Annotated in this window: 43 protein-coding genes and 1 tRNA gene (1 of these 44 running past the window's edge); 23 read left to right on the forward strand and 21 right to left on the reverse strand. The window is 73.2% G+C overall.

Features of this window, described 5'->3' with window-relative positions; translation table 11 throughout:
* Window positions 1-274 precede the first annotated feature (274 nt).
* Window positions 275-3,232 carry a glycoside hydrolase family 84 protein gene (locus IG90_RS0121570; protein WP_030586845.1) on the forward strand — a complete coding sequence of 986 codons (2,958 nt, stop codon included), beginning with the start codon at window positions 275-277 and terminating at the stop codon, window positions 3,230-3,232.
* Between the two features lie 60 nt (window positions 3,233-3,292).
* Here the strand turns inward: IG90_RS0121570 and IG90_RS0121575 are convergent, their stop codons facing one another.
* Window positions 3,293-3,829, reverse strand: coding sequence for an HNH endonuclease (locus IG90_RS0121575; RefSeq protein ID WP_030586848.1), 537 nt, complete (start codon window positions 3,827-3,829; stop codon window positions 3,293-3,295).
* 314 nt (window positions 3,830-4,143) lie between these two features.
* On the opposite strand from IG90_RS0121575, the gene IG90_RS0121580 reads away from it, so the two are divergent.
* The 14 genes from IG90_RS0121580 (at window position 4,144) to IG90_RS0121650 (ending at window position 23,659) form a co-directional block, all read left to right on the forward strand.
* Window positions 4,144-5,211 (forward strand): mechanosensitive ion channel family protein, encoded by a 1,068-nt coding sequence (locus IG90_RS0121580; protein ID WP_030586852.1) that lies wholly within the window; start codon window positions 4,144-4,146, stop codon window positions 5,209-5,211.
* Between the two features lie 213 nt (window positions 5,212-5,424).
* On the forward strand, window positions 5,425-6,648 hold the full coding sequence (locus IG90_RS0121585; RefSeq protein ID WP_030586854.1) for an ROK family transcriptional regulator: 1,224 nt from the start codon (window positions 5,425-5,427) through the stop codon (window positions 6,646-6,648).
* A gap of 70 nt (window positions 6,649-6,718) precedes the next feature.
* Window positions 6,719-8,056 carry an ABC transporter substrate-binding protein gene (locus IG90_RS0121590; protein ID WP_030586857.1) on the forward strand — a complete coding sequence of 446 codons (1,338 nt, stop codon included), beginning with the start codon at window positions 6,719-6,721 and terminating at the stop codon, window positions 8,054-8,056.
* A 6-nt stretch (window positions 8,057-8,062) separates the two neighbouring features.
* On the forward strand, window positions 8,063-9,004 hold the full coding sequence (locus tag IG90_RS0121595) for a carbohydrate ABC transporter permease (protein ID WP_030586860.1): 942 nt from the start codon (window positions 8,063-8,065) through the stop codon (window positions 9,002-9,004).
* Between the two features lie 3 nt (window positions 9,005-9,007).
* Entirely contained in the window at window positions 9,008-9,910 is a 903-nt protein-coding gene (locus IG90_RS0121600) for a carbohydrate ABC transporter permease (protein ID WP_030586862.1), read from the forward strand.
* 1 nt (window position 9,911) lies between these two features.
* Window positions 9,912-11,177 carry a 6-phospho-beta-glucosidase gene (locus tag IG90_RS0121605; RefSeq protein WP_030586865.1) on the forward strand — a complete coding sequence of 422 codons (1,266 nt, stop codon included), beginning with the start codon at window positions 9,912-9,914 and terminating at the stop codon, window positions 11,175-11,177.
* Entirely contained in the window at window positions 11,168-12,169 is a 1,002-nt protein-coding gene (locus tag IG90_RS0121610) for an N-acetylglucosamine kinase (RefSeq protein ID WP_030586868.1), read from the forward strand. Before IG90_RS0121605 ends, IG90_RS0121610 begins: the two co-directional genes overlap by 10 nt.
* Before the next feature lie 381 nt (window positions 12,170-12,550).
* Window positions 12,551-13,939 (forward strand): hypothetical protein, encoded by a 1,389-nt coding sequence (locus IG90_RS0121615; protein ID WP_030586871.1) that lies wholly within the window; start codon window positions 12,551-12,553, stop codon window positions 13,937-13,939.
* Window positions 13,940-13,950: 11 nt separating this feature from the next.
* The gene (locus IG90_RS0121620) at window positions 13,951-14,988 is read left to right on the forward strand and encodes a glutamate ABC transporter substrate-binding protein (RefSeq protein WP_030586876.1); all 1,038 of its coding nucleotides are present in this window, start codon (window positions 13,951-13,953) and stop codon (window positions 14,986-14,988) included.
* 110 nt (window positions 14,989-15,098) lie between these two features.
* Window positions 15,099-16,457, forward strand: a complete 1,359-nt coding sequence (locus IG90_RS0121625; protein ID WP_030586879.1) for a coiled-coil domain-containing protein — start codon at window positions 15,099-15,101, stop codon at window positions 16,455-16,457.
* Entirely contained in the window at window positions 16,454-19,303 is a 2,850-nt protein-coding gene (locus IG90_RS0121635) for a serine/threonine-protein kinase (protein ID WP_078585356.1), read from the forward strand. The genes IG90_RS0121625 and IG90_RS0121635 overlap by 4 nt, the downstream gene beginning before the upstream one ends.
* 2 nt (window positions 19,304-19,305) lie before the next feature.
* Entirely contained in the window at window positions 19,306-20,691 is a 1,386-nt protein-coding gene (locus IG90_RS0121640; RefSeq protein WP_030586887.1) for a protein phosphatase 2C domain-containing protein, read from the forward strand.
* A gap of 86 nt (window positions 20,692-20,777) precedes the next feature.
* Window positions 20,778-22,133: a vWA domain-containing protein gene (locus IG90_RS0121645; protein WP_030586890.1), complete on the forward strand. Its 1,356-nt coding sequence runs from the start codon at window positions 20,778-20,780 to the stop codon at window positions 22,131-22,133.
* Window positions 22,134-22,273: 140 nt separating this feature from the next.
* On the forward strand, window positions 22,274-23,659 hold the full coding sequence (locus IG90_RS0121650) for an FHA domain-containing protein (RefSeq protein WP_030586891.1): 1,386 nt from the start codon (window positions 22,274-22,276) through the stop codon (window positions 23,657-23,659).
* Window positions 23,660-23,704: 45 nt separating this feature from the next.
* Here the strand turns inward: IG90_RS0121650 and IG90_RS0121655 are convergent, their stop codons facing one another.
* A complete protein-coding gene (locus tag IG90_RS0121655; protein WP_030586893.1) occupies window positions 23,705-24,706 on the reverse strand; it encodes a methyltransferase domain-containing protein in 1,002 nt (333 codons plus the stop codon).
* 139 nt (window positions 24,707-24,845) lie between these two features.
* On the opposite strand from IG90_RS0121655, the gene IG90_RS0121660 reads away from it, so the two are divergent.
* The 4 genes from IG90_RS0121660 to IG90_RS0121675 all read left to right on the forward strand — a co-directional run bounded on the left by IG90_RS0121660 (window position 24,846) and on the right by IG90_RS0121675 (window position 32,641).
* Window positions 24,846-25,250: a globin gene (locus IG90_RS0121660; protein WP_030586895.1), complete on the forward strand. Its 405-nt coding sequence runs from the start codon at window positions 24,846-24,848 to the stop codon at window positions 25,248-25,250.
* A 212-nt stretch (window positions 25,251-25,462) separates the two neighbouring features.
* Window positions 25,463-28,756: an FtsX-like permease family protein gene (locus IG90_RS0121665; RefSeq protein ID WP_030586897.1), complete on the forward strand. Its 3,294-nt coding sequence runs from the start codon at window positions 25,463-25,465 to the stop codon at window positions 28,754-28,756.
* Between the two features lies 1 nt (window position 28,757).
* Complete coding sequence (locus tag IG90_RS0121670) at window positions 28,758-31,607, forward strand: FtsX-like permease family protein (protein ID WP_030586899.1); 2,850 nt, start codon at window positions 28,758-28,760, stop codon at window positions 31,605-31,607.
* Window positions 31,604-32,641: an ABC transporter ATP-binding protein gene (locus tag IG90_RS0121675; RefSeq protein WP_030586902.1), complete on the forward strand. Its 1,038-nt coding sequence runs from the start codon at window positions 31,604-31,606 to the stop codon at window positions 32,639-32,641. Before IG90_RS0121670 ends, IG90_RS0121675 begins: the two co-directional genes overlap by 4 nt.
* A 19-nt stretch (window positions 32,642-32,660) precedes the next feature.
* On the opposite strand, the gene IG90_RS0121680 is transcribed toward IG90_RS0121675, so the two are convergent.
* The 7 genes from IG90_RS0121680 to IG90_RS0121710 all read right to left on the reverse strand — a co-directional run bounded on the left by IG90_RS0121680 (window position 32,661) and on the right by IG90_RS0121710 (window position 41,376).
* Window positions 32,661-33,362 carry a DUF8010 domain-containing protein gene (locus tag IG90_RS0121680; protein ID WP_030586904.1) on the reverse strand — a complete coding sequence of 234 codons (702 nt, stop codon included), beginning with the start codon at window positions 33,360-33,362 and terminating at the stop codon, window positions 32,661-32,663.
* Window positions 33,359-33,781: an acyl-CoA thioesterase gene (locus IG90_RS0121685; protein ID WP_030077631.1), complete on the reverse strand. Its 423-nt coding sequence runs from the start codon at window positions 33,779-33,781 to the stop codon at window positions 33,359-33,361. The genes IG90_RS0121680 and IG90_RS0121685 overlap by 4 nt, the downstream gene beginning before the upstream one ends.
* A gap of 5 nt (window positions 33,782-33,786) precedes the next feature.
* Entirely contained in the window at window positions 33,787-35,451 is a 1,665-nt protein-coding gene (gene ettA / locus IG90_RS0121690; protein ID WP_078585357.1) for an energy-dependent translational throttle protein EttA, read from the reverse strand.
* Between the two features lie 125 nt (window positions 35,452-35,576).
* The gene (locus tag IG90_RS0121695; RefSeq protein ID WP_030586914.1) at window positions 35,577-37,067 is read right to left on the reverse strand and encodes a Cys-Gln thioester bond-forming surface protein; all 1,491 of its coding nucleotides are present in this window, start codon (window positions 37,065-37,067) and stop codon (window positions 35,577-35,579) included.
* A 197-nt stretch (window positions 37,068-37,264) separates the two neighbouring features.
* Window positions 37,265-37,726: a single-stranded DNA-binding protein gene (locus IG90_RS0121700; RefSeq protein ID WP_030586917.1), complete on the reverse strand. Its 462-nt coding sequence runs from the start codon at window positions 37,724-37,726 to the stop codon at window positions 37,265-37,267.
* A 123-nt stretch (window positions 37,727-37,849) separates the two neighbouring features.
* Window positions 37,850-39,736, reverse strand: a complete 1,887-nt coding sequence (locus tag IG90_RS0121705) for a GTPase (RefSeq protein WP_030586920.1) — start codon at window positions 39,734-39,736, stop codon at window positions 37,850-37,852.
* Window positions 39,733-41,376, reverse strand: coding sequence for an ATP-binding protein (locus IG90_RS0121710; RefSeq protein ID WP_030586924.1), 1,644 nt, complete (start codon window positions 41,374-41,376; stop codon window positions 39,733-39,735). Before IG90_RS0121710 ends, IG90_RS0121705 begins: the two co-directional genes overlap by 4 nt.
* Window positions 41,377-41,682: 306 nt before the next feature.
* On the opposite strand from IG90_RS0121710, the gene IG90_RS0121715 reads away from it, so the two are divergent.
* A tRNA-Arg gene (locus IG90_RS0121715) sits at window positions 41,683-41,758 on the forward strand.
* A 120-nt stretch (window positions 41,759-41,878) separates the two neighbouring features.
* On the opposite strand, the gene IG90_RS0121720 is transcribed toward IG90_RS0121715, so the two are convergent.
* The 7 genes from IG90_RS0121720 to IG90_RS0121750 all read right to left on the reverse strand — a co-directional run bounded on the left by IG90_RS0121720 (window position 41,879) and on the right by IG90_RS0121750 (window position 48,727).
* Entirely contained in the window at window positions 41,879-42,406 is a 528-nt protein-coding gene (locus IG90_RS0121720; protein ID WP_157846333.1) for a hypothetical protein, read from the reverse strand.
* A gap of 45 nt (window positions 42,407-42,451) precedes the next feature.
* Window positions 42,452-43,276 (reverse strand): SAM-dependent methyltransferase, encoded by an 825-nt coding sequence (locus IG90_RS0121725; RefSeq protein ID WP_030586928.1) that lies wholly within the window; start codon window positions 43,274-43,276, stop codon window positions 42,452-42,454.
* A gap of 50 nt (window positions 43,277-43,326) precedes the next feature.
* The gene (locus IG90_RS0121730) at window positions 43,327-43,743 is read right to left on the reverse strand and encodes a lipocalin-like domain-containing protein (protein WP_051860184.1); all 417 of its coding nucleotides are present in this window, start codon (window positions 43,741-43,743) and stop codon (window positions 43,327-43,329) included.
* Complete coding sequence (locus IG90_RS0121735; RefSeq protein WP_233436052.1) at window positions 43,740-44,789, reverse strand: aldo/keto reductase; 1,050 nt, start codon at window positions 44,787-44,789, stop codon at window positions 43,740-43,742. The genes IG90_RS0121730 and IG90_RS0121735 overlap by 4 nt, the downstream gene beginning before the upstream one ends.
* The gene (locus tag IG90_RS0121740) at window positions 44,786-45,571 is read right to left on the reverse strand and encodes a thioesterase II family protein (RefSeq protein WP_051860185.1); all 786 of its coding nucleotides are present in this window, start codon (window positions 45,569-45,571) and stop codon (window positions 44,786-44,788) included. Before IG90_RS0121740 ends, IG90_RS0121735 begins: the two co-directional genes overlap by 4 nt.
* Window positions 45,572-45,656: 85 nt before the next feature.
* On the reverse strand, window positions 45,657-48,344 hold the full coding sequence (locus IG90_RS0121745) for a type I polyketide synthase (protein WP_030586941.1): 2,688 nt from the start codon (window positions 48,342-48,344) through the stop codon (window positions 45,657-45,659).
* Window positions 48,338-48,727, reverse strand: coding sequence for an acyl carrier protein (locus tag IG90_RS0121750; RefSeq protein WP_030586944.1), 390 nt, complete (start codon window positions 48,725-48,727; stop codon window positions 48,338-48,340). The genes IG90_RS0121745 and IG90_RS0121750 overlap by 7 nt, the downstream gene beginning before the upstream one ends.
* Window positions 48,728-48,851: 124 nt before the next feature.
* Between IG90_RS0121750 and IG90_RS0121755 the strand changes: the two genes are divergently transcribed.
* Window positions 48,852-49,739, forward strand: a complete 888-nt coding sequence (locus IG90_RS0121755) for a LysR family transcriptional regulator (protein WP_030586947.1) — start codon at window positions 48,852-48,854, stop codon at window positions 49,737-49,739.
* Window positions 49,740-49,772: 33 nt separating this feature from the next.
* Here the strand turns inward: IG90_RS0121755 and IG90_RS0121760 are convergent, their stop codons facing one another.
* Together IG90_RS0121760 and IG90_RS0121765 are read right to left on the reverse strand one after the other, a co-directional pair.
* Window positions 49,773-51,167 (reverse strand): aldehyde dehydrogenase family protein, encoded by a 1,395-nt coding sequence (locus tag IG90_RS0121760; RefSeq protein WP_033894539.1) that lies wholly within the window; start codon window positions 51,165-51,167, stop codon window positions 49,773-49,775.
* Window positions 51,167-52,267, reverse strand: a complete 1,101-nt coding sequence (locus tag IG90_RS0121765; RefSeq protein ID WP_030586953.1) for a phenylacetate--CoA ligase family protein — start codon at window positions 52,265-52,267, stop codon at window positions 51,167-51,169. Before IG90_RS0121765 ends, IG90_RS0121760 begins: the two co-directional genes overlap by 1 nt.
* Before the next feature lie 248 nt (window positions 52,268-52,515).
* Between IG90_RS0121765 and IG90_RS0121770 the strand changes: the two genes are divergently transcribed.
* Window positions 52,516-52,863 carry a hypothetical protein gene (locus IG90_RS0121770; protein WP_030586955.1) on the forward strand — a complete coding sequence of 116 codons (348 nt, stop codon included), beginning with the start codon at window positions 52,516-52,518 and terminating at the stop codon, window positions 52,861-52,863.
* Between the two features lie 97 nt (window positions 52,864-52,960).
* On the opposite strand, the gene IG90_RS0121775 is transcribed toward IG90_RS0121770, so the two are convergent.
* Window positions 52,961-53,413, reverse strand: coding sequence for a hypothetical protein (locus IG90_RS0121775; RefSeq protein ID WP_033894541.1), 453 nt, complete (start codon window positions 53,411-53,413; stop codon window positions 52,961-52,963).
* Window positions 53,414-53,584: 171 nt separating this feature from the next.
* A complete protein-coding gene (locus IG90_RS0121780) occupies window positions 53,585-54,982 on the reverse strand; it encodes an FAD-binding oxidoreductase (RefSeq protein ID WP_106972964.1) in 1,398 nt (465 codons plus the stop codon).
* A gap of 87 nt (window positions 54,983-55,069) precedes the next feature.
* Here IG90_RS0121780 and IG90_RS0121785 point away from each other — a divergent pair, with 87 nt between their 5' ends.
* On the forward strand, window positions 55,070-56,116 hold the full coding sequence (locus tag IG90_RS0121785; RefSeq protein WP_030586964.1) for a helix-turn-helix transcriptional regulator: 1,047 nt from the start codon (window positions 55,070-55,072) through the stop codon (window positions 56,114-56,116).
* On the opposite strand, the gene IG90_RS0121790 is transcribed toward IG90_RS0121785, so the two are convergent.
* Window positions 56,095-57,671, reverse strand: partial view of a helix-turn-helix transcriptional regulator gene (locus IG90_RS0121790; RefSeq protein WP_030586967.1) — the 3' portion only. Its footprint extends 1,051 nt past the window's final position; 1,577 of the gene's 2,628 nt are visible here — the last part of the coding sequence; its start codon lies off the right edge, out of view; its stop codon occupies window positions 56,095-56,097. The two genes, IG90_RS0121785 and IG90_RS0121790, sit on opposite strands and share 22 nt — an antisense overlap.

Raw genomic sequence — 57,671 nt, forward strand, 5'->3', positions numbered from 1 at the left:
CTTGGCGGACCCGAGAACCACTACAAGGGCTGCACCCGTATCACCAGCCGAAACGCCCAAAGTTGCGCCGCAGACCGAACCCGTAACCGAACGGCATTGCCACTAGGGCGTGTTTCGAAGGTCCCGCCTGCTCGGCGGCGTCTGGCACGCACGCTCGCCGCATTGTCGGGATCACCCCGATACATCCAGTATCGGGGCGACCCTCCGCCTTGCGATCGCACGCACCAGACGCCGCCGAGCCCGCCCTCCGGGCGGACGGCGGCAGGCGACGGCCGTGGCCGCCGCCGTGATCGGCGGACTCATCGGGTCCGTCTCCGTCGCTCCGGCCGCGACGGCCGCCCCCGGCGATCCCGGCAGGCCCGTCGCCGGCAAGGCCGACCACGCCGACAGCGCGCGCCCGCCGTCCGTGTGGCCCCGCCCGCAGAGCATGAAGGCCACCGGGCCCGCCGTGCCGCTGGGCTCCGAGGCCACGCTCGTCGCCGCACCGGACGCCGATCCGTACGCCGTCGAGCAGGCGCGCTCGCTGCTGCGCGGAGCGGGCGTCCGGACCCTGCACGAGAGCCTGCCGGGCGGTGGGCCCGTGGTCCATCTCGGCGGCACGGGAGCCGGCGGGGCGCTGCGGGCGCTGCGCGCTCCCGACCGGGCCGATCTGCCGTCGGGCGGCTACCGGATCGCGGTCGGCCAGGTCGCCGGGCGCGCCACCGTCGCCCTGGACGGGCTCGGCGGGGACGGCCTCTTCCACGCCGTCCAGACCCTGCGTCAACTGGTCGCCGACGGCTCGGTGGCCGGTGTGACGGTCCGGGACTGGCCGGGAACCGCCGTACGCGGCATGTCCGAAGGGTTCTACGGACAGCCGTGGACCCGCGAGGAGCGGCTCGCCCAGATCGCCTTCATGGGCCGCACCAAGCAGAACCGCTATCTCTACGCGGCGGGCGACGACCCCTACCGGCTGGCGCGCTGGCGCGAGCCGTACCCGGCCGGCATGCGGGCCGACTTCCGGGCGCTGGCCGAGCAGGCGCGCGCCGAGCACGTCACCCTCGGCTGGGCGGTCTCGCCCGGCCAGGCGATGTGCATGGCCTCGGACCAGGACGTCCGGGCGCTGACGAAGAAGATCGACGCCATGTGGGCGCTGGGCATCCGGGTCTTCCAGCTCCAGTTCCAGGACGTCAGCTACAGCGAGTGGCACTGCGACCTGGACGCGGAGACGTTCGGCAGCGGCCCGAAGGCGGCGGCCCGCGCCCAGGCCCGGGTCGCGGGCGCCCTCGCCCGGTACCTGGAGGAACGGCACCCGGACGCGGCCCCGCTGTCCGTGCTGCCGACGGAGTTCTACCAGGACGGGGCCACCGACTACCGCACCGCGCTGGCAGCCGAACTGGACGACCGGGTGCAGGTGGCCTGGACCGGTGTCGGGGTGGTGCCGAAGAAGATCACCGGCGGCGAACTGGCCGGGGCCCGCGCCGCGTTCCGCCACCCGCTGGTGACGATGGACAACTACCCGGTCAACGACTACGCCCAGGACCGCATCTTCCTCGGCCCGTACACCGGCCGGGACCCGGCGGTGGCGAGCGGTTCCGCGGCGCTGCTGGCCAATGCGATGGAGCAGCCGTCCGCCTCGCGGATCCCGCTGTTCACCGCCGCCGACTTCGCCTGGAACCCGAAGGGGTACCGCCCGGACGAGTCGTGGCGGGCGGCCGTCGAGGATCTGGCGGGCGGGGACGCGGGCGCCCGGGACGCGCTGCTGGCGCTGGCCGGGAACAGTGCGGGCTCGGTGCTCGGCGCGGAGGAGTCCGCCTACCTCCAGCCCCTGTTCGACGCCTTCTGGAACTCCCGCGCGGACGCCTCCCGCCGCGACCGGGCGGCGGCCGGCCTGCGCGCGGCCTTCTCCGTGATGCGCGGGGCCCCCGAGCGGCTCAAGACCCCCGCCGAGGGCCGGCTGACCGACGAGGTGCGCCCCTGGACCGAGCAGCTGGCCCGCTACGGGCGGGCCGGTGAGCTCTCGGTGGATCTGCTCCAGGCCCAGGCCGCCGGGGACGGCGCCACCGCCTGGCGCATCCAGCTGGCCCTGGAGCCGCTGCGTGAGGAGATCAAGGCGGGCCGGGCCACGGTCGGCGAGGGCGTGCTGGACCCGTTCCTGGACAGGGCGGCGAAGGTCTCCGCCGGGTGGAACGGCACCGACCGCGGCTCGGGCCGCGTCACGAAGGACGCCCACAGCTACACGGTCCGGCTGGACCGGCCCCGCCCGGTGGAGGCCGTCACGGCGCTCGCCGAGCCCGGCACCGCCCTCGCCGACGCGGTCGTCGAGGCCCATGTGCCAGGTGAGGGGTGGCGGACCCTGGGCCGGCTCTCGCCGAGCGGCTGGACCCAGACCGCCGCGAAGGGGCTGCGGGCGGACGCCGTACGGGTCACCGTGCCGGAGGCCGCCCGGACCGCCCCGCCCTCGTATCTGAGCCCCACCCTGCCGCACGCCCCCGCCGTCCTGGCGGTGTCCCCGCAGGTGCGCGCCCTGGTGCCGTGGTTCGGCGACGAACCCGCCGCCACGCTCGACCTGACGCACGGAGAGACGGACGCGGAGATCGGCGGCGAGCCCCAGCGGGTCGCGGCGCGGCTGGCCGGGCGGCGTCCGGTCGAGGTGAAGGGAAAACTCACCGCGAAGGCCCCCGAGGGCATCGAGGTGCGGGTCCCGAAGCAGACGACCGTGCCGCGCGGATCACGTACGGAGGTGCCCGTGGACATCACCGTCCCGGCGGACACCCCGGCCGGTGAGTACGAGGTTCCGCTGAACTTCGGCGGCCAGGAGTCCACGCTGACCGTGCGGGCCTTCCCGCGTACGGGCGGCCGGGATCTGGCGCGTGCGGCGAAGGCCTCGTCGTCCGGCGACGAGACCCCGGACTTCCCCGCGTCGGCGGCCTCCGACGGCGACCCGGAGACCCGGTGGTCCTCGCCGGTGGAGGACGGGGCCTGGTGGCAGACCGAGCTGCCGCAGCCGGTGCGCCTGGGCCAGGTGGTGCTGAGCTGGCAGGACGCGTACGCCTCCCGCTACCGCGTACAGGTCTCCGCCGACGGCCGCGTCTGGCGCACCGCCGCGACCGTGGCGGAGGGCCGGGGCGGGCGCGAGTCGGTCCGGATGGACGCGCGGGACACCCGGTTCATCCGGGTGCAGGGCGACGGCCGGGCGACGGAGTACGGCTACTCGCTGTGGTCGGTGGAGGCGTACGCGGTCGCGGACGACTGACCCGTACGCGCGCTGCCGACCGGGGACGACGAAGGCCCGGGGACGACGAAGGCCCGTACCTCAGGCGGACACGCCGTCGATCCGGGCCATCACGTCGTCCGCGCCGAAGGGTTGCAGGTACGGCAGCCAGCGCGGGTCGCGGTGTCCGGTCCCGATGATCCGCCAGGCCAGGCCGGTCGGCGGGGCGGGCTGGTGGCGCAGCCGCCAGCCGAGCTCGGGCAGATGGCGGTCGGCCTTGACGTGGTTGCAGCGGCGACAGGCCGCCACCACGTTGTCCCAGACGTGCTGCCCGCCGCGGCTGCGCGGGATGACGTGGTCGACGCTGGTCGCGGCGGCCCCGCAGTACATGCAGCGCCCGCCGTCCCGGGCGAACAGGGCCCGCCGGGTCAAGGGGACGGGGCCCCGGTAGGGGACCCGGACGAAGCGCTTGAGCCGGACCACACTGGGTGCGGGCACGGCACGGGTGGCACTGTGCAGGAAGGCGCCGGACTCCTCGAGGCAGATGGCCTTGTTCTCGAGGACGAGGACGAGCGCGCGGCGGAGCGGTACGACGCCGAGCGGCTCGTACGACGCGTTGAGAACCAGGACGTGCGGCACGGTGGATGCCTCCTTGTACGCCGGCGGCGCGTGGCTCGCGCCGGGACGATCCGATCTCAGTCTCTCCTCATGCCTGGTCAAAACGCCACCACGTACGGGTAACGGGCCGGGAGGATTTTTCTCACCCCTGCCTCGGCACCCCTTTCCACGGCGGCGAACAGGTGTTTCACCAGAGCGGCCGTCCGCGCTGCGCCATCGGCCACAGCGGAGGTGTTCCCGGTGAGACCCGTCTCTCCTTCCGCGACGGCAACGATCCACTCCCCCGGCTTCGTTAGTGTTGTTGACCAGCCGTCGTCCCCCTGGAGGTCCCCGTCGTGTCGCTGTCCGCCCTGTTGGCCGCAGCCCCGTCCCCCGAGCCGGGGGGCTCGCTCGACGACGCCGCCGAGCAGGCCGGGAACGCCGCGGGCTGGGTCGAGGAGAACTGGTCCACCTGGCTGAGCACCGGGCTGCGGATCCTGCTGATCGTGGCGGTCGCGATCACGCTGCGTTATCTGATCCGGCGCGCCCTGACCAATCTGATCGAGCGGATGAACCGCAGCGCCCAGGCGGTGGAGGGCACGGCGCTTGGCGGGCTGCTGGTGAACGCCGAGCGCAGACGCCAGCGCTCGGAGGCGATCGGCTCGGTACTGCGCTCGGTTGCCTCGTTCATGATCATGGGCACGGCCGCCCTGATGGTCCTGGGCGCCTTCAAGATCAATCTGGCCCCGCTGCTCGCCTCCGCCGGTGTCGCGGGTGTGGCACTCGGCTTCGGCGCCCGCAACCTGGTCACGGACTTCCTCTCCGGCGTCTTCATGATCCTGGAGGACCAGTACGGGGTCGGGGACAGCATCGACGCGGGGGTGGCCTCCGGCGAGGTCATCGAGGTGGGGCTGCGCGTAACCAAGCTGCGCGGCGAGAACGGCGCGATCTGGTACGTCCGCAACGGCGAGGTGAAGCGGATCGGCAACCTCAGCCAGGGCTGGTCCACGGCCGGGGTCGACGTCACCGTGCGCCCCACGGAGAACCTGGAGCACGTCCGCGAGGCGATCGTCACGGCCGCCGAGGCGATGACGAAGGAAGAGCCCTGGTCGGAGCGGCTGTGGGGCCCGGTGGAGGTGCTCGGCCTGGACGCGGTCCTGCTGGACTCGATGACGGTCCGGGTCACCGCGAAGACGATGCCGGGCAAGTCGGTGGGTGTGGAGCGCGAGCTGCGCTGGCGCATCAAGCAGGCGCTGGACGACGCGGGCATCCGGATGGTCGGCGCGGTCCCGCTCCAGACGGAGGGCGAGTCCACGGCGGATCCGACGGCGGCGGTGGCGGCACCGTCGGCGTATGCCTCGGCGACCTCCCCGCAGTCGCTGGCGGCGACCCCGATACCGCCGCCCGCCAACCTGAACAAGTAGGCCCCTTCACTCTCCTCGACGCCCCCGGTCGCCCCCCTGGACCCCAGGACTGCGGCCGGGGGCGTCGTCGTGTCAGGTAACGCTTTGATTGCCGGACGGGAGGCACCCATTGACGCCTCGGCGACCTGCGCCCTACCGTCCTCCCAACCGAATAGGAAACTTTCCTAACAGAGTCACGGACGTGAGTTCCTGACAGAGGGCGGTGCATCCACGATGGCGGGAACCACTCCGGGCTCACCCGGCACCCCGGGCACCCCGCGGGTGCTGCGGGCCATGAACGACCGGGCCGCCCTCGATCTGCTGCTGGAGCACGGGCCCCTCTCCCGGACCCGGATCGGGAAACTGACCGGGCTCTCCAAGCCCACCGCGTCCCAGCTCCTGGCCCGGCTGGAGGCGGCCGGTCTCGTCGTCGCCACCGGGACCAGCGAAGGGCGCCCCGGGCCCAACGCGCAGCTCTACACGGTGAACGCACGGGCCGCCCATGTGGCCGGGCTCGACGTGAACGGGCGGCGCATCGTCGCCGCCGTCGCGGACGTGACCGGGCAGACCGTCGGGGAGTTCGAGCTGGCGACCCCGGGGCGGCGCGCCGACAGCGTGGTGCGCCAGGTCGCCGACGCGCTGGACGGGGCGGTGAAGGACGCCGGGCTCACCCGCGCCGACGTGCACCGGATCGTGATCGGCACCCCGGGCGCCTTCGACCCGGGCACCGGGCGGCTGCGGTACGCCTCGCACCTGCCCGGCTGGCACTCCCCCACCCTGCTGGACGAGCTGGCCGCGTTCCTGCCGATGCCGGTGGAGTACGAGAACGACGTCAACCTGGTCGCCGTCGCCGAGCAGCGCCTCGGCGCGGCCCGCGGCCACGAGGACTTCGTCCTGCTGTGGAACGAGGAGGGCCTCGGCGCCGCCCTCGTCATCAACGGCCGGCTGCACCGCGGCTTCACCGGCGGCGCGGGCGAGGTCGGCTTCCTGCCGGTGCCCGGCACCCCGCTCGTACGCCAGGTCGTCAAGGCCAACAGCGGCGGCTTCCAGGAGCTGGCGGGCGCCCAGGCGGTGCCCCGGCTCGCGAAGGCGTTGGGCATCGACACCCCGCAGCAGCCGTACGCGAAGGCCGCCGCCGAACTGCTGGCGCGGGCGGCCGACGCGTACGAGCGGGACGAGCCGCTCACCGAGCTGCTGCGCCAGTACGCCCAGCGGCTCGCCACCGGGCTCGCCTCCGTCACCGCCGTCCTGGACCCCGGGCTGATCGTGCTCTCCGGCGGAGCGGTCGCGTCCGGCGGCGAGATCCTGCGCTCCCTGATCCAGTCCGAGCTGGCCGAGCTCGCCGCCTCCCGGCCCCGGCTGGTGGTCGGCGAGATCGACCGCACCCCCGTCCTGCGCGGCGCCCTGGAGAGGGCGCTCGCCGACACCCGCGACGAGGTGTTCGACACCTCGCGCTGAACCCGCGCCGCACCACGCCCTTCCCCCGTCCCTGCAGTCCGGTCTCTTCCCCGTCCCTGGGAGTCTCGTCATGCGCACCAGCCGTCTCACCACCACCGCCGTCGCCGTCGCCGTCGCCGCGGTATCGGTGCTCGCCACCGCGTGTACCGGCCAGTCCGAGGCCGGCGCCTCCGACGACCCGAACGCGAAGACCACGATCAACTTCTGGCACGGCTGGAGCGCGCCCGCCGAGGTGAAGGCGGTCCAGGACAACATCGACCGGTTCGAGAAGGCCCACCCGAACATCACGGTGAAGGTCTCCGGCAACATCAACGACGACAAGCTCAACCAGGCACTGCGCGCGGGTGGTTCGAACGGGCCTGACGTGGTCTCTTCCTTCACCACCGCCAACGTCGGCAAGTTCTGCTCGTCCGGCGCGTTCGCGGACCTGAAGCCGTTCATCGAGAAGTCGAAGCTCGACCTGGAGAAGACCTTCCCGCAGGTCCTCCTCGACTACACCCAGTTCGAGGGCAAGCGCTGCGCCCTGCCGCTGCTCACCGACGCGTACGGCCTCTACTACAACAAGGACGCCTTCGAGAAGGCAGGCATCACCGCGCCGCCCAGGACGATGTCCGAGCTGGCGAGCGTCGCCAAGAAGCTGACGATCGAGAAGGGCGACGGCTACGAGCAGCTCGGCTTCATGCCGACCTTCCACGGCTACGAGACGGTCGCCGACCACTACCTGTCCTCGTGGGACCACACGTACTTCGACGAGAACGGCAAGTCCAACATCGCCAAGGACCCGGCGTTCGCGGAGATGTTCACGTACCAGAAGAAGCTCGTCGAGGACCTCGGCGGCTACGACAAGCTGGAGAAGTACCGCGGCACCTTCGGTGACGAGTGGGGCGCCAAGCACCCGTTCCACACCGGTCAGGTCGCCATGCAGCTGGACGGCGAGTGGCGGCTCGGCATGGCGCAGGACGCCGGCGCCGGCTTCGAGATCGGCGTCGCGCCGATGCCCGTCGCCGACGACGAGGCCGACAGCTACGGCAAGGGCTTCCTCTCCGGCACCATCGTGGGCATCGCCCCGGCCGGCAAGAAGCAGAACGCGGCGTGGAAGCTGGTGAAGTACATGACCAGCGACACCGAGGCGGTCGTCGAATTCGCCAACGGCATCCGTAACGTGCCCTCCACCTTGGAGGCGCTGAAGTCCCCCGACCTGAAGTTCGACCCGCGGTTCCAGACCTTCCTGGACATCGCCCAGCACCCGGAGTCCAGCACCCCCGACGGGGCCGTCAACGGTTCGACGTACCAGCAGACGATCCAGGACTTCGGCTACCAGTACGAGAAGGGCGCCGTGAAGGACCTGAAGGCAGGTCTGGAGAAGACCGCCCAGCAGATCGACACCGACATCGCCAAGGCCAAGTAGCCTCCGATGACGACGCACACACTCCGCTCGAAGCGCCGCAGATCGGCCCTGCGCACGGCGGCCTTCATGTCGCCGTGGCTGATCGGGTTCTCGGTCTTCTTCGTCTACCCGATGGTCTCGACCGTCTACTTCTCCTTCACCCGGTACGACGGTTTCGGGGCGCCGGTCTTCAACGGGCTGACCAACTGGACCTACGTCTTCACCGACTACCCGATGTTCTGGCCGTCGCTGCGCAACACGCTGTGGCTCGTGCTCGTCATGGTCACCTGCCGGGTCGTCTTCGGCCTCGGCATCGGGATGCTGATCACGAAGATCAAGACGGGCACCGGCGTCTTCCGGACCCTGTTCTACCTCCCCTACCTGGCCCCGCCGGTCGCCGCGACGCTCGCCTTCGTCTTCCTGCTCAACCCCGGCACCGGCCCCGTCAACGCGATCCTCGGAGACCTTGGGCTGCCGACGCCGGGCTGGTTCAACGACGCCTCCTGGTCCAAGCCGGCGCTCACCATGCTCGCGGTCTGGGGCATCGGGGACCTGATGGTCATCTTCATGGCCTCGCTGCTGGACGTGCCGACCGAGCAGTACGAGGCGGCCGAGCTGGACGGCGCGTCCGCCTGGCAGAAGTTCCGCTTCGTGACCCTGCCGAACATCTCGCCGATCGTGCTGTTCGCCGTGGTGACGGGCGTCATCCAGGCGATGCAGTACTACACACAGCCACTCGTCGCCGGGAAGGTCGCCTCCGGGGTCATCGGTGGCTCCGGCCAGTCCTTCGAGCCCGGCTATCCCGACAAGTCGACACTGACGCTCCCGCAGCTCGTCTACAACCTGGGCTTCCAGCGCTTCGACTACGGCGCCGCCTGTGTCGTCGCCCTCGTCCTGTTCGCCCTGGCCATGGCCTTCACGGCGCTGCTGATGCGGGGCCGCGGCAACCTGATCTCGGCCGGTGACTGAGCCATGACCCAACTCATCGACAAGACCGGCGCCCCCTTCCAGGCGACCGCCCCACGCACCCCCGCCTCCCGAACCGCCCGCCGCAAGGCGCTGCTGCACTGGATCGCCGTGCACTCCCTCGGGATCGCCGCCGCGCTCTTCTTCGTACTGCCGTTCGTCTTCGTGGTGCTGACCTCGCTGATGAGCGACCAGCAGGCGCTGACCCGCGACCTCACCCCGAACACCTGGGAGTGGGGCAACTACGAGCGGGTCTTCAACACCCCCGGCTTTCTGACCTGGTGGCGCAACACCCTGCTCTACGCGGGCGTCGGCACCGTCCTCACGGTGGTGTCGTCGGTCCCGGTGGCGTACGCGCTGGCGAAGTTCCGCTTCCGGGGCCGCAAGCTGTCGCTGATGCTCGTCATCTCGATGATGATGCTGCCGCCGCAGGTCGTCATCATCCCGATGTACCTGTTCTGGGCGAAGCAGATGGACCTGTCCGGCACCCTGTGGCCGCTGATCATCCCGATGGCCTTCGGCGACGCGTTCTCCATCTTCCTGCTGCGGCAGTTCCTGCTGACCATCCCGAACGAGTACCTGGACGCCGCCAAGGTCGACGGCTGCGGTGAGTTCCGCACGCTGATGAAGGTCGTCCTGCCGATGGCCAGGCCCGGCATCGCGGCCATCGCCCTCTTCCAGTTCTTCTACGCCTGGAACGACTACTTCGGGCCACAGATCTACGCCTCCGAGAACCCGGCCGCCTGGACGCTCAGTTACGGCCTCGAATCCTTCAAGGGCGCACACCACACCGACTGGAACCTGACCATGGCCGCGACCGTTCTGGTCATGGCCCCCGTGATCGCCGTCTTCTTCTTCGCCCAGAAGGCATTCGTCGAGGGCGTCACACTGACCGGAGTGAAGGGCTGACATGAAGCTCGCAGTAGTGGGTGGCGGGTCCACCTACACCCCTGAACTGATCGACGGATTCGCCCGGCTGCGGGACACGCTGCCGATCGAGGAACTGGTGCTCGTCGATCCGGCGGCCGACCGCCTGGACCTGGTGGGAGGACTCGCCCGGCGGATCTTCGCCAGGCAGGACCACGCCGGGAAGATCACGACCACCACCGACATCGACGCGGGCGTCGCCGACGCCGACGCGGTCCTGCTCCAGCTGCGCGTCGGCGGACAGGCCGCGCGCAACCAGGACGAGACCTGGCCGCTGGAGTGCGGCTGCGTCGGCCAGGAGACCACCGGCGCCGGCGGTCTCGCCAAGGCGCTGCGCACCGTGCCGGTCGTCCTGGACATCGCCGAGCGGGTCCGCCGCGCCAACCCGGACGCCTGGATCATCGACTTCACCAACCCGGTCGGCATCGTCACCCGCGCCCTGCTCCAGGCCGGGCACAAGGCCGTCGGCCTGTGCAACGTGGCGATCGGCTTCCAGCGGAAGTTCGCCCGGATGCTGGACGTGAACCCCTCCGAGGTACACCTCGACCACGTCGGGCTCAATCACCTGACCTGGGAACTGGGCGTACGCCTGGGCGGCCCGGACGGTGAGAACGTCCTGCCCAGGCTGCTCGCCGAGCACGGCGACACCATCGCCGACGACCTCCACATGGACCGCCGGATCGTTGACCGGCTCGGGGTCGTCCCCTCCTACTACCTGCGCTACTTCTACGCCCACGACGAGGTGGTCAGGGAGCTCGGCACCAAGCCGTCCCGGGCCGCCGAGGTCGCGGCGATGGAGAAGGAGCTGCTCGCCATGTACGGCGACCCGACGCTGGACGAGAAGCCCGGGCTGCTCGCCAAGCGCGGCGGCGCGTTCTACTCGGAGGCGGCCGTGGACCTGGCGGCCTCCCTGCTGGGCAACGGCGGCTCCCCGGTCCAGGTGGTCAACACGTACAACAACGGGACCCTGCCGTTCCTCCCGGACGACGCGGTGATCGAGGTCCAGGCCCGGGTCGGGCACGACGGCGCGGCGCCGCTGGCCGTCCCGCCGCTGGACCCGCTGTACGCCGGTCTGATCGCCAACGTGACGGCGTACGAGGACCTCGCCCTGGAAGCCGCGCTGCGCGGCGGCCGGGACCGGGTCTTCAAGGCGCTGCTCGCCCACCCCCTGATCGGCCAGTACGCGTACGCCGAGGGCCTCACCGAGCGGCTGATCGCGCACAACCGGGAGCACCTCGCGTGGGCGTGAACGTGTCGGTCGTCGCCATCGACGCGGGCAACAGCAAGACCGACGTGGCACTGATCGGCGAGGACGGCACGGTGCTGTCCACGGCGCGCGGCGGTGGCTTCCAGCCGCCCGTGATCGGGGTGGAGGCCGCGATCGACGTGCTGGCCGCCGTCCTGGAGCGGGCGGCCGCGGGCCTGCCGGGCGCCGGGGGCCCGCGCGCCCGGCTCGGCTCGCCCGGCTCGCCCGTCCATGTCTCCGCGTGTCTGGCCAACGCCGATCTGCCGGTCGAGGAGGCCGAGTTGGCCGCCGCCCTGGAGGCTCGCGGGTGGGGCTCGTCGGTGGAGGTGCGCAACGACACCTTCGCGATCCTGCGCGCCGGGGTGGACGATCCCCGGGGCGTCGCGGTGGTGTGCGGGGCAGGGATCAACTGCGTGGGCATGACCCCGGACGGGCGGACCGCCCGCTTCCCCGCGATCGGGCGGATATCCGGTGACTGGGGCGGCGGTTCGGGGCTCGCGGAGGAGGCGCTGTGGTTCGCCGCGCGCGCCGAGGACGGGCGCGGTGAGCCGTCGGAGCTGGCCCACGCTCTGCCGGGCCACTTCGGGCTCGCCTCGATGTACGCGCTCATCGAGGCGTTGCACCGGGGCGGGATCCCGCTGGAGCGGCGGCACGAGCTGACGCCGGTGCTGTTCGCCACGGCCGCGGGCGGGGACCCGGTGGCCCTGGCGCTGGTGGAGCGGCTGGCCGAGGAGGTGGTGGCGATGGCGTCGGTCGCGCTGAGCAGGCTCGGTCTGCTGGAGGAGGAGGTTCCGGTGCTGCTGGGCGGCAGCGTGCTGGCCGCTCGCCATCCGCAGCTGAACGACCGGATCGCCGAACTCCTCGCGGTACGCGCCCCGAAGGCGGAGGTGCGCGTCGTGTGCGAGCCGCCCGTGCTGGGTGCGGCGCTGCTGGGCCTGGACCGTACGGGCGCGGCCCCGGAGGTCCACCGGAGGCTGCGCGCGCAGTACGTCTGAGTGCCTCCGCGGTACGCCGTACGTCAGGGAGCGTCCCTCCGTGCGATTCGCGTGGGGGGACACTCCTCGTACGGGTGAACGCCTGGCACACACGGGACGCGGGGGAACCGATCGGACCTCTGGAACGTGTACCTGATGGGGAGTCCGTTCACCGAAGGCCGTTCGCTCATGGGTGCGTATCCGGGCACGTCGCCCCCCTCGCCTTGATCGACCGCGTCCGCCCTGATCGAATGCGGGGGCAGGTGAGGGATTGATGCGGGGGGCGAAGCGGGGACCGGACGTTCCTGGTGTGGACGTCCGTCGGCGGCCATACTTCTGGCCGGGCACGCGTCCTCGGGCCGGGGCGGAGGGCCCACCGTCAGTGACCGAGGGGGAGGTCGAGTGACACACCCGCCGAGCGGCGGCTCGCAGACGTTGCGTACGCCGGACCCGGTGTCCGCGCACGCCGCCGTGCCCGCCCAGCGTCGCACCACGTGGGCCGCCCAGGCGGTGCGCCTGCGCGCCGTGGCGACGACCGAGCCCGGCCGGCTCCAGATCATCGGGGCCGTCCTGGCCCTGCTGGTCGTGGCGTTCGGGGCGGTGACCACGCTGGAGATCTCGTCACGGTCCTCCTCGGCCGACGACGTGGTCAGCCGCAGTCAGCCGCTCAGCGCCGACGCGGCGGACATCTACCGCTTCCTGGCGGACGCGGACACGACGGCGGCCAGTGGGTTCCTCGCGGGCGCCCAGGAGCCCGAGGCCGTGCAGGAGCGGTATCGGAAGGACATCGAGGAGGCGGCCCGGCTGCTGGTGAAGGCCTCGGGGAGCACCGAATCCGACAGCGCGTCCAGCCATGAGATTGCCACCCTCAACAAGCTGCTCCCGGTCTACACGGGCCTGATCGAGCGCGCCCGCGCCAACAACCGCCAGGGCCTGCCCCTGGGCGGCGCCTATCTCCGGTACGCGAACCAGAAGATGACCGGCGAGATGCTGCCGGCCGCCGAGCGGTTGTACGCGGCGGAGACGGGCCGGCTGGAGACGGACTCCGCCGACGCCCGGCAGTGGCCCCTCCTCTCGCTCGGTGCCGGGATCCTGGTGCTCGGCGCCCTGGCGTGGATGCAGCGGCGCACCTACCGCCGGACGAACCGGGTGCTGAACCACGGGCTGCTGGCGGCGACGGCCGCCGCCTCGTTGGTGGTGCTCTGGCTGGCCGTGGGGCATGCGGTGGCCCGGGCGGAGCTGCGGTCGGCGATGGTGCAGGGCCAGGCGTCCCTGGATGTGCTCAACGACGCGCGGATCAGCTCCCTGAAGGCGCGTGCCAACGAGAACCTCACCCTGGTGGCGCGTGGTGCGGTGCTGACCCCCGACGGCTCCGCCGACCAGTACGAGGCGGACTACACCACCGGGATGAAGGCGTTGGAAGCCCAGTTGGAGAAGGCCGAACGGCTCGCCGACGACACGAGCGGGGAAGCGCCGGTGGCCGAGGCGGCGGACGGCGTGGCCGAGTGGCAGGTCCGCCACCGCGAGGCCCGTGCCACGGACGACCACGGCGACTACGACGGCGCCCTGAAGCAGATCATCGGCACCGACAAGTCCACCGGGCAGTCCTTCCAGCAGGTGGACGCCGGGCTGGAGAAGGCGCTCGCCCATGAGCAGGGCGAGTTCACCGCGGCGGCGAAGGACGGGCGCGGGGCCCTGCGGGGCCTGCCGACCGGGGCCGCGGCCCTGGCGGTCCTGGGGGCCATCGCCGTGATCGTCGGGGTCAACCGCAGGCTCTCGGAGTACCGGTGAGAGGGGCAGCGATGAGCAGGCCGAAGGACCGGCCCGGGCGCGGCGGCCTGCGCGGCTGGGGCGGCGTGACGGGGATGGCGGCGGCCTGCGCGGTCACCGCCGCGCTCACGCTGCTGCCGCTGGCCCACCACAGCGGCGGGGCGGCCGGAGCGGACGCGTCGGGCGGCGGGGCGGTCACGGCCGTGCAGACGCGGGCCGAGGAGTGCACCGAGCCGGAGGCGAGCCTGCCCGCGTCGGGCGACGACGGGCCGAACATCGACACGATCAAGCAGCGCGGCAAGCTGATCGCGGGCGTCGACCAGAACAGCTTCCGCTGGGGCTACCGCAATCCGGAGAGCCGTGAGCTCGAAGGGTTCGACATCGACCTGGTGCGGGCCATCGCCAAGGACATCCTGGGCGACCCGGACGCGGTGATCTTCCGTGCGATCCCCACCAACCAGCGCATCGCCGCCCTGGAGAACGACCGGGTCGACGTCGTCGTGCGGACGATGACGATCAACTGCAGGCGGCTGGAGCAGGTCTCCTTCTCCACCGCCTACTTCCAGGCCGGGCAGCAGGTGCTCGCCCCGAAGAAGTCGGCGATCACCGGCTACGACGAGTCGCTGAAGGGCAAGCGGGTCTGCTCGGCCGAGGGCTCCACCGCGTACGAGGCGCTGGAGGAGAAGTCCTTCGGGGCGCTCTACAAGGACGACTTCGACGGCACCGAGCGCGACCCGGACCTGCTGACCGTGCCCAGCCAGCTGGACTGCCTGGTGCGGCTCCAGCTCGGCGAGGTCGACGCGGTCGTCACGGACAACGCCCTGGCGGCCGGTCAGGCGGCGCAGGACCCGGCGGTGGAGCTCAAGGGGAAGGGCCCCTTCACCACCGAGTACTACGGCGTCGCGACGAAGAAGGGCGCGAGAGATCTGGTGGCCCGGGTGAACAAGGTCCTCGTCGACTACCGCGCCGGCGGCACGAACAGCGCCTGGATGGCGTCGTACCGCGAGTGGCTGGCGGCCGGTCTTCCCGGCATCACCGCACCGCCCGCACCCAGGTACCGCGGCGACTGACCCCGTAACGCCCCTGCGCGTACGGACCGGAGCGAGCAGACTCGAAGCAGAACGAAGCAGACCGATCCCGCCGGGCCCACCGGCCCGGCGGGGAGAGCGGAGAGGTGATCATGGGCGTCGCGGGATCCTTCCCCAGCTTCGCGGGGAGGCCCCCCGGCCCGGTCATGGACCGGGAGGAGGCGGACCGTGCGCTGGCCCGGCTCGGTGCGGAGCACGAGGCCATCGAGACCTCGCTCCTCGCGCTCCAGGACCATGCCGGCCGCCGGCTCCTGGAGGGCGCCGAGCTGACCGGCGTCACCCGGGAGCGCTGGGCCACGACCGAGCAGTCGATCACCCTGCTGTGGGGCTATTTCGACGCGTACGCCGGCGCCCTGTCCGAGGCCCGGGAGATCCGTGCGCGCCGCCGTCAGCCGAACCGGGAGGACCTCACCGCGCTGACCGACCTGCTGCGCGGCGAGGCGGTCACCGTCGCCAACGCGGGTGCCGTGCCGCCGCCTTCGGCCGGGGGCCCGGCCCGGCTCTCCGAGCGGTTCTCGCTCCAGGAGCTGGTCGCCCGGATGAACGAGCTGTACGCCAGGTCCCTGGACATGGTCGTCGCCTCCGACTCCGTGTGGTCGGCGATGCCCGCCCGGATCGACCTGCTCGCGGCCGAGCTGCACCGGACGCGTTCGCTGGCGCACTCCGTGGGGGTGCGGCCCGGTGAGCATCCGGCCGGGGACGATCTGGCGGAGATCACCGAGGAGCTGACCACGCTGCGGGTGCAGGTGATCTCCGACCCGCTGGCGTTCTGGCTGCCGGGGCCCGGCAGCGCCGCGCCCGGCGGCGGTCGCCCCGACACCTCCCGCTACGACCGGGCCGCCCGCGCCCTGGAGGATGTACGGCGGGAGATCGAGGCGGTGCTCACGGTCCGGCAGGACGCCGAGGCGCGCCTGGTGCGGCTGCGGGACGTGCTCTCGCGGGCCGACCGCACCCTGACGGAGGCCCGGGCGGCGCGCGGCGAGGTGCTGGCGAAGATCGCCGCCTCCGAGGTGCCCGCGGTCAGCGGGCCGCCGACCGCCCTCCAGGAGCGGCTGGCGGCCGCGTCCGACCACCGCAGGCACGCCCAGTGGCACCGGCTCTCACCGCTCCTGGAGTCGCTGGAGCAGGAGGCTGAGGACGAACTGCTGCGCGCCCGCGAGTCGCTGACCTCGGTGACGGCCCCGCTGGCGGTCCGCGCGGAGCTGCGCGGCCGGCTCGACGCGTACAAGGCGAAGGTGGCCCGGCACGGCCTGGCGGAGGATCCGGTGCTGATCGAGCGGTACGACGCGGCGCGCCGGATGCTGTGGAGCGCGCCGTGCGATCTGCGGGTCGCCGAGCAGGCCGTCCTGCGCTACCAGCACGCGGTCGCGGACTTGCTGACGCCGCGCCGGCCCGACGGACCGCAGGACCGGCGGGGCACGGGTACGGGCGAACACGGGGAGACACGATGAGTACGCAGTGCCAGCGTCCCGCGTGCGAGGGCAGCTACGAGGACATGGGCGGCGGTGAGCTGTACTGCGACACCTGCGGTCTGGCGCCGGTCGTCTCGCCGACGGGCATGGTCTCCTCGCCGCCCACCGGGATCGCCGGGGGCGGCCGGGCGAGCGGCCGGGACAGTTCCTCACAGCGCTCGGGCTCCCGCGCCTCCGCACGGTCCTCGTCCCGGTCGTCGACCTCGCGCCGCTCGGTGTCGGGCCGGCTGTCGCGCTCGCTGTCCGGCGGGTCCACCTCCCGTTCGGTCTCGGTGCGTTCCTCGGGCTCGACGTCGGCGACCTCCGCCCGGGGCCGGCTCGGCGTCGGCCTGGTGGAGGTCCCGGACGTTCCGAGGCCCGACCCGCGCACGGCGGTGATGGAGAACCCGGAGGTACCCGAGCGCAAGCGGTTCTGCTCCCGTTCGGACTGCGGGGCGCCGGTGGGCCGTTCGCGCGGGGCTCGGGAGGGCCGCACCGAGGGGTTCTGCACCAAATGCGGTCACCCGTACTCCTTCGTGCCGAAGCTGACCGGCGGTGACATCGTGCACGGCCAGTACGAGGTCGTGGGCTGTCTGGCGCACGGCGGGCTCGGCTGGGTGTATCTCGCGGTGGACCGGGCCGTGTCGGACCGCTGGGTGGTACTCAAGGGCCTGCTGGACACCGGCGACCAGGACGCGATGGCCGCCGCGATCTCCGAGCGCCGCTTCCTCGCCGAGATCGAGCACTCCAACATCGTGCGGATCTACAACTTCGTCGAGCACCTGGACCAGCGGACCGGTTCGCTCGACGGCTACATCGTGATGGAGTACGTCGGCGGCAAGGCGCTCAAGGAGATCGCCAACGAGCGCCGCACCCCGGCCGGGAAGCGCGACCCGCTGCCGGTCGAACAGGCCTGCGCGTACGGGATCGAGGCACTGGAGGCGCTCGGCCATCTGCACAGCCGCAACCTCCTCTACTGCGACTTCAAGGTCGACAACGCGATCCAGACCGAGGACCAGCTCAAGCTGATCGACATGGGCGCGGTGCGCCGGATGGACGACGACGAGTCGGCGATCTACGGCACGGTCGGCTACCAGGCCCCCGAGGTCGCGGAGCTCGGGCCGTCGGTCGCCTCCGACCTGTACACGGTGGCCCGGACGCTGGCGGTCCTCACGTTCGACTTCCAGGGGTACACGAACGTCTTCGTGGACTCGCTGCCGGATCCGGACAACATCGAGGTGTTCCGCACCTACGAGTCGTTCTACCGGCTGCTGGTGCGGGCCACCGACCCGGACCCGGCCCGGCGGTTCGCCTCCGCCGCGGAGATGGCCGAGCAGCTGACGGGGGTGCTGCGGGAGGTCGTGGCGCTCCAGACGGGCCGGCCGCGTCCTGCCGTGTCGACGCTGTTCGGCGCGGAACTGCGCGTGATCGACACGGAGTTGTTCGCCCGGCAGACGGACGACGTCTCGCAGCTCGGCGGCCGGGACACCGGTTCCGCACGGGGCGGGTTCCTGGGCCGCCGCAAGGGTCGTGGTGGCCCGCCGCCCGGTGTTCCGGCGCAGGGCGGCGCCTGGCAGGCCCACGGCGGTACGGCACCGGCCGCGCCGGGGGCCGTGGCGTCCGCGGTGGCCGGGGCACTGCCGGTGGGCACCCAGCCGCCCGGTCCGGCGGGAGGAGGTCATCCGGCGGGTCCGGCGGGGGCCGCTCCGCTGGCGGCGCCGCCGACCCATGTCCGGGGCTCCGCGCAGGGCGGCGCCCCGCTCGCGTACGCCCCCCCGGCGCACGTTGCGGTTCCGGCGCCCCGGGCGGCGGAGCAGACCCCCGGTGCCTCGGCCGGACCGTACGTTCCGACCGGCCCGTACGGCCCCTTCGGGGCGACCGCCGGGGGTGTCCGGCTCGCCCTGTTCGACACCCGGGCCACCTCGCTGGCGCTGCCGGTCCCCCGGGTCGACGCGATGGACCCGAACGCCGGTTTCCTCGCCGGTCTGATGGCCTCCGCCCCAACCGAGCTGATCACCGCCCTGCACACGGTGCCGGCCCCCTCGCTGGAGACCCGGCTGCGGGAGCTGCGGGCCCGGCTGGAGATGCGGGACCTGGATTCGGCAGCCCGTGCGCTGACCACCCTGGAGGGTGAACACCCGGACGACTGGCGGGTCGTCTGGTACCGGGGCGTCACCTCGCTGGTGACGGGCGACCACGAGACGGCGGCGCTCTCCTTCGACGCGGTCTACGACGCGTTCCCCGGGGAGACGGCGCCCAAGCTGGCACTCGGGATCTGCGCGGAGGTGCTGGGCCAGCTGGACAACGCCGCCGAGTACTACCGCCTGGTGTGGGCGACCGATCCGGGCTTCGTCAGCGCCGCGTTCGGCCTGGCCCGGGTGCAGATCGCCGCCGGTGAGCGGGCCGGGGCGGTGAGCACCCTGGAGTCGGTGCCGGAGGCCTCGATCCACTACACGGCGGCACGGGTCGCCGCCGTCCGGGCGCGGCTGCGCGAGCGTTCGCACCGGGAGCCGCTGCTGGTCGATCTGACGGCCGCCGGGATCCAGGTGGCGGCGCTGGCCGCCTTCGGTCTGGACCCGGTGCGCCACGAGCAGTTGTCGACCGAGGTACTGGGCAAGGCACTGGACTGGGTACTCTCCGGTGGTCCCGGTGTCCGGGGGCTGGGCGGACCGGCCGCCGGTTCGCCGGACGCACGGAAGCTGCTCGGCGCCGAACTGAACGAGCGGGGACTGCGGTTCGGGCTGGAACGCTCGTACCGGATGCTCGCCCGGCTCGCGCAGCGGGGCGACGAGAGGATCGAACTGGTGGAGCGGGCCAACCGTTTCCGCCCCCGGACGTGGGTGTGAAGATGTCACAGAGCCACCAGCAGCCCGCCCTGTCGAAGTGCCCGGGCTGCGAGGAACCGCTGGATGCGGGCGACCTGTTCTGCGGGGCGTGCGGCTACGACCTCTCGGCCGTTCCCGCGCGTCCTGACGACCGGCCGACGATGGCCATCACCGTGCCCCCGGCCGCCGGGGCGGTGCGGTGGCCCGCCGCCGCGGGGACCGGCAGTTCGGACGTGCCCGCGCCCGTGCAGCATCCGGCGGACCTGCCGGTGACGGACTCGGGGGGCAGGCCGCCGGCGGAGCCGGAGCACGGTCAGGAGCCGGTGGGCGGGCCGGAGGCCGGGCCCGTCCCGGTGCGCCACGACGACCGGGCGGAACCGGGCGGCGCGGCGGATTCGGGGGACTTCGCGCTGGCCGCGCCCGATCCCCGTACGGCGGAGCACACCGCCTCGCCCGCCACCGCTCCCGCCCACGGGGCGAAGGTCTGTGTGGCCTGCCGCTCCGGCCGGGTGGACCCCGACGGCTACTGCGAGAACTGCGGGCACGCGCAGCCCCGTGAGCGCGACCACATGGAGCAGGAGCTCGACGCGGTGGCCGCCGTCAGCGACCGGGGCCTGCGCCACCACCGTAACGAGGACTCCTTCGCGGTGTCCTCGACCGCGCTGCCGGACGGCTCGCCCGCCGTCGTCGCGATCGTCTGCGACGGCGTCTCATCGGCGAGCCGGCCCGACGAGGCGTCGGCGGCCGCCGCGAGCGCCGCCAACGAGGCGCTGCTGGAGTCCCTGCCGCGCGGTACGCATCCGCAGGCGGCGATGCACGAGGCGATCGTCGCCGCGTCCGAGGCGGTCAACGCCCTGGCGCAGGAACCGGCCGGGGCGATGGAGCACGACGCGCACCGCCACCAGAACGCCCCGGCGTGCACCCTGGTCGGCGCGGTCATGGCGGGCGGCCTGCTGGTCGTCGGCTGGGTCGGCGACAGCCGGGTCTACTGGGTGCCCGAGGACCGGGCCCAGCCGACCGCCCGGCTCACCGAGGACGACTCCTGGGCCGCGCAGATGGTGGCGGCCGGCCTGATGAACGAGGCGGAGGCGTACGCGGACGAGCGCGCCCACGCCATCACCGGCTGGCTCGGCGCCGACGCGTACGAACTGGAGCCGCACACCGCCGCGTTCAAGCCGGACCGGCCGGGCCTGGTCGTCGTGTGCACGGACGGCCTGTGGAACTACGCGGAATCCGCCGAGGAAATGGCCGCCGCCGTCCCGGCCGACGCCCACGAACGTCCGCTGCACGCCGCCCAGGTGCTCGTCGGACACGCGCTCGACGGCGGGGGCCACGACAACGTAACAGTGGCGCTCCTGCCGTTCGCCGTACGGTCGCAAGGGGCAGGATCGGCCTGCGAAACCGTTTGAGCCGATTTTCCGCCCTTGCCCCGCCCGTGTTCCCCGTCCCCGCCCTCTTCGACTGATCCCCTGTGGAGCCTCAAGGAGCCGACCAGATGGCCAACTTCTCCAAGTCGAACGTGCCGCAGTTCTCGGTCGAGGTGTACCAGAACGAGTTCCTGCCCGAGGGCGGCCGTGAGGTCAACGCGATCGTCACCGTCACCTCGACCGGCGGCGGCACCACCGGCGGCACACCGCTGGCGGGTTCGGCGCCCGCGTACGGGCCGGGGCAGGCTCCCGACGCGGCCGTGGTGCTGATGGTCGACTGCTCCGGCTCCATGGACTACCCGCCGACGAAGATGCGCAACGCGCGCGACGCGACGGCGGCGGCCATCGACACCCTGCGCGAGGGCACCCGGTTCGCGGTCGTCGCCGGGACGCATGTGGCCAAGGACGTCTATCCGGGCAACGGGCGGCTCGCGGTCGCCGACGCGCAGACGAAGGCCCAGGCCAAGGGCGCGCTGCGGAACCTGAGCGCGGGCGGGGGCACCGCGATCGGCACCTGGCTGCGGCTGGCCGACCGGCTGCTGGGCGCGGCCGACGTCGGCATCCGGCACGGCATCCTGCTGACCGACGGCCGTAACGAGCACGAGGCTCCCGAGGATCTGCGGGCGGCGCTGGACTCCTGCGCCGGCCGGTTCACCTGCGACGCCCGCGGGGTGGGCACCGACTGGGAGGTGAAGGAGGTCACCGGCATCGCCGCCGCCCTCCTCGGCACCGCCGACATCGTCGCCGACCCGGCGGGCCTGGCGGCGGACTTCACGCGGATGATGGAGAACGCCATGGGCAAGGAGGTCGCGGACGTGGCGCTGCGGCTCTGGACCCCGGTGGGGGTGGAGATCCGGTTCGTGAAGCAGGTCGCGCCGACGGTCGCGGACCTGACCGGCCGGCGCACGGAGGCGAACCCCCGGGCCGGGGACTACCCGACCGGTTCCTGGGGCGACGAGTCCCGCGACTACCACGTCTGCGTCCTGGTGCCGGAGGCCGGGATCGGCCAGGAGATGCTCGCCGCCCGGGTCTCGCTGATCCTGCCCGACCCCTCGGGCGCGGGGGCCCCGCAGACCCTGTCGCATGGGCTCGTACGGGCCGTGTGGACGGACGACATGGTGGCGTCGACCTCGATCAATCCGCAGGTCGCGCACTACACGGGTCAGGCGGAACTGGCACAAGTCATCCAGCAGGGCCTGGACGCACGCAAGTCGGGCGACTTCGACGGCGCGACGGCGAAGCTGGGCCGTGCGGTGCAGCTGGCGTCGGCGTCCGGGAACCAGGACACTGCGAAACTGCTTTCGAAGGTGGTCGACGTCGTCGATGCCGCGACCGGTACTGTGCGACTGAAGGCGAAGGTCGCGGAAGCGGACGAGATGACCCTCGAAACGCGCTCCACCAAGACCGTTCGCGTCAAGAAGTAGCCAAGAAGCAGCGCAGCCCGGTCATCGGATGACCACCGGCCGTGAACACAGAGCAGCCACACGTATTCGCTGAGCAATGACGCCGCGATCGACAGCATGACGGCCTCCGCGGCCGGAAGAGGAGAGGGGGAAGCGCCGACATGCCGACCTGCCCGAACGGACACCAGTCGGGTTCCGAGGACTGGTGCGAGGTCTGCGGACACCGCATGGCCGCCGGCGGTGCGCCCGCGGGCGCCGTGCCCCCGCCTCCTCCGCCGCCGCCCGCGCCGGGTTACGGCTACCCGCAGCAGGGTTCCGACGGTGGCCGGTCCACCATGCAGGCGGAGCTCTGCCCGCAGTGCCGTACGCCGCGTGAGGCGATGGCGCCGTACTGCGAGGAGTGCCGCTGGAACTTCCTCACCAACACGGCGACCTCGTACACCCCGCTGGCCCCGCAGCACGGCACGCCCGGCGGACCTCCGCCCGGCCTCAACCTGCCGCCCGGATTCCAGGCGCAGGCCCCGGGTGGCCAGGGCGGTCCCGGTGCGCCGGGCGGTCCCAGCGGCCAGGGCGGTCCCGGTGCGCCGGGCGGTCCGCCCGGCGCGCCCCAGGCGCGCGACGCGTTCGACTACCAGGGCTCGCGCCCCTCGCAGATGAACCGCCCCGCCGAGCCGCTCACCCCCGAGCAGAACGGACCGCACGGGAACGGAGGTCAGGGCGGGCCGCCGCCGCAGTCGTTCCAGCAGGGTGGCCCCCCGCCGCCCTCGTTCCAGCAGCAGGGACACCAGCCGCAGCAGCAGTCGGCGCCCTCGGGGCACTCGCCGTTCGAACCGCAGCAGTCAGTGCCCTCGGCGCACTCGCCGTTCGAGCCCCAGCAGGCCTCGCCCTTCGCGCCGCCGCAGCAGCAGTCGGCGCCGCCCGCGCCCCCGCATTCGTCGGGGCACACCGGCGGCGGAGACGACTGGATGCTGCCGCCGCCCTCCCAGGCCCAGCCGCCGCAGCAGTTCCAGCGACCGGGCCCCCACCAGGGACCGGCTCAGGGCCAGGGACAAGGCCAGGGACAGCCGCACGGCCAGGACCAGGGGTACGACCAGGGTCAGCCGCACGGCGGGGTCCCCGGCCAGGGCAGGCTGCAGCAGTCCACGTCCTGGACCGCCGTGATCGCCCCGGACCGCGCGTACTTCCTCGCGATGATGCAGCGCAGCGGCCCCGAGGCGACCGGGCTGAACCTGCCCGCGTACTCCCCGGAGCAGCGTCTTCCGCTCACCGGCAGCCAGATCACCATCGGGCGCCGCCGGCACAGCACCGGCGAGTCCCCCGACGTCGATCTGTCGGTGCCCCCGGAGGACCCGGGCGTCTCGCACCAGCACGCGGTGCTGGTGCAGCAGCCCGACGGCGGCTGGGCGGTCGTGGACCAGAACTCCACCAACGGCACCACGCTGAACGGCGCCGAGGACCCGATCCAGCCCTATGTCCCCGTGCCGCTCCAGGACGGTGACCAGGTGCACGTCGGGGCGTGGACGACGATCACGGTCCGCCGGGACTGAGCACGGGCGGCCGCAGGGCCCGTGCACCCGGCCGCACGCGCCGCCTCATCCGGCGGCGAGGGGCCAGGTGTACGGGCCCTGCGGGTCGTCGAGCCAGGCCCACTGGCGGCCCTGGCCGACCGTGATGCCGTACCTCTCCCGCTGCGGGCGCTCCTCGCGCTCCCAGAGGGAGAGGGCCTCGTGCGGATCGAGGGTGCCCGCGGTCAGGGTCAGGAGGAACCGGAAGAGGTCGTCCCCGGCCACCCGGCGCGGCAGTCCGCCGAGGTGCGGGAGCCCGCCGGGCTCCGGAAGCGCCCCACGCAGGGGCACGAAGTAGGCCGGGGTGTGCAGGAAGTGCCCCTCGGCGCAAGGTCCGTGCGCCGTCGCACGGACCTGGAGCGAGACCAGGCCGGTGGCGAGCGGTGCGAGGATCCGCGCCCCCGGACGGCACTGTTCCGGCCAGGTCCCCGGTACGGACGGCAGGGTGCAGGTCGCGATGATCCGGTCGTACGGGGCGCGCTGCGGGCAGCCCCGGGCCCCGTCGCCGGTGATCACCGTCGGGCGGTATCCGGCCGCGGCGAGGTGTACGCGGGCCGGCTCCGTGATCTCCGGGTCCAGGTCGACGCTGGTCACGGCGGAGTCGCCGAGCCGGTGGGCGAGCAACGCCGCGTTGTAGCCGGGGCCGGTGCCGATCTCCAGGACCGTGTTGCCGTCCCGTACGTCGAGGGCGTCGAGCATCAGGGCCATCAGGGACGGCTGGCTGGAGGACGAGACGAGTTCGCCGTCCTTGAGCCGGGTGGCCAGCGCCCTGTCCGAGTACACGCCGCGCAGCCAGCGGGAGCGCCGCTCCGGGTCGGGGTCCTCGCCCCAGAGGCGCTCGAAGCCCCGGATTCCGTGCACGTAGTAGAACGGCACGAACAGATGGCGGGGCACCTCGGCGAAGGCCGTGCGCCAGGCGGGGTCGGTGAACCCGCCCCGCGCGGCGATCTCCCGCACGAGGGCCTCCCGCGCCGCGTCGGCCTCGGCGCCGGGGACGGACGGGGAGGGGCCTTGCCGGTGTGCACCCATGTCTCCACTGTCCTGCGCCGGGGCCGCGCGGGCCAGCGGCGGCCGGAGGTGTCCGGCCCGGGAGCCCTCGACCGAGGGGTTCCCCGCCCTTGGTCCTAGGACCCGTGTCCTCGGCCGGTGCGTCTGCGACCATGGACGGGTGACTGAGATCCCGCGCGACACGCTTCAGGAGCAGACCTTCTACGAGCAGGTCGGCGGCGAGGCGACCTTCCGGCGCCTGGTCCACCGCTTCTACGAGGGCGTGGCGGGCGACGAACTGCTGCGCCCGATGTACCCGGAGGAGGATCTGGGACCGGCCGAGGAGCGCTTCGCGCTGTTCCTGATGCAGTACTGGGGCGGCCCGCGCACCTACAGCGACCGCCGGGGGCACCCGCGGCTGCGGATGCGGCACGCGCCGTTCCGGGTGGACCGGGCGGCCCATGACGCCTGGCTCGCCCATATGCGGGTCGCGCTGGACGAGCTGGGGCTCGCGCCCGAGCACGAGCGGCAGTTGTGGGACTACCTGACGTACGCCGCCGCCTCGATGGTCAACACCGCGGACTGATCACGTCCGGGCACCGATGGATCACCTGTGAGTGACAGCTGAGCGATCCGTGACCGGATAACTCCGGAATCCGACGCTCCATCTCCGCATAACGATCACGATCGCATCAAGGTGGACCCGCAAGCGGTTACCAGAACCCGGTCGCCTCTGAAAGCATCACCGGTACGCCGGGGGGCGTGCGCGTGCGGTGCTTTCCGGGGCTGGGGGATCAGGTGACGGGTTTCGTCCTTCTGCGGGTGAGGGCTCATCGCCTCCTGCTCTCCGCCGCCGTCCTCGCCGTCCTGCTGACCACATCCGTCCTGGCCGCGCTCACCGCGTTCTCCGGTTCCGTGGGCGACGCGGCCCTGCGCCACACGCTCACCCACGGGTCGGCCGCCTCCGCCGCCCTCGTCGTCTCCTCCTCGGTGGACCACGAACAGCGCGCGGAGGCCGATGACGCCGTCCGCAAGGCCTCCCGCGACGCCTTCGACGGGCTGCCCGTGACGGTGGGCAAGCTGGAGAGTTCGGGGTCGTACGCGCTGCCGCGGAGCCTCCAGGACCCGGCCGCCCGGCGCGGCGAGCCGGACCTCACCCACTTCGCCGCCCTCGACCTGGGCCGGGTGCGGATCACCGAGGGCAAGGCGCCCGCGGCCCCCGACGGCGCCGGCCCCGTCCAGGTCGCCCTGCCCGTCGTCGCCGCCGAGGCGCTGAAGCTGAAGCCGGGCGCGCGGCTCACCGTCACCGACCGGCTGCGCGACAAGAAGCAGCAGGTGCTGGTCGTCGGCGTCTTCGAGGCGGCCGACCAGTCGGATCCGTACTGGCAGCTGGACCCGCTCGGCGGGCGCGGGGTGCGCGAGCTCGCCTTCACGACGTACGGTCCCCTGCTCACCGACCCTTCGGTCCTCGCCTCCGGGTCGCTCGCCGACGGGGAGACTTCCTGGCTGGCGGCCGCCGACTTCGCCACGCTGACCACCGGCTCCATGGAGGGGCTGCGCCAGGCGTCGGCCGACGCCCCGAAGGCCCTTACCGCCGCGCCGGTGTTCGCGTCCGGCGTCACCGCGCGGACGTCGCTGCCCACCGTGCTCGACCAGCTCGACCGGGCGCTGCTGGTCTCCCGCTCCACGCTGATGATCGTCGCGGTGCAGCTGGTGCTGCTCGCCGCGTACGCCCTGCTGCTCGTGGCCCGGCTGCTGAACAGCGAGCGCGACGGCGAACGCGAACTGCTGCGGGCCCGGGGCGGTTCCCGGGGCAGGATCACCTCGTTCGCCGCGATCGAGGCGCTGTTGCTGGCCGTGCCGGCCGCGGTGGTCGCCCCGCTGCTCGCGGGGCCGCTGACCGGACTGCTGGCCGAGCGCAGTGCCCTGTCGCGGATCGGGCTGAAGGCCGGGGAGGCCTCGACCGGCACCGTGTGGCTGGTCTCGGCTGCCGTCGCGCTGGCCTGTGCCCTGGCCGTGGTGGCCCCGTCGCTGACGGCCGGGGCGAGCGGGCGCAGGTCCCGGGCCGCGTCACTGCCCGGCCCGGTGCGGGCGGGCGCGGACCTCGGGCTGCTGCTCATCGCGGCGGTGGCGTACTGGCAGCTGGACCGGCAGTCCGGCAGCGGGGCGCTCAGCGGCGACCAGTCGGGCGATCTCGGGATCGACCCCCTGCTGGTCACCGCTCCCGCACTGGCGCTGCTCGCCGGCACGGTCCTCACGCTGCGCCTGCTGCCGCCCGCCGCGAAGCTCGCCGAACGGCGTGCGGCCAAGGGCCGGGGGCTCCCCGCGGCCCTTGCGGGCTGGCAGTTCAGCCGCCGCCCGTTGCGCGGCGCGGGGCCGGTGCTGCTGCTGGTCCTGTCGGTCGCGATGGGCATGCTGGCGATCGGGCAGAGCGCCTCCTGGAACCGCTCGCAGGCCGACCAGGCCGACTTCGGCTCCGGCGCCTCGGTCCGGCTCGTGGGCGGGCACGGAAGCGGTGCGGCGGCGGCCGGCGCGTACAGCACCCTGGCGGGCGTGCGGCAGGCGGCCCCCGCCTACCGGGCGGACGTGGAGGTCTCCGGTGGGCGCATCGCCGAGGTCCTCGCCCTGGACACGGCCCACGCGGACGAGCGGATGCTGATGCGCTCCGACCTGACCGACAAGAGCCCGCGCCGGATGTTCGAGGCCATCTCCCCGGAGCGGGCCCCGCGCCCCGGGCTCGTACTCCCGAAGGACAGCACCCGGCTGAAGCTGGACCTGCGGATCACCACGGTGTCGCCGAAGCGCTCCGGGGCCTCCCCGGGCCAGGAGGACCCGGCACCGCCGGTGGTCACCGTGCTCCTGGAGGACCGCTACGGCCTCCCCTACCGGGCCCTGGCCGGTCCCGTGCCCGTGGACGGCCGCCCGGTCGCGGTTTCCGTACCGGTGTCGGCGGCGGGTGGCCTGGCCGTGACCGGCATCGAGGTGGACGGCGAAGCGCCGTACGACTACGCGCAGCAGCGCAGGGTCTCTGTGAGCGACGTACGGGTGGTCACCGGCTCCGGCACCGAACGCCCGGTACCGGCACCGGGATCTGTGCGCTGGGACGCGTCCATGACGCTCACCGAGTTCGGTGAGGACCGGCCGGGTGAACCGCCGGTCCGCAACGGGACATCGGCGCTGCCGGACTTCACGTACGACACCGGTGTGGACAGCGAGGACACCTGGGAGCTGACCAACGGCCTCCTGCGGATCACCGCCGCCCGGCCGAAGGCCACGACGGTCAGGGCGGTCGCCACGGACGCCTACCTGAAGAGCACCGACGCGAAGCTGGGCGACGAGATCGACCTCACCCTGGCCGGGAACACCATCCGGGTGACCCTGGTGGAGTCGGTGCGCCGGCTGCCGACCACCGGGGCCGCCGAACTGTCCGGCGCCGCGGACCAGGTGCCGAGCGGCGGCGCTCTGCTGCTGGACCTCAAGGCCGTCACCGAGGTCCTGGCCCACCGGCCGACGGCCACGATCGCTGCGACCGAATGGTGGCTGAGCGCCGCCCCGGGCGACGCCGCGAAGGCGGCCGCCGCCCTGCGCGCCCTGCCGGACACCGACCCGGCCCAGGTGCGGGTCCGCGCGGAGGCCGCCCGGCAACTGGTGGACGACCCGCTGGGAGCCGGACCGCAGTCCGCGCTGCGGGCCGTCGCGGTGGTCGCCGCCGCGCTGGCGGCGGTCGGCTTCGCGGTCAGCGCCTCGGGGTCCCGGCGCGAACGCTCCGCCGAGCTCGGCGTGCTGCGGGCGCTCGGTGCTCCGCGCCGCCAGCTGGCCCGGATGATCGCCGCCGAACAGGGTGTGCTGATCGCCCTCGGCCTGCTGATCGGGCTCGGCATCGGCACGGTGCTGACCCGGGCCGTCGTCCCGCTGATCGTGTTGACCGGGCAGGCGGACCAGCCGGTTCCGTCGGTGCTGGTCGAGCTGCCCGCCGGACAGGTCGCGGCGCTGCTGGCCGGGGTCGCCGCCCTGCCGCTCCTGATCGTCGCGACGATGGCGCTCCGCCGCGGGGACCCGGCGGTCACACTGCGCCACCAGGGGGACCACTGACATGCGTCACAACAATCGGGCGGCCTCCGCCCCGTGGATACGTACCCGGCTGCGTACCGCGCCCGGTGCGGCGGCGGCCCTCGCGGTGCTGGTGCTGGTGACGGCGTTCCTCGCCGCGGCGTTCCCGCGGGCCGTGGACGCGTACGAGACGAAGGGGCTGCGCCACGACATCCTGACGGCCGACGCCGGCCGCAGTGCCGTGGAGATCGCCCGCCCGCAGCCCGGTCTGGAACTGCCGCGGGAGCAGCGGGACGCCGAGGTGCGGAGCCCCGAACTGGCGCGGGTCGGCGAGGCGCTCGTGAAGGCCATGCCCGCACCGCTGCGCGCCGACACCTCGTCGGTCGCGTACGGCGTGCGCACCACGAAGCCGGCCGTCGCGGACGAGCCCTGGCTGCCGCGGCCCGACGCGATTCCGCCGCAGCTCACGTATGTGGCGCAGTCGGGTCTGAAGGACCACGCCACCCTGGCGTCGGGGGCCTGGCCGGCGACGCCGGACGAGGTGACCTCGGACTCCCGTGCGGTGCAGGGCGCGGTCACCGAGGAGACGGCGGCCGATCTGAAGGTGAAGGTCGGCGCGACGGTCACGCTGCTCACCGCGGCCCAGGAACCGATCACCGTGACGATCACCGGCATCGTGGCTCCGCGTGACCCGCGGGGCAGCTACTGGTCCGCCGATCCGCTGCTGCGCACCCCGTCCCTGGTCCCGGACCCCGGGAGCCCCTTCCCGGTGTACTACTGGACCGGCACCGTCCTGCTGGCCGAGGACGCCGGTCCTGCCCTCCTGAGCACGGCCACAGAGCCCTCCCTCTTCTGGCGGATCCCGCCCGACCCCTCCCGGCTGACCGGCCCCGACGGCGCCAGGCTGACGTCCGTCATCGCCTCCCTGGAGAGCGGCCCCGGGCTGCTGAAGGTGCGGAGGACCGCCGGGGACACCGCGACGGTCGCCACCGGGCTCGGTCACATCGTGGAGGCCAACGCGCGGATGCGTGACGCGATCGGTCCGGTGATCGCGGTCGCCGCCCTCGGCATCGGGTCCGTGGCCGCCGTCGTCCTGCTGATGACCGGCGCCCTGATCGCCGCCCGCCGCCGCGGCGAACTGGCGCTGATGCGCTCACGCGGCGGCTCGCTGCGCGGCATCGGCGGCCGGCTGTTCGCGGAGACCGCGGTGACCGTGCTGCCCGCGAGCGCGCTCGGACTGCTGCTCGCGGTGCTGGTGGTGGACGAGGGCCGATGGTGGCCGGGGGCGCTGGCCGCGACCGGCGTCGGCCTCCTGGTGTGCGTCGCCCTTCCCGTGCGGACGACGCTCCAGCACATCCGGCCCACGCTGCACGGTGCGCGCGAGGACGTGGTGAGCGCCCGCCCCTCACGCCGGCGGACCGTCGCCGAACTGACCCTGCTCGTGCTGGCGGTCGGCGCGGTGACGGCGCTGCGCCGTCGCGGTACGTCGGCCGCGGGCGGCACCGACCTGCTGGTCAGCGCCGCCCCCGTGCTGGTCGCGCTGATCGCGGCGCTGGTCCTGGTCCGGCTCTACCCGCTGCCGCTGCGGCTCGCCGCACGGCCCATGGCCCGGCTGCGCGGGGCGATCGGCTTCCTCTCGCTGGCCCGTGCCGGCCGTTCCTCGGCCGGCGGGGCGCTGCCGCTGCTCGCGCTGCTGCTGGCGCTGGCCACGGCGGCGTTCGGCGGCTCGGTGATCGCCGGCATCGGGGACGCACGGGACGAGGCGGCACTGGCGTCCGTCGGGGCGGACGCCCGGATCAGCGGCATGGCCGAACGGGCGACGCTGCCCGACGAGCTGGTCCGCACGGTGAGCGACCTGGACGGGGTACGGAGCGCGGCGCCGGTACGGGTCGAGTACAGCGTGACCATGCCGGAGGCCGTGGCCGCCGGCGGCGGTGCTCCGAGCGCGGGCCCGGACGACGCCGGTACGGGTACGGACGGCGGTGACGCGGGCACCGCGGCCCTGGTGGGCGTCGATCCCGCCTCGTACGCCCGGCTGGCCCGCACCCATGGGCTGCCTGCCTTCCCGGTCGCCCGGCTGCGGGCCACCGGCCCCTCGGCCCCGCTGCCCGAGGGCGCGAAGGCCGACTCCGGGCGCGTCCTGCCGGCCATCGCCTCACCGGCGGTGGCGGCCCGCCTGGGCAAGGAGCCGCGCACCGTCGAGACGCTGTCCGGGGACTTCGAGGTCCAGGTCGTGGGGACCACCGCGCGCGCCGCCGCGGTCTCCCCCACGGACTTCCTGATCGTGAACTCCGCCTCCCTGGAGCAGCAGGCGCCCACCACCCTGCTCCTCACCGGAGCGCCGGACCCCGGGGAGCTGCGTGCGGCGGTCGGCGAGAGCGGCAAGGAGTTCGTCGTACAGCTGCGTTCCGAGGAGCGCGCGCGGTATGTGAACACCCCGATGCAGGCGGGGGCCGAGCGGATCTACCTCGCGGCCGTCGCGGCGGGCGCCGGATACGCGCTGCTTGCCGTCCTGCTGTCGCTGCTCCAGACCGCGCCGGAACGCAGGACGCTGCTGGCGCGGCTTCGCACGATGGGGCTCACCACCGGGCAGGGCAGGCGGCTGCTGGCCTTCGAGGCGACGCCGCAGGCGCTGCTGGCGGCGGTCGGCGGCCTGTTCACCGGCTGGGCGACCATCGCCCTGCTCTCCCCCGGCGTCGATCTGGTCCCGCTGGCGCTCGCGGGCGTCGCCGGATCGGACACCGGACCCGTCGCGCTGCGCACCGACCTCTGGTCGCTGGGGTTGCCGGCCGCCGGTGTCGTGGCGCTCGCCGCGGCGGTCGCGGGCGTTCAGGCGTGGTGGGCGAGCCGCCGCGGATCGATCACCGAACTCAGGGCAGGAGACTCCCGATGACCTCGTCCACCGAGACCGCCGGTACCGCAGGGGCCGCCGAGACGACGCTGGCGGAGCTGGAGCAGCGGGCCGCGGCCCGCCGGGACCGCCCCTCCTACGGGCACGACGCGCTGATCGCCTGCGACCGGGTGGTGCGGATCTTCACCACGGACGGGGTGGAGGTGCAGGCCCTGCAGGGCCTCGACCTGCTGGTCACCGAGGGCGAGTTGATGGCCCTGGTGGGGGCGTCGGGCAGCGGCAAGTCGACGCTGATGAACATCCTGGCGGGCCTGGACGTGCCGACGGCGGGGTCGGCGAAGGTCGCGGGCTGCGACCTGCTGTCGATGGGCCCGAAGGAACGGCTGCGCTACCGCCGGGACGTGGTCGGGTTCGTCTGGCAGCAGACCGCCCGCAATCTGCTCCCGTATCTCACTGCGATCCAGAACATCACCCTGCCCATGCAGTTGCGCGGGGGTGGCGGCAAGCGCGAACGGGCGGCCCGTGCCGAGTCGTTGCTCGCCATGCTCGACATCGCCGACTGCCGCGACCGGCGGCCCCAGCAGTTGTCCGGCGGGCAGCAGCAGCGGGTGGCCATCGCGGTGGCGCTCGCCAACTCCCCGTCCGTGCTCCTCGCGGACGAGCCGACCGGCGAGCTGGACTCGGCGACCGGGGAGCAGGTCTTCGCCGCGTTCCGGCGGGCCAACGAGGAGTTGGGCACCTCGATCGTGATCGTCACCCATGACCAGGCGGTCGCGAACGAGGTGCGGCGCACGGTCGCCATCCGCGACGGCCGTACGTCCTCCGAGGTGCTGCGCCGCACGGAGGTGGACGCGGCGACGGGCCAGGAGTCGCAGGTGGCCCGGGAGTACGCGATGCTCGACCGGGCGGGACGGCTCCAGTTGCCCGCGGACTACACGCAGACGCTGGGCATGGAGCACCGGGTGCTGCTGGAGCTGGAGCGGGACCACATCGGCGTCTGGCCGGACGCTCACGGGGCGCCGGAGAACGCCCCGGAGAAGCCGGACGGGTCCTCGAAGGCCCCGAAGGAGAAGTAGGCCCGCCGGGTCCGGCGGGTCAGCCGGGCTCGACCGACAGACCGAGCCCGCCGAGCCCGCCGGCCGGGTCGCGGCGCAGCGCGATCGAGCCGAACGGCGTGCGCAGCCGCAGCCAGCCGCCTGCGGCGAGCAGCGAGACCGGGAAGTCCGGGTCGGGGCGCAGGAAGCCGAGGGACTGGGCGGCGTGCACGGCGCGCAGGGGCAGGTCCGTGGTGCCGACCGGCCGGGACCAGATCTCGCGGCCGATCCGGTCGCGTCCGGCACGGGTGCGCAGCTCTTCGGGCAGCGCCTCGTCCCGCGTACGGAACTCGGCGACGGCCGTGTCGAGAGCGGCGCGCAGGGCGTCGGGGCGGGGCAGACCTGCCTGCTCCCGCCAGGGCCCGCGGGGCGGCAGGACACCGGTCCAGGGCGGCCCGGTGACGGGGGCGGGCAGCGCACCACTCGCACCGGCGTCGGCCGTAGCGGAAACGTCGAGGGTTTCCAGCAGCTCCCCGGCCGACACCGTGACGTCGAGCGTCTCGGGGCGGGCCAGGCGGGCGGTGCGGATGGCGAGGACCTCGAAGGAGGGCGGGCGGCCGAACACCGCCAGTGCGTCGCCGCCGCCCGCCTGCAGCCGGACCGCGGCGGCCCGGTCGTAGTGGAGCAGCCGGCCGAGGAAGGCGGCGAGATCCGCCGCCTCCCTCGCGTCGTCGAACCGCAGCGACTGCACGGGCACGGTCATGCCGCGGCGGGCTCCTCTGCCAGGTACTGCTGGAGGAAGAGCTTCTCCTCGGCGGAGATCCGCCGGGGCCGCTCCGCCGCCAGGTCGTACGGCACGACGACGGTCGACGCGCGGACGTACACCTGGTCGGCGTCCTTGATCTCATAGGCGATCGTCAGGGACGCGGCGCCGATCTTCGTGACCCACGACTCGACGGTCACCGGCTCGTGCCGGTGGACCAGCGGCCGTACGTAGTCGATCTCGTGCCGGGCGACGACGGACCCGCCCGAGAACGACGGCGAGCCGTCCCCGGGCGCCAGCCGGAACATGAAGTCGATGCGCGCCTCCTCCAGGTAGCGGAGGAAGACCACGTTGTTGACGTGGCCGAAGGCGTCCATGTCCGACCAGCGCAGGGGGCAGCTGTAGAGGTGACGAGCCAAGACGATCAGCCTCGCGTGAGCTTCTTGTACGTGGCACGGTGCGGGCGCGCCGCGTCCGCGCCGAGACGCTCGACCTTGTTCTTCTCGTACGACTCGAAGTTGCCCTCGAACCAGTACCACTTGGAGTCACCCTCGTAGGCGAGGATGTGCGTGGCGACGCGGTCCAGGAACCAGCGGTCGTGGGAGATGACCACTGCGGCGCCCGGGAACTCCAGGAGGGCGTTCTCCAGCGAGGAGAGCGTCTCGACGTCCAGGTCGTTGGTGGGCTCGTCGAGGAGCAGCAGGTTGCCGCCCTCCTTGAGCGTGAGGGCCAGGTTGAGGCGGTTGCGCTCACCACCGGAGAGGACGCCGGCCGGCTTCTGCTGGTCCGGGCCCTTGAAGCCGAACGCGGAGACGTAGGCGCGCGAGGGCATCTCGACCTGGCCGACGTTGATGTAGTCCAGCTCGTCCGAGACGACGGCCCAGAGGGTCTTCTTCGGGTCGATGTTGGCGCGGGACTGGTCGACGTAGGAGATCTTGACCGTGTCGCCGACCTTGATGGCGCCGCTGTCCGGCGTCTCCAGGCCCTGGATCATCTTGAACAGCGTGGTCTTGCCGGCGCCGTTCGGACCGATGATGCCGACGATGCCGTTACGGGGCAGCGTGAACGACAGGTCGTCGATGAGGACCTTGTCGCCGAAGGCCTTCGAGAGGTGCTCGACCTCGACGACGATGGAACCGAGCCGCGGGCCCGGCGGAATCTGGATCTCCTCGAAGTCCAGCTTCCGCATCTTGTCGGCCTCGGCCGCCATCTCCTCGTACCGCGCGAGACGGGCCTTGGACTTGGTCTGGCGCCCCTTGGCGTTCGACCGCACCCACTCCAGCTCTTCCTTGAGCCGCTTCTGGCGCTTCTCGTCCTTGCGGCCCTCGACCTTGAGGCGGGTGGCCTTGCGCTCCAGGTACGTGGAGTAGTTGCCCTCGTAGGGGATCGCGCGGCCGCGGTCGAGCTCCAGGATCCACTCGGCGACGTTGTTCAGGAAGTACCGGTCGTGGGTGACGGCGACGACGGCACCCGGGTACTTCGAGAGGTGCTGCTCCAGCCAGTTCACCGACTCGGCGTCGAGGTGGTTGGTGGGCTCGTCCAGGAGGAGCAGGTCCGGGGCCTCGATGAGGAGCTTGCAGAGCGCCACGCGGCGCTTCTCGCCACCGGAGAGGTTGGTGACCGGCCAGTCGCCGGGCGGGCAGCCCAGGGCGTCCATGGCCTGCTCCAGCTGGGCGTCCAGGTCCCACGCGCCTGCGTGGTCCAGGTCCTCCTGGAGCTTGCCCATCTCCTCCATCAGCGCGTCGGAGTAGTCGGTCGCCATGAGCTCCGCGACCTCGTTGAAGCGCTTGAGCTTGCCCATGATCTCGGCGGCGCCGTCCTGGACGTTCTCCAGGACGGTCTTCGCCTCGTCCAGCTTCGGCTCCTGCATGAGGATGCCGACGCTGTACCCCGGCGACAGGAACGCGTCACCGTTGGACGGCTGCTCCAAGCCCGCCATGATCTTCAGCACCGTGGACTTACCGGCGCCGTTGGGCCCCACGACACCGATCTTGGCGCCGGGCAGGAAGTTCAAGGTGACGTCATCAAGGATCACCTTGTCGCCGTGCGCCTTGCGCGTCTTGCGCATGGTGTAGATGAACTCAGCCAAGAGAAACCGTCCGGCAGCAATAGAGGTGTGGGCAGATACACCCCATCTTGCCTGACGGCCGTCCCCGGACGGAAACCCGTCCGGGGATCGACACAGCGACGGGGTCACCGCCTGCGTCCGGGCTCTCACTCACCGTCGGCGGCCGGCTGCTTCCGGCGGAGGAGGAAGACCGCTCCGCCGCCCACGACGAGCAGCCCGATGGCGACGGCGGCGAGCATCGGGGTGGCGCTGGAGCCGCCCGTCGCGGCGAGGTCGCCCTCCAGCCCCGACGTACCGGAGCCGGTGGTGGCCGGGACGGACTGCTGGGCGCTCTGCGTGCCGACGTCGTTGCCGTCGGCGCCCTCGCCCTCCCGGTCCAGGACGCTGCCGCTGGTGGCGCAGTCCAGCACCCCGGTGAAGGTCCTGCCGAACCCGGCGGGCCCGGTGATGGTGAAGTCGTACGCCTGGTCCTCGGCGACGGGGACCGTCACCGTGCGGGTGGCCCCCGCGGCGATGGTGTGCTCGGTGCCGGCCAGCTCGAAGGTGAAGGGCTGGTCGCCCCGGTTGGCGGCCGTGACGTCCACACCGCCCGCGGCGCAGTTCTTCCGCGCGCTCAGCGCGGGGGCGGCGCCCGTTTCGGCCCAGGTGGCGCCGGCCCGGGCGGAGACCGTGGACTCGCTGGAACCGGCCAGGATCTGGGTCTGGGTGCGGCCGGCCCCGGCGAAGGCCCGGCCGACCGGCACGGAGGTGGTGGCCTGGACGGCCAGGGAGGCGGTGCCGTCCGCGGTGTCCTTCGGTACGGCGAAGTAGAGCCGGTCCCCGTCCGCCGCGGCGGTGACGGGGGCGCCCTTCTCGTCCGTGACCGCGATGCCGCTGGCCGCCGCGTCCACCGGGGGCGACACCGAGACCTGGCCCGCGTCGGTACGGACGGTCACGGGGCCGAGCAGCTCACCGGCCCGCCCGGCGACGGCGGCCGGTTCCAGGGTGAGCGAGGCCCGGGGCTCCTTCGTGTCGCGCGCGCTGCGCTGCAGCCAGTCGGCGAGCTTCTCCGCCTGCTTGTCCGACGCGGTGACGTCGGCGTCGTCCGAGTAGCGCCAGATGGCGACCTGGGTTCCGGCGGCGGCGGTCCGCTCGGTCAGCGGGCCGGTGCCGGCCGCTTCGGCGAGCGCGGCCAGGTCGTCGACCTGGGGGTAGGAGTGCTGGAGGATCCAGCGGATCTTCCCCGCGTTCCGGTTGCCGCTCAGCGAGGTCTCGGCCCAGGGCGTCTCCAGGTACTTCGCCTGGTCCTGGGTGGGGTTGTGGAGGTCGATGCAGTAGGTCTTGAGCTTGCCGCCGCCGTCCACGGTCATCTCGAACAGTCCGGCGGGCAGTTCCTGGGTCCGGTCGGGCGCACCGCGCTTCCCCGCGATGCGGAGCACGGCGCTGTCGAAGGTCTTCAGCCCGTCGAGCACCGCGGCCGCGCCGCCGTGGTGCCGGCCCGGGTCGTCGGCCGCCGCCGCCGGTCCGGCGCCGACGAGTGCGGCAGCCGCGACGAGACCGGAGAGCAGCAGCGCCGCGACCGGGCGGAGGATCCCGCGGCCGGGCGGCGCCCCCGTCGGGCCGGACGACGCGGCGGACGCTGAAAACGCAGAAAACACAGAATTCCCCTCCGGGCGAGGCCCTCGCACATGGTGCGCGTGTGGGGAATGCCTCGCCAGCAGACCCAAGTGACCCGTGAGCACTGGGAATCCTAAAGAACGGGCGAAGGACAGTCCCCCGTACTGCCCTTGCACAACCATTCCGAATCGGAATCGTTACCGCGGGATGCCGCCGCGCTTGTCACCGATCAGCCTTTTCAGGACACAGCCGCCATTGCGCCTGTCTGTTCGAACTGTTTCGGCGACTCCTCCGTGTCGCCGTCCGTCACCCGTACCGGACGCTCCGTCAGAACGGGTTCCGTTCTGGCCGCCCGGCGGAAGGCGGCCGTTCCGCGGCTCAGGTCGTGGCCGACCGCGATGGCCTCGACGTCGACGAACGTCCTTCGCTGACCGTCCTGTTCCTCCATGCGGACCTTCAACCGGCCGTGCACGACCAGGGGTTCTCCGACCGAGACGGAACCGGCCAGATTCGCGGCGAGCGTTCGCCAGGACCAGACGGTGTAGAAGCTGGTGCGGCCGTCGGTCCAGAGCTGTTTCCCGCGGTCCCAGCGCCGCGGGGTGACGGCGAAACGGAATCGCGCCATTCCGCCGGTGGCCGTCTCCCGGAACTCCACCGCCGTGGCGGCGTTTCCCACCAGTGTCACCAAGGTCTCGTTCATTTCCCGCCCCGTTTTCCCTCTCGTACCGCATCGCACCACTCATCCGCTCGTACCCCGTCGTACGGCGGTGTCGTGCGGACTCCATGGTGGGCGCCGGGCGGGAATCGCGTCGGGGCCTGTGGACTACCGGCCGGTTGTGGAGAACTCCGTCACCGTCACGTACCGCTCGCGCACTTCCCGGTAGCGCACCAGTTCGGCCGCGACCGGGTCCAGGACCCTGGCCCGGCCGCACCCGGCCGCCGCCTCGCGCAGTCGCCGCTCGGCGTCCTGCCCGTACCGCCTGGCCGGCCCCCGGATGGCCGCGGCGCAGGCCCACTCCACCAGCGGGCCGCCGACGACTCCGGCCAGCATGATGAGCGCGGGCGTGACGAGTCCGGGCTCCAGGACGCCGATGATCTGGCCGACCAGCCACAGGCCGCCGAAGATCTGGAGGAGCGTCATCGACGCCTGGGCCAGCACCGCGGCCGGCCACCACTTCGGCCGGGGCGGCTTGGCGGCCCGGCCGCCGAGCGGTGTCCCGCCGAGGCCCTGAGCGCCCGCCGTCCCGCCGCCGCCCCGCCGGGCCGTCCCGGGGGCCCCGGCCTTGACCGCCAGTTCGTCCAGCGCCTCGGGCAGCCCCTTCGCCCCGTTGAACGCCGCCTCGCGCACCGCCTGCGCCCAGGGGCCCGGCAGCCCGTCGGCGGCGTCGTCCGCGACGATCCGGACCGCGTGCTCGACCCGCTGCCGGGCCGTCAGTTCCTCCTCGGGCGGGGTGAGCGCCTGGCCCATCCGGTCGAGACTGCCGGGCAGGCCCCGGTTCTCGTACCAGCGCCAGAGCCGCAGCCACGGCGTCCCGCAGGCCCGTCCGGCGTTCCTGCGCCACTCCCGCTCGGCGGCCTGTCCGGCGGCCGCCGCGCCGACGGCCTCGGCCAGCCGGTCGGTGAACTCCTCGCGGGCCCGCTCACCGAGTCCGGGCCGGCCTTCGGCCACGTACACCGGGCGCAGCCGCGCCGCCGCCGCGTCGACGTCGGCGGAGAGGCGGCGGGCGGCGGCCGTGCGGTCCTGGACGAAGCGGCCGACCATCTCGCGGAGTTCGGGCACCCCGTCGCCGGTGAGCGCGGACAGGGACGTGACGGTGGCGCCGGGTTCGCCGTGCTCGCCGAGCGCGATGCCGTCCTCGTCGAGTAGGCGGCGCAGGTCGTCGAGGACGAGGTCGGCCGCCTCGCCGGGCAGTCGGTCGGTCTGGTTGAGGACGACGAAGGTGACCTCCGCGTGTCCGGCGAGCGGGCGCAGATAGCGCTCGTGGAGGGCGGCGTCGGCGTACTTCTCCGGGTCGACGACCCAGATCACCGCGTCGACCAGGGCCAGGACCCGGTCCACCTGGTCGCGGTGTTCGGTGGCCGCCGAGTCGTGGTCGGGCAGATCGACCAGGACGAGCCCCTGGAGCGCCTCGTCGGATGCGGCGGGACCGGGGTGGGGCCTGCGCCGCAGCCGGCCGGGGACGGCTAGCCGGTCCAGCAGGCCGGCGGCCCCGTCGGTCCAGCTGCACGCGATGGGCTGGGAGGTGGTGGGCCGGCGCAGCCCGGTGTCGGAGATCGGGGCCCCGGCGAGCGCGTTGAACAGGGTCGACTTCCCGCTGCCGGTGGCCCCCGCGACGGCGATGACCGTGTGCCGCGAGGAGAGCCGCTGCCGGGCGGCGGCCTCGTCGAGCACGCGTCCCGCCTCGGCGAGGGTGCCCCGGTCGAGCCGGGCGCGGGAGAGTCCGACGAGTTCGCGCAGGGCGTCCAGCCGGGGCGGCAGCGGCCCGCCGGAGGGGACGTACGCCTCGACCTGCGGCTCCGGGTCGTCCTCGCCGGACGTACCGGGCGCGCGTTGCCCGGCCTCGCGGGCCTCGGCCGCCGCGGCGCGCCGGGCGATGAGCCCGTCGTCCCAGCGTCCGTCCTCGCGCCGGCGTCCTGCCCCGTTCTCGGGGTCGCCCGCCTTCTCCGTGCCGTTGCCCTTGCCGTTGTCCTCGTCCGTGACGGCGGTCATCGCTGCCACCTCTCCTTCTGCAGTACGGAAAGCGCGGCGATCAGTTCGGCCTGGGGTTCGGGGGCGACGTCGAGCGCGTCGAGCGGGGCGAGGCGGCGGTCGCGTTCGCCGCCGAGGATCTGGTCGAGGTAGGCCGTCAGCAGCTCGCCGCCCTTGTCGCGGAGGCGCAGCGCGCCCTGGGCGCCGATGCGTTCGGCGAGCTGCTCCCCCGCCGCACGGGCGCGCCGTCCGCCGAGGAGGGCGGCCGCGAGCAGTGCGGCGACGCTCTCGGGGGCGGGCGCCACGCTGCGGTCGAGCTGGCGCACCTCCTCCTCGGCCAGCTCCTCCAGGACCCGCCGCCACCGGCGTACGGCGACGGCGATCCGCCCTTCGACGTCCTCGGCGGGCCCCCAGCCCCCGGCCTCCCGCCCGGCGTCCTCGAACCGGAACAGGGCCCCGGCGGGCTCGCGGCGCCACTGGGTGCGGATCTGTTCGTCGGCGGCGGAGACCGAGCACTGGAGCAGGGCCACCAGGCTGTCGACGAGGGCTTCGAGGAGTTCCTCGGGCGAGCTGTAGAGCGGGTAGCCGCGCCACCGGGTCCGCGCGTCCCCTGAGAGCACCGCCCCGCTGTGGAGGCGGCGTCCGATCCGGGCGGCCTCCTTGCCGTACGCGTCCTCGACCACCCCGGTCAGCCGTACGGAGGCGGCGTACTGGGCGGCGACTGCGGAGGCCAGTTGAGGCATCCGAACGTTGAGCGACTCGATGACGCCGGAGGCGGTGCGCCCCACCGCCTGCTGCCGGGCGGCGGGGTCCTGGGCCCGGTGGGTGAGCCAGGCGCACAGCGGGGCGACGGCCGTGGTGGGGAGCAGTCCGCTGCCGCCGCCCGCGGACTCGGGCAGTTCCGGGATGGTGAACCGGGGTACGTCCCCGAGGCCTGCCCGGGTCAGCAGTGCCGCGTACTGCCGGGACACCTCGGCGATGACCTGGTGGGGCACCCGGTCGAGGACGGTGACGAGGGCCACGTCGTACTCCTTCGCGGCACGCAGCAGATGCCAGGGCACCGCGTCGGCGTAGCGCGAGGCGGTGGTGACCATCACCCAGACGTCGGCGGCGCAGATGAGTTCGGCGGCGAGGACGCGGTTGCGGACGACGAGCGAGTCGATGTCGGGGGCGTCCAGGAGCGCGAGCCCGCGGGGCAGGCTCACCGCGGTCTCCACCCGCAGCGCGGTCTCCCCGTCCCCTCCCCGCGCGGCAAGGTCGTCCAGCCCGTCCGGGTCGGGCTCCTGACCCGGCGGCAGCCAGATCCGGGTGAGTTGCGGCAGCACCCGTACCCCGGCGAACCAGTGGTGGTCGTCCGGGTGGCAGACCAGTACCGGGGTCCGTGTGGTGGGCCGCAGCACCCCGGCCTGGCTGACCCGGCATCCCACCAGCGAGTTGACCAGGGTGGACTTCCCGGCTCCGGTGGATCCGCCGATCACGGCGAGCAGCGGCGCCTCGGGGTCCTTGAGGCGCGGCAGGAGGTAGTCGTCGAGCTGGGCGAGGAGTTCGACCCTGGTCTGCCGGGCGCGTTCGGCCCCCGGCAGGGGCAGTGGAAGACGCACGGCGGCGACACGGTCGCGCAGGGCGGAAAGTGCGTCGATGAGCTGAGGCCGTACGTCCATGGTCACCACATGCGAAGAATGCCCAATTTTGCAGCCTTTTTGAAGCGTATAGCCCTCTCTGCGCGGCGGTTCCACCCTCTGGACAGAGTCAGGACAGAGGGGACGAGTGGGGCAGGGGCATAACGAGTACACAACACCCGGCGCGAGGGGAGCGAAAACCGATGCAGGAATCGCACCTACCTGCGATTATCGGTTCGCTTCACCGAACCTCCACATCGTGCCACGCAGGTGAAGCAACCGGGTCCAGGGGATCGGAGCCCTATCCTTGTCCCGGCACGGCCACGGAACCACCGATCAGGACTCCCGGCCCCCGTAGCTCAGTGGATAGAGCAGGCGCCTTCTAAGCGCTTGGCCGCAGGTTCGAGTCCTGCCGGGGGCGCCACCGACTTCGAGTCATGGGCGATGCCTTCCCGCCCCGCGCCAGACCTGGGCGGGACAGCAAGAACCGGTCCGGGGCCCCACCTCCGTGGGGCCCCGGACCGTCTTGTCGTTCCTGGTGGCGTCAGGCCCGTGTGCCTACGGCGGTGACGAGCGTGGTGCCGAGGAAGGCCCCGGAAGCGTCGTAACTGCGAGCGGTGCCTTCGCTGGTGAAGCCGCCACAGGCCAAGGCCGCCTCCTGTTCGATCTCGATGCGCAGGACGAGCTGACCGCCCTCGTGTATCAGCTCGGTGATCTGATAGCTGAAGGTGCCCCTGCCGGTGGCGGTCCACGTCCCGGTGCCGCCCTTGTTGTTGCCGGCGGTGCCGTCCGCGTGGAACGTCGTGACCGTCTCGATCACGTTGCCGTCGTCGCCCGTCGCCTTCAGCTTCCAGGGGCCGACCGGTGACGCGTCGGCGGCGCGGACGGCGGCCGGGACCGTCGCGGCGGTGCGCTCGGTGTGCGCCGAGGCGACACCGGCCAGGGGTGCGACGACCAGCGCGACAGCGAGCGCCACCGTGCCCAGGCGCCCGGCCGTGGTCCACGCTCCGGCTCCGGTCGGCGGGGAGGCTGCTGCTGCTGCTCTGGTTCCGGTCCGGCTGGTTCTCATCATGGTCCCTTCGGTCGGTGTGCTGTCCGCGGAGTACGGAATGCCGGTTCAGCTCGTCTTCATGGCCACACCGACGACCCCGGTATTCTGCATCGGGTGGTCGGACGCGGTGTCGGCGTCGGGGCGCCATGAGGCCATGCCGGTCAGGCCGGGCTCGACGAGGGTGAAGCCTTCGAAGAACCGTCCGGTCTCGGCGGGGCCGCGGTTCTGCAACTGGGCTCCGAACCCCCGGTAGACACGCTGGAGTTCCTCACTCGTCGGGCCGCTGCCGGGATCCTGCTGGACGTAGGCGTGGGAGAGGATCAGGGCACTGCCCGGGGCGAGCGCGTCGCGCAGCTGGGCGACCTTCTCCCACGGGTCGTCCTTGTCCTCGATGAAGTGGAGTACGGCGACGAGCATCAGCGCCACCGGCCGGTCCAGGTCGATCAGCGCGCGGATCTCGGGGTCGTCGAGGATGGCCTTGGGCTTCAGGAAGTCCCCCGCGACGGCCACCGCGTCCGGGTCGCCCTCCAGGAGGGCGCGGCTGCGTGCCACGGCCACCGGGTCGTGGTCGAGGTAGGCGACCCGCGCGCCGGGAAGGACGCTCCGGGCCACGTCGTGGGTGTTGCCCTTGCCGGGTGTGGGAATGCCCGAGCCGATGTCGAGGTACTGGCTGATGCCGAGCTCCGCCGTGTACCGGACGGCGCGGCGCAGGAAGGCCCGGTTGGCGGCTATCGCTATGTCCAGGCCGGGGAGGGCGGTGAGAGCGGACTGCGCCCTTTCCCGGTCGGAGTCCAGGTTGTGCTCGCCGCCAACGTAGAAGTCGTACATACGGGCCACGCTGGGCTTCTCGGTGTCGGTGCCTTCGGGAACCCAGTCAGGGGTGTGAACCATGCGGTGCCTCCGGTGGTGGTTGTTCGGGACGGACAGGTGGAGCCGGCGGGTCACGGACCGGTGCGGCCGAGCCGCCGCCAGACCAGGACGCGGCGGTCGGTGGTGGACAGCGACGTGCCGGTGAGCGTGAGCCGGTCGCCGTCGAGCCGCAGCTGACGGCTCTGGTCGGTGCCGAGCCAGTCGCGCTCCCCGGCGACGGTGAGCCGGTGGACGATCCGGTCCGCCTCACGGCGCCAGGTGCCGGCATAGCTGAGGTAGGCCGGCGGACCGTCCGCGGGCATCATGTGGACGCCGACGTGGCCGTCGGCGCTGTAGAACAGCAGCCCTGTGGGGTTCTCCCCGAGGGGGCCCGGCAGGACGGAGCCGTCCTCGCCGACCGTGTCGAACGAGACCAGGGACCACACCCCGGCCAGTTCCGCGGCCCCTTCCTCCGGCACGGCGGCCCCCTCGGGGCCGGGGCCGGTCACGGGAACCTGGCCGGCGCCGGGCGGAAGCGGTCCGGTGCGCCGCCGAGCAGCGCGGGGCGTGACGCCTGCACGAGCTCGTGCGGAGAGCCGAGCCGTACGGCACTGACCTCGTCCAGGCGCGCGAGGTGCTCCTCGGACAGGGACAGGTCGAGCGCTTCGAGGTACCCGTCGAGCTGGGCGACGGAACGGGGGCCGATGACGGGGACATGGGCGGTGCCGGCCCGGCGGGCGCGGTCGTTGAGCCACGCCACCGCGACCTGGGCGGCCGGCGCGCCCGTCTCCTGGGACACCGCGAGGACGGTGTCGACGATCGCCGTCCGCTGACCGTCCGACTCGGTCCGTATGATGCGTCCGTCCCAGTCGGTCAGCCGGCCGGCGGAGCTGTGGCGGTACTTCCCGGTCAGGAGTCCGCCGCCGAGCGGCCCCCACTGCGCCACTCCGAGCCCGAGGCATTCGGCCATGGGCCAGAGCTCCCGTTCGGCGGTGCGCTCGATGAGGCTGTACTCGGTCTGGATACCGGCCAGCGGGGCCCAGCCGCGCAGTTCGGCCAGGGTGGCGGCGCGGGAGACCTGCCAGGCGGCGAAGTTCGACAGCCCCGCATAGCGGATCTTGCCCGCGCTCACCAGGTCGTCGAGCGCGGCGACGATCTCGTCGATCGGTGTGACCGTGTCGGGGAAGTGCACCCAGTACAGGTCGATGTGGTCGGTGCCAAGCCGCCTCAGGCTCGCCTCCACGGACCGGATCATGTTGCTACGGGAGTTGCCCGTGGTCTGGACGCCCGCCTCGGGACCGGTCCCGTAGGAGTACTTCGACGCCAGGGCGAACCGGTCGCGCCGGGCGCCCAGGAACTCGCCCAGGAGGGTTTCGGCCTCGCCGTTGTTGTAGCAGTCGGCGGTGTCGACGAAGGTTCCGCCGGCCTCGGCATACCTGTCGAAGATCTTCCGGGCGTCGTCGCGTTCGGTGCCCCCGCCCCAGCTGGTGCCGAAGTTCACGGTGCCCAGGGCGTAGCGGGACACCCGCAGCCCGCAACGGCTGCCGAAGGTCATGTGCTCCACGGTGCTGCTCCTGTGTGCGGGGTGGTGACGGGCCGCGGCTCCGTCCGGCGGAGGAGGTCGAGCAACGGCTCCGGGTTCTCACGGAAGTGGAAGTGGCCGCCCGGCAGTTCGTGCTCCCCGGTGATCGCGCCGACGTGTCCGGCCCAGCCGTCCGTCGTGAGCCGGCCGCGTTCGGCCGCCCCGGTGATCAGCGTGGCGGGGACGGTCAGGCGCGGCCCCGGGCGGTGGGTGTAGGTCTCGAAGATCCCGATGTCCGCCCGCAGCGGCTCGACGACGATTCTGCGCAGCCGGGGGTCCGTGCGGACCTGGGCGGGCAGCGCCCCCCACCGCTGCTCGCTCTCCGCGATGAACCGGTCGTCGGGCAGGGTGTGCAGCCGCGAGCGTCCCGCGTCGACGGTGTCGGGCGAGGGGCACGACGAGAGGAAAAGCCGCTCCGGTCCCGGCAGGCCGCGCGCCTGCAGGGCTCTGGCGGTCTCGTACGCCACGAGCGCGCCGAAGCTGTGGCCGAAGAACGCGTACGGGGCCTCGAAGCGGGCCTGGTCGACCAGGTCGACGACCAGCCGTGACAGGTCGTCGTAGGCGGGTTCGGCGAGTCGGGCGCCCCGGCCGGGCAGCTGGACCCCGTGGAGTTCGAGATCGGGCAGCTGGTCCGACCAGAGCAGGTATTCGCCCGGCGAGCCCCCCGCGTGTGCGAAGACGTACAGGCGCAGCGCCGCGTCGGGGCGTTCGCGCCGGCGCGCGAGCCAGCGCGGCGGTCCTGTCCTGGGGGGCATGGTGTTCCTCTCAGTCCGATGTACGGCTCGGTCCGGTGTACGGCCGGGGCCCGTCGGTCCCCGGCCGTGATCGACACGACGCCCCCTAAGGAGCCAGCAGGTCCTCGATGACCGCCGCAAGCTCGGCGGGTTCAGGGGCCTCGAAGACCGAGAGCACGTCGACGTCCACGGGGTAGACCTCGCGGATGCGTGCGGTGAGCCTCGACGCGATCAGGGAGTCACCGCCGAGGTCGAAGAAGCTGTCCGTCGGGCCGACTTCGGCGAAGCCGAGGATGTCGGCGTACAGGCGCAGCAGCGTCGGCAGGACCTCGCCGGGTGCGGCGTCCTGCGGGACGTCGGCGGCCGGGGGCGGCTGGCCCTCCGCGGGCCGCGCCTGCGCCTTGTCGACGGGCTCCACGACGAAGCGTTCACGCTGGAAGGGGTAGGTGGGCAGCGGGAGCAGGGCACGGGGTGACCCGCCGTGCACGTGCCGCCATCGGACCGGGCGTCCGGCCGCCCAGAGCGCGCCCAGGGTGCCGAGGGCGGCGGCGAGGTCGTCGTCGGGCCCGGCCGTGTCCGGCCGGGGCTGCTCGGGCCGGGGGCCCGTGGCGGCCGGCAGGACGTGGCCCGCGGAGATGTCCAGGAGAACGCGGTGCGGATCCGCCGGCAGCGCGGACAGTACGCGTTCCAGGGCGTCCTGGTCCGGTACGAGGGCGGCGCGCGCCCAGTTGAGCGGGTCCGCCGCTTCCTGGCCGGTGAGCGCGCGGCCGAGCACCGGGGAGATCAGCGGGACCCTGGGCGCCCGTGGGCCGGCGTCGCCGAAGAGCGCGGCGTAGCCCTCCACCGTCCGGGCGTCCCGTGCCCGCGCGGCGCCGTCGGCCGGCGTGCCCGTGGCGGTGAGCCGCAGGGCTCCGGGGACCGTCAGCACCTTGGTGACCGCGGCGGCGACCGCGACGCCCTCGCCGGTGGCCAGCACGGAGGCCGGCCGGACTCCCCACCTGATCCAGGTCATGGCCATGGCGTAGTCGTGGACGAAGGCGGCCACCCGTGCGGACGCGTCGTCGTCGGGGTGCGGCGGGCCGAAGCACGCGGCGCCGGAGAGCCCCGCGGCGGCGAAGCACGCGTCCGCGGCCTCCCGGTAGGCGGGTTCGGCCTCGTACAGGCTTCTGGAGGGGCGCTTCCCGGGGGCTCCGGTGAACAGGAACACCGTGTCACCGTGCGCCTGGGTCTTCGCGGTGGGAGGCCCCGCGGCGATCCCGGTGAGCGCGCGTACCGCGTCGTCGATGTTCCCGGCCACCGCGTAGGCCCGCTGTTCGTGCTCCCGCCGGCCGGTCTGCAGGGTCCAGGCGACGTCGGCGAGGATGCCGGGGGGCTCCTCGCTCAGCCGGTCGGCGAGGCGTGCGGCCGCCTCGCCCAGCGCCTGCGGCGTACGGGCCGAGAGCACCAGGAGCTGGTGCGGGGCGGCGGGCGCCGGCGCCGGGCGGCTCGGGGCCTCCTCGAGGATGACGTGGGCGTTGGTGCCGCCGATCCCGAACGCGCTGACCGCCGCGCGCCGGGGGGTCTGCGTCGCGGGCCACGGCACGAGACCGGTGGCGACCCGGAAAGGGCTGGTCCCGAAGTCGAACAGAGGGTTGGGCTTCTCGTAGTTCAGGCTCGGCGGAATGCTGCGGTGCTGGAGCGCGAGCACCGTCTTGATGAGCCCGGCGATACCCGCGGCGGCGTCGGTGTGCCCGATGTTGGTCTTGACCGAGCCGATCCAGCAGTAGCCGCTGCGGTCGGTGTCGCGGCGGAAGGCCGCGGTGAGGGCGGCGAGTTCGATGGGGTCGCCCAGCGGAGTGGCGGTGCCGTGCGCCTCGACGTAACCGATGCTGTCGGCGTCCGTCCCCGCGAGGAGCTGTGCCTCGCGGATCACCGCGGTCTGGCCCTCGACGCTCGGCGCGGTGTAACCGACCCGGTGTGCCCCGTCGTTGTTGACCGCGCTCCCGCGCAGGACGGCAAGGATCCGGTCGCCGTCGGCCTGCGCGTCGGCGAGCCGCTTGAGGACGACGACGCCCACACCGTCACCTCCGACGGTGCCGTCCGCGTCGGCGTCGAAGGCGCGGCACTCCCCGCGGGCGGAGATGATCCCACCTGGGGTGTACTGGCTCTCCTTGTCCGGCACATGGACGGCGGCGGCGCCGGCCAGCGCGATGTCGCAGTCTCCGCCGAGCAGTCCCCGTACGGCCAGGTGCACCGCGACGAGGGAAGTGGAACAGGCCGCCTGGACGGCGACCGAGGGGCCGGTGAAGCCGAGTTTGTAGGCGACACGGGAGACCTGGTAGTCGGACGCGGTACCGAGGAGGATGTCCCAGTCGGTGACGCCGGGCAGTTCGTGGCGCCGCTCGCGCAGGATCTGTCCGTATCCGTTCTCGGTGCCGCCGCCGTAGATGCCGAAGGTGGCCGTGGAGCGCGCCGGGTCCTGCCCCGCGTCCTCCACCGCCTGCGCGGCGCACTCCAGGAACAGCCGCTGCTGGGGGCTGATGAGGCGGGCGTCCCGGGGTGAGTAGCCGAAGTAGCCGGCGTCGAAATGGCCGGGGTCCGTGAGCAGGCCGCGGGCGGGTGTGTACTGCCGGGCCTCCCCGTCCGCACGGGTGCCCGGGACGGGGACCGGGGGGAAGCGGGTGACCGAACCGACGCCCCCGGCGAGGTTCTGCCAGAAGGCCTCGGTGCTGTCCGCTCCGGGGAAGCGGCAGGCCATGCCGATGATGGCGATCGCCTGTCCATGGTCCGTGGCGGCTGCGTCCGATGTCACCATGCCTCCTCCTCGCTGTCGTACCGGCCGGGCCCGGCGGCGCGCCTGCCGCCGCGCGCCGTCTCCAGCCGGGCGAGCCGGCCGCCCAGTGCGCCGGACGCTCCTTCGGCTGTCGGTGCGTCGTCCACGCCGGCACCGCCGAGATGGCCGGCCAGCGCGCGGACGGTGGGGTGCTGGAACAGCTCGACCAGCGGCACGTCCCGTCCGGTGCGCTCGTGCAGCCGGTCGCGCACGGTGTGGAGCAGCAGCGAGTGTCCGCCCAGGTCGAAGAAGTTGTCCGACGGGCTCACCTCGGGCACCCCGAGCACGTCGCACCACAGTTCGGACACCAGACGCACCAGGTCGTCCTCGTCACGGTCCGGGGCGCTGTCCGCACGCGCATTCATGCAACCACCCGTCTTCTTTCCCTGTGTCCCTGTGAGTTGCCGTCTTGCCGAGCTCCGTCATCGTGCTCGGCGAGCCGGTTCCGGTCCCAATAACGTCATCCTCTGATCCGTAGAATGAACGGTTATGGACCTGCGTCAGCTGGAGTACTTCCTCGCGGTGGTGGAGGAGCGGAGCTTCACCAGGGCGGCGGCGCGCATGCATGTCGCACAGCCCGGTGTGAGTGCGCAGATCCGCCGGCTGGAGCGGGAGTTGGGCCAGGAACTGCTCGACCGCAGTGGTCCCGCCGTGCGACCGACCCAGGCCGGGGCCACCCTGCTGCCTCATGCCAGGGCGGCGCTGGAGGCCGTCAACGGCGGCCGGCTGGCGCTCGACGAACTCGCCGGGCTGGTCCGTGGCCGTCTGACCGTCGGCATCGTGACCTCCTTCTCCTCGGTGCGTGTGTCCGATCTGCTGGCGGACTTCCACCGGACGTACCCGGAGGTGGAGATCCGGTTGTCGGAGGCGTCGTCGGACCGGCTGGTGGCCGGTCTGCGCGACAGCCGGCTGGACGCCGCCCTGATCAGCACGGGCGCCCGGTCGCCCGCCGGGCTCCGGGCCCGGGTGATCGTGGACGAGGCGATGGTGGCCGCCGTGCTCCCCCACGACCCGCTGGCCGCGGGCGGCGAGGTGGCGCTGGCGGACCTGAGGGACCGTCCGCTGATCTGCCTGCCGCCGGGTACGGGCGCGCGCACCGGCCTGGACGAGGCCTGCGAGGCGGCCGGCTTCCGGCCCCGCGTCACGATGGAGGCCGGGGACCCGCACCGGCTGGTCGAGCTGGCCGCGCGCGGGCTGGGGGTCGCCGTACTGCCCGCCCCGTTCGCCGGCAGACACGGCGGACCGCTGCGGGGACTGGAGATCGTGGCGCCCCGCATCCGGGCCAGGGTCGCGCTCGCGTGGCCGGCGGAGCGGACGACGAGCCCCGCGGGCCAGGCGTTCATCGACCTCGCCTGCGCCGCGCTGCCGTCGCTGTGAACGCCGGCGGGCGGCGCGGCCGGGCGGTTCCCGTCAGACGCGGACCAGCGTCTTGCTGCGCATCAGGAACTCACCGAGATGACCGTCGTGCGGGAGCCCCGGCCGGTGCCAGTGCGTGGCGTGCGAGCCGATGTGCAGGTTGCTGATGGTCGGTTCCGCGACCAGGGCGTCGATGAGCGCCTCGTCCTCGGTGACCGCTGTCAGGACCAGCGTGTCGCGCAGCGGCGCGATGCCGTCGGCCCGGGTCCACGGGGCGATCCACACACAGGGGAAGGGCATCTCGGCGCCGAGCTGCGGGGCGTCGGCCGCGTCCAGCTGGTGGACCGCGGCGCGCAGCACCGCACTGCCGTCGCCGAGTTCGTCGACGAAGCCGGTGCCCCCGAGCCATGCCCTGGTCCCCCGGGCGCGTTCGAGCACATAGGTCTCCAGTGCCCGCGCGGACTTGGCCGACTGGACCGGCAGGCACGCCTTCTCGTCGGAGGGAGGCAGGCTCGGCAGGGCGGCCAGCCGCTCCGCGACCGCACCGGCCAGCGGGGCCGGGTCGCCTTCCAGGAGCACCGCGGTGGCGTTGACGCATCCGGTGCCGCCGTGCCGTACGACCGAGTCGACGATCATGTCGAGGTGCTCGCGCCAGTCGGTGCCGGCGGTCAGCAGGATCTTCGAGCGGCCCGGCCGCAGCGACAGCACGCCCGGGTCGTCGGCGTACTGCCGGATGATCTCGTCGCCCCCGTAGGCGAGGTCGGCCCCCCTCAGGATGGCGTCGGCCGCTTCGTGCCCACTGGGCAGCAGTGCCACCTGGCCGTCCCCGAACCCGGCCTCGCGCAGGGCGAGTACGAGTCGGTGCGCGGTGAACGGCTCCCGGGCCGAGGGGCGCACGGCGACCCGGTACCCGAGGGCCAGGGCTTCCGGCCAGAAGCCGTGGGTGCCGGGGTGGTTGCCGGGCACGTGTACCGCCAGGACCTCGCCCCGCCGGGTCCACAGTGCCTGCCCGGTGCGGGCCAGCGGATCACGCCAGTCGGAGACGGCGCCGTCGGGCCGTGCGAACAGGACGCTGCGGTAGGACTGGCCGACGCGTTCCGCGCAGGTGCGGGTGGCGGTGCGCACGACGTTGACGGGCAGCCCGGAGACCCGGGTGACCGCCTGCTCGTACTCCTGGGGCGAGAAGCCTCCCAGAGTGGCCGTCCGGAACAGTTCACCGGCCCTGGCCAGTGCCGCCGCCCGCTCCGGGGCGGGCAGCGGGGCCGCGCCGCGCAGCGCCTTCATCGTCCGGTTGACGAACAGGGCGGGGGCCAGGCTCATCTCCGCCAGCGGTGCACCGGTGACGTCCAGGATCTGCTGGCGGTTGTGCGTGCGGTAGGCGCCGGACGGTCCGAGGGCGTCCAGCACGGGCACCTGGGGGTTGGAGTCCTCCTGCGGCGCGGTTCCCATCAGTAGACCCCTTCGATGACGGCCTCGTCCTCGAAGCGCTCCACCGGGGCGATCCCGGCGGCCGAGTCGCCGATACGGCCGTCGGGTGCGGCCACGCGGATCGCGGTGTCGCGTTCCAGGTTGTTGGGCAGCAGCAGCGCCTTGCTGACGTGGTGCATCACCACCTGGCCCCGTCGGCCGTACGCGACGGGAGCGCCGCTGTGCGGGTCCACCACCTGGAAGGTGATGTACGGCGAGAAGGTGTCGAAGACACAGGGCTCGCCCAGGGGGGTGCCGTGCCGCTGGCCGGCGATGCCGAGGATCATCGTGCTGCCGTAGTGGCCGTACAGAACGGTGTCGGGAAAAATGTCCGTACGGTACAACTGCTCGGTGTCGGCGTCCATCTGGGTGCCGCCCCAGCGGATCGCCCGGACCTTCTCGTTGACGAGTTCGACCAGGTCCTCGCGCTGGGCGATGCGCTCCAGCAGCGGCGGGGTCACCGTCATCACGCCGATGGGCTGCGTCCGCAGGATGTGTGCGGCCTGGTCGACGACGTGCTCGGCGTAGGCGTTCGCCTGTGCTCCCCTGCCCTCGGCGATGAGCCGCTTGACCCAGCGGGGGTCGAGGTCGACCTGGAAGCCGTACCGGCCGTGGGTGACCGCGGAGCGGCGGAATATCTCCCCGACGATGTGCGGGCCCGACGGGGTGATCCCCAGCCAGTCGGCGCCGCGCGGGAATCCGTGCACGTCCAGGTTGGCGTTGCTCCAGTCGACCAGCTTGTCCAGCCAGTCGCGCGGGCAGACCACGCGCTTGGGGGCGCCGGTGGTGCCGCCGCTCTCGAAGACCCCGACGATGTCCGGGTGCTCGCCGTAGCCACGCGGTACGAGGTCCGCGGCGGGCACGTCACGCAGTTCGTTGGCGACATTGGGGAACAGCGTCAGGTCGTCGTACCCCTTGACGTCCGTGAGCGGGTCGAACTCCAGGGAAGCCGCCCGCCGGAGCCAGAACGGGCTGCCGGTCGCGGGGGTGAAGTGCCAGCGCATCGCCGCCCGGACGAGCTCGTCCGGGTCCGGCTCCGCGTCGTGGGGTAGATCCAGGGGGGAGAGCTCTGCGCGCGCCACGTTTCCTCCTTCGCTTCCGGCGGGGCCCGCGGCCCCGCCGGCCGGGCCTGAGCCGAACTGACGGCTTCGGGCAGTCCACCACCCCGACCGCGCGCCCCACATGAGTAGCCACCACTCAAACCGCCCCGGGTGAAAGGGAGTCGGCGGCCCTGAGTAGCGGCGGTTGGGGCGTGGGCGGTCCTCGTACGCTGACCGGCGGAGCACGCGCCGAGGGCGCGTGGCGGACCGGAAGAGGGAGGCATCTCAGGATGAAGGCCATGATCGCCTGGTGGGATCTGACCGATTCGGCGCATTCCGCGCTGACGCTGCGCACTTTCCTGCGTGAGGAGGCCGAGCAGCACTGGGCGGACATTCCCGGCCTGCTCCTGAAGGTGTGGGTGTCCGACCCGGAGCGGAACCGCTGGGGTGCCGTGATGATCTGGGAGTCGAAGGAGGCCGCCGAGGCGGCCGAGCTTCCGCGCAGCGCGGGTGAACTGATCGGCCTGCCACTGGACTTCCGGGAGTGGTTCGACGTGGAGGCGACCGTCGAGGGGAACCACGCGCTGCCGGGTCTGGGTGGCCTGGGGGTGGCCCTGACCGGTCCGGCGGCCGGCTGACGTCACGCACCGCAAGCCGCCCGCCGCCCCGGACGGGGTGCGGCGGGCGGCTTGCGGTGTGCCGGGGCGCGGCTGCGGGAGCGGCGTACGGCTCAGGTCATCCGGCGCGCAGGTGTGCGCGGAGCGCCAGGGTCTGCAGGGACGCGAAGACCGCGACGGGCAGGATCTGCAGCCAGGTCCAGACGAGACCGGTGGTCGTCAGGGTCAGCCAGTCCAGGGCCAGTGCGGCGAGGCTCAGCAGGATCCAGAAGGCTCCGCCACCGATGACGCCGCGCACCGCACCCGCCGGGAGAGGGCGGAGCCGGGCGACCACCGCGATGCCCACGCCTGCCAGCAGCATCGCGGCGCCGACGACCGCGACCAGGAAGGTGCCGGGACCGAACAGCTCGCCCAGCGGGGACGCGGCAGCCAGGTAGATGACACCGACCACGGCCATGCCGGCCGCGTCCATGGCGACGACGCGCCGCAGTCGGCCGCCGGTGGCGCTGTCCGCGGGCGTGCCGGCGGACGTGGCCGGCCCGCCTGTGGCGGAGGAGGATGTGGGGTTCATCGACGACTCCAGTGAGGGAGAGGTGTCCCGCCCCGGCGCTCGGGGGATATGGCGCCGGGACGGGGATCGTGGGCGTCGGCCGCCGGGGCGTGCCGGCGAAGCCATGTCGTCGTCCGCGGGGGGACGGGCTTCGTGGACGCTGCCCGGGAGGGCGGCGCGGGAGGGGCGGGCTCAGCTCCCGGCGGAGGCGCCGTCGCCCGTGGGCGGGATGTTGTAGTTCAGCCGGAAGATGTTCTCGGGGTCGTGGACCGCTTTGATCGCGCCCAGCCGCTCCAGCGCCTCGGGGGCGTAGGCGGTACGGACCTGCTCCTGGCCCGCGTTCTCGCCATGGCCCATGAAGTTCAGGCTGCTGCCCGTGGTCCAGGGTCCCAGCGCGTCGAAGAGACGGCGGAGGACCGGCCGGGTGTCCTTCTCTGTGACGCCGAAGAGCAGGGTCACCACGGACAGGATGTACTGGGCGTCCCGGTGGGCCACCGCGTTGGGGTGCACGGGCGGCGTGGCCAGCGCTCCGCCCAGGTGCCGCAGCTCCACCACACACGGCACGGTCGCCTCGGGGCCGGCGTGCTCCAGCACCGTGGCCAGCGCCTCGTCGCCGAACTCCTCGAACAGCGCGACCTCCCGAAGGAACGGCACCGCCACCGGCGGGTCGTCGTGGATGGAGGCGCTCTCCGCGTACGGCATCTCCCGCAGCACCTCGAAGAGGGCCGGGCCGGCCGTGTCGCGCAGCGGTGCGACCAGCCGCTCGCCCTCCTCCTGGCTGCCGGTGTAGGCGATCCGTACGTGGTAGACGTGCCGGCCGCGCATCGGCTCGGGCACCTCCGGGTCGTCCGGCATGGGGATGAGCGCGACCGAGGAGTTCATCTCCTGCGGCAGCCCCTCGGTCCACCGGAGGTACGCCTTGAGGACGTCGGGCGCGGCCTCGGCGTCGTAGAAGATCCCGCCGCCGTACAGCCTGGCCACCGGCACCAGGTTCATTTCCAGCCGTGTCACGATGCCGAAGTTGTCCCGGCCGCCCAGCAGCGCCCAGTAGAGGTCGGGCTCGCTGTCGGCGGTGACGTGGCGCAGACTCCCGTCCGCCGTCACGACGTCCATGCTGCGCACCTGGTCCGACGCGTATCCGAAGGACCGGACCAGAATGCCGATCCCGCCGCCCAGGACGTAGGAGACGACTCCCACGTGGGGCGCGGAGCCGTTGAGGGGAGCCAGACCGTGCGGGACCGTCTCGGGGATGACCTGCTCGAAGCGGACACCGGCCTCGACCGTCACCGTGTGCTCGGCGGGGTCCACCTCGACCCCGCTCATCCTGCCGGTCGTGATCAGCAGACCGCCGTCGGCCGGGACCGAGAAACCGTGTCCGGTAGCCTGCACCGCGACGGGCAGCCCGTGCTCGGCGGCGAAACGTACCGCCGCCTGGACGTCCTCGGCCCGGGTGGCGCCGACGATCACGTCGGGCCGGTGCTGCACCGCGAGGTTGAACCCGGCCCGCTCCTGGTCGTATCCCTCGTCACCGGGTCGCAGGACAGGGCCCTTGACCTCGGATGCGAGCGTCTCGATGTCGTTGTGCTCCACAGCAGATCTCCGTTCGCTTCATTCGGCGATCATGAGTCTGAGGCCGAAACCTGACACCTGCCGACAGGTATGCGAGAAACTCGGAGTATGAAGTTCGACCGGCTGCTGTCCACCCTGCTGATGCTGCAACAGCGCGAGCTGGTTCCGGCCTCCGAGATCGCCGAGCGCCTGGAGGTCTCGGTGCGCACCGTCTACCGTGATGTCGAGGCGCTGTCCGCGGCCGGCGTGCCGGTCTACGCCGAGCGCGGGAAGTACGGCGGGATCCGGCTCCTTCCCGGCTTCCGCACGGACTTGACCGGGCTGACCGCGGACGAGGCGCGGGCCCTGTTCGTGCTGGTCGGGGAGAGCGCGCACTCGGCACTCGGGCTCGACCGTGCCCTCGGTTCGGCGTTGCGGAAGATGATGGCGGCGCTGCCCGCCCCCCACCGGCCGGCGGCGGAGCTGAGCAGCCGCCGCATCCTGATCGACCCGGACCGGTGGCTGGCCGGCCCCCGGCCCCAGGACGACCTCGAAGCGCTGCACAGCGCGGTGCTCGCCGACCGGCGGCTGCGCATCGGCTACCGCCACAGCGGCGACACGGAGGTGAGCTTCTACGCCGTCGATCCCTACGGGCTCGTCTCCAAGGCGGGCACCTGGTACCTCGTCGCCGACCACGGGGGCGAGCCCCGGCTGTTCCGCACCGACCGGATCTCGGACGCCGTCGTCACCGCCGAGCCGGTGCGCCGCCGCGACGGGGTGGAGCTGACCCGGGTGTGGGAGGAGCTGCGGCGCCAGGTGGAGCACCGCACCTCGGGGATGCGGGTGGTGGTGCGGGTGCACAGGAAGCGGCTCGACATGGTCAGACGGATCACCGCGGCCAACTTCCGCGGCATGCCGGGGCCGACCGTGGCGGACGGCGGCGAGGGAGACCGGGACACCGGGCGCCGGGAGTCCGGCCGGCCGGACGAACACGGCGCGCCCCCGGACGACGACGAGTGGCTGACGGCCGAGCTGGACTACCCGGTGCCCGCCGCCGTCTGCCAGTTGCTCCAGTTCGGCACGGACGTCGAGGTGGTCTCCCCGCCCGAGGCCGTGCGGGAACTGTCCCTGGCCGTGGCCGGCCTCCGCGAGCTCTACGAGGAGCGCACGGTCTGACTGGCGAACGGCCGCTGCCCGAGGTGCTCGCCGAGCACCACCCGTGAGGTGACACCGAGCTTGCTGTAGACGCGGTAGAGGTGGTTCTCGATCGTTCGCACGGACACCGTCAGCCGGGCGGCGATCTCCCGGTTGGTCATCCTGGTCGCGGCCAGCGTCGCCACTTCGTGCTCACGGACGGTGAGCACGGCGCCCTCCGGGTCCGATGCGCGGTCCACCACCGCGGCCCAGCCGGGCAGCGGGGTGCCGGGACAGGCGGTGAGGTGCCGTCGGCTCCGCGCGCGTGAGTCGCGGCCCGCCCGGTGGCGTCCGGCGGCCTCCCAGGCCCGGTGTGCCTGCCCGGCGCTCTCCGCGGCCAAGGGGTACATGCCCAGCCGCGCGAAACCGGCGGCGAGGTCGTCGAGCGCGCCCGCGTCCTGACGGGCCAGTGCCCGGATGTGCCCGGCGCGCAGTGCGGCGACGGTGCCGGGAGCGAACGGACCGAGCGTGTCCAGGACGGTTTCGGCGCGGTCCGCCGGGCCCAGCCTCGCCATCAGCTGCAGTGCGGCCAGCGCCGTCGTGCGCCGCCCGGCGGCCGCCGCTCGCCGCGCCACCTCGCCGCACCTGCCCAGTGCGCCGGGGCTGTCGCCCGACCGGCCGAGGACGAGCGCCTCCTCGAAGCCGGTCCAGTCGTCGGCCAGCGGGTAGGTGACCGCGTGCCTCACGGCTTCCCGCACCTCGATCAGGGTGCGGACCGCTTCGGTCCGCTGATCCGACTCGGCCAGTGCCCCGGCGAGCTGGGCGAGGATCCAGGCCCGGGTGGTGAACCAGTCCGGGCCGTCGGGTGCCGACGCGGCGCGGCGCAGCAGCGCGACGGCTTCCGGCGCCCGGCCCGTCACCCGCAGAAGACGGGCCTGGAGCACATCGGCGCGGATCCGGCGGCGGACGTCCCGGGCCGGGTCCGCGCGGCGCAGCCGCTCCACCGCATCCCGCGCCCGTGCGAGGTCGCCCGACTCCAGCGCCGCGTGGGCGCTCACCACCCGATGGGCGTGCCGGGCGTCGTCCTGCCAGCCGTCGACGGGGCAGTGCTCCAGCATCGCGTACGCCGCCGGGGCGTCGCCGAGTTCGGTACGGGCGAAGGCGGCGAGCGGTACGCAGGCCTGGAGCGCCGGGGCGGTGTACGACTCGCGGGGAAGCGCGTCGCCCGTCCGGGCCACGTCGTCCAGCCGGTCCTGCCACAGCCGGACGGCGCTCTGCGTCCCTCGCACGGACCCACGGGGGGCCCGCAGGACCGCCCGGTCCGCGAGTGCGGCGGCCTCCTCGGTCCTGCCGAGCCCACGGGCGAGGTTGTCGACGCGGGCGGCGACCGCGTCGGGCGTCCGGTCGTCCGCGGCGGCAAGCAGCATCTCCGCCTCCGTGCAGCGTCCCTGCCCGGCCAGGGCACGGCCCAGCGGCAACGCCACGGCGCCGTCCGGGGCCCGGTCCTCCGCGGCGCTCCCGCCGGTGGCGAGCGCGGCCCGGACGAGGCGCTCGGCCGTGGCGTACTCGCGGCTCAGCAGCGCCGCGTCGGCGGCGT

The sequence above is a fragment of the Streptomyces anulatus genome, assembly GCF_000721175.1.
GTDB lineage: Bacteria > Actinomycetota > Actinomycetes > Streptomycetales > Streptomycetaceae > Streptomyces > Streptomyces anulatus_C.

Excerpts from the sequence above, each read along its gene's own strand:
- IG90_RS0121585 (WP_030586854.1), top strand. The coding sequence starts at position 5,425 with ATGGCGGGAACCACTCCGGGCTCACCCGGCACCCCGGGCACCCCGCGG.
- IG90_RS0121590 (WP_030586857.1), top strand. The coding sequence starts at position 6,719 with ATGCGCACCAGCCGTCTCACCACCACCGCCGTCGCCGTCGCCGTCGCC.
- IG90_RS0121595 (WP_030586860.1), top strand. The coding sequence starts at position 8,063 with ATGACGACGCACACACTCCGCTCGAAGCGCCGCAGATCGGCCCTGCGC.
- IG90_RS0121600 (WP_030586862.1), top strand. The coding sequence starts at position 9,008 with ATGACCCAACTCATCGACAAGACCGGCGCCCCCTTCCAGGCGACCGCC.
- IG90_RS0121605 (WP_030586865.1), top strand. The coding sequence starts at position 9,912 with ATGAAGCTCGCAGTAGTGGGTGGCGGGTCCACCTACACCCCTGAACTG.
- IG90_RS0121620 (WP_030586876.1), top strand. The coding sequence starts at position 13,951 with ATGAGCAGGCCGAAGGACCGGCCCGGGCGCGGCGGCCTGCGCGGCTGG.
- IG90_RS0121625 (WP_030586879.1), top strand. The coding sequence starts at position 15,099 with ATGGGCGTCGCGGGATCCTTCCCCAGCTTCGCGGGGAGGCCCCCCGGC.
- IG90_RS0121635 (WP_078585356.1), top strand. The coding sequence starts at position 16,454 with ATGAGTACGCAGTGCCAGCGTCCCGCGTGCGAGGGCAGCTACGAGGAC.
- IG90_RS0121640 (WP_030586887.1), top strand. The coding sequence starts at position 19,306 with ATGTCACAGAGCCACCAGCAGCCCGCCCTGTCGAAGTGCCCGGGCTGC.
- IG90_RS0121645 (WP_030586890.1), top strand. The coding sequence starts at position 20,778 with ATGGCCAACTTCTCCAAGTCGAACGTGCCGCAGTTCTCGGTCGAGGTG.
- IG90_RS0121650 (WP_030586891.1), top strand. The coding sequence starts at position 22,274 with ATGCCGACCTGCCCGAACGGACACCAGTCGGGTTCCGAGGACTGGTGC.
- IG90_RS0121655 (WP_030586893.1), bottom strand. The coding sequence starts at position 24,706 with ATGGGTGCACACCGGCAAGGCCCCTCCCCGTCCGTCCCCGGCGCCGAG.
- IG90_RS0121670 (WP_030586899.1), top strand. The coding sequence starts at position 28,758 with ATGCGTCACAACAATCGGGCGGCCTCCGCCCCGTGGATACGTACCCGG.
- IG90_RS0121675 (WP_030586902.1), top strand. The coding sequence starts at position 31,604 with ATGACCTCGTCCACCGAGACCGCCGGTACCGCAGGGGCCGCCGAGACG.
- IG90_RS0121680 (WP_030586904.1), bottom strand. The coding sequence starts at position 33,362 with ATGACCGTGCCCGTGCAGTCGCTGCGGTTCGACGACGCGAGGGAGGCG.
- IG90_RS0121700 (WP_030586917.1), bottom strand. The coding sequence starts at position 37,726 with ATGAACGAGACCTTGGTGACACTGGTGGGAAACGCCGCCACGGCGGTG.
- IG90_RS0121705 (WP_030586920.1), bottom strand. The coding sequence starts at position 39,736 with ATGACCGCCGTCACGGACGAGGACAACGGCAAGGGCAACGGCACGGAG.
- IG90_RS0121710 (WP_030586924.1), bottom strand. The coding sequence starts at position 41,376 with ATGGACGTACGGCCTCAGCTCATCGACGCACTTTCCGCCCTGCGCGAC.
- IG90_RS0121720 (WP_157846333.1), bottom strand. The coding sequence starts at position 42,406 with ATGATGAGAACCAGCCGGACCGGAACCAGAGCAGCAGCAGCAGCCTCC.
- IG90_RS0121725 (WP_030586928.1), bottom strand. The coding sequence starts at position 43,276 with ATGGTTCACACCCCTGACTGGGTTCCCGAAGGCACCGACACCGAGAAG.
- IG90_RS0121735 (WP_233436052.1), bottom strand. The coding sequence starts at position 44,789 with ATGACCTTCGGCAGCCGTTGCGGGCTGCGGGTGTCCCGCTACGCCCTG.
- IG90_RS0121740 (WP_051860185.1), bottom strand. The coding sequence starts at position 45,571 with ATGCCCCCCAGGACAGGACCGCCGCGCTGGCTCGCGCGCCGGCGCGAA.
- IG90_RS0121745 (WP_030586941.1), bottom strand. The coding sequence starts at position 48,344 with ATGGTGACATCGGACGCAGCCGCCACGGACCATGGACAGGCGATCGCC.
- IG90_RS0121750 (WP_030586944.1), bottom strand. The coding sequence starts at position 48,727 with ATGAATGCGCGTGCGGACAGCGCCCCGGACCGTGACGAGGACGACCTG.
- IG90_RS0121755 (WP_030586947.1), top strand. The coding sequence starts at position 48,852 with ATGGACCTGCGTCAGCTGGAGTACTTCCTCGCGGTGGTGGAGGAGCGG.
- IG90_RS0121760 (WP_033894539.1), bottom strand. The coding sequence starts at position 51,167 with ATGGGAACCGCGCCGCAGGAGGACTCCAACCCCCAGGTGCCCGTGCTG.
- IG90_RS0121770 (WP_030586955.1), top strand. The coding sequence starts at position 52,516 with ATGAAGGCCATGATCGCCTGGTGGGATCTGACCGATTCGGCGCATTCC.
- IG90_RS0121775 (WP_033894541.1), bottom strand. The coding sequence starts at position 53,413 with ATGAACCCCACATCCTCCTCCGCCACAGGCGGGCCGGCCACGTCCGCC.
- IG90_RS0121785 (WP_030586964.1), top strand. The coding sequence starts at position 55,070 with ATGAAGTTCGACCGGCTGCTGTCCACCCTGCTGATGCTGCAACAGCGC.